At 40.6% G+C, this 57671-nt stretch carries 38 protein-coding genes, 1 tRNA gene and 1 pseudogene (1 of these 40 running past the window's edge); 13 read left to right on the forward strand and 27 right to left on the reverse strand.

The genetic code is table 11. The features are described 5' to 3' along the window. From EGN73_RS22555 to EGN73_RS16330, 5 genes and pseudogenes are all read right to left on the reverse strand, one after another. The coding region (locus EGN73_RS22555; protein WP_246611629.1) for an Ig-like domain-containing protein at nucleotides 1-5246 on the reverse strand (5246 nt) is incomplete at its 3' end. A gap of 509 nt (nucleotides 5247-5755) precedes the next feature. Next, the gene (locus EGN73_RS16320) at nucleotides 5756-6688 is read right to left on the reverse strand and encodes a hypothetical protein (protein ID WP_219292358.1); all 933 of its coding nucleotides are present in this window, start codon (nucleotides 6686-6688) and stop codon (nucleotides 5756-5758) included. A 48-nt stretch (nucleotides 6689-6736) separates the two neighbouring features. Then, nucleotides 6737-7429 (reverse strand): annotated as a pseudogene (locus tag EGN73_RS22840) (histidine kinase N-terminal 7TM domain-containing protein); the annotation flags it as partial. Nucleotides 7430-7432: 3 nt separating this feature from the next. Further along, a complete protein-coding gene (locus EGN73_RS16325) occupies nucleotides 7433-9787 on the reverse strand; it encodes a T9SS type A sorting domain-containing protein (RefSeq protein ID WP_219292363.1) in 2355 nt (784 codons plus the stop codon). Between the two features lie 306 nt (nucleotides 9788-10093). Continuing rightward, nucleotides 10094-12397: a GAF domain-containing sensor histidine kinase gene (locus EGN73_RS16330; protein ID WP_219292366.1), complete on the reverse strand. Its 2304-nt coding sequence runs from the start codon at nucleotides 12395-12397 to the stop codon at nucleotides 10094-10096. Between the two features lie 190 nt (nucleotides 12398-12587). Between EGN73_RS16330 and EGN73_RS16335 the strand changes: the two genes are divergently transcribed. Further along, a complete protein-coding gene (locus EGN73_RS16335; RefSeq protein WP_219292369.1) occupies nucleotides 12588-13325 on the forward strand; it encodes a LytR/AlgR family response regulator transcription factor in 738 nt (245 codons plus the stop codon). A gap of 546 nt (nucleotides 13326-13871) precedes the next feature. Here the strand turns inward: EGN73_RS16335 and EGN73_RS16340 are convergent. The 5 genes from EGN73_RS16340 to EGN73_RS16360 are packed head-to-tail and all read right to left on the reverse strand — an operon-like array spanning nucleotide 13872 to nucleotide 23362. After that, nucleotides 13872-14909: a SusE domain-containing protein gene (locus EGN73_RS16340; RefSeq protein ID WP_219292372.1), complete on the reverse strand. Its 1038-nt coding sequence runs from the start codon at nucleotides 14907-14909 to the stop codon at nucleotides 13872-13874. Nucleotides 14910-14924: 15 nt separating this feature from the next. After that, nucleotides 14925-16520, reverse strand: coding sequence for a RagB/SusD family nutrient uptake outer membrane protein (locus tag EGN73_RS16345; RefSeq protein ID WP_200862453.1), 1596 nt, complete (start codon nucleotides 16518-16520; stop codon nucleotides 14925-14927). Between the two features lie 52 nt (nucleotides 16521-16572). Next, nucleotides 16573-19518, reverse strand: a complete 2946-nt coding sequence (locus EGN73_RS16350) for a SusC/RagA family TonB-linked outer membrane protein (protein WP_219292375.1) — start codon at nucleotides 19516-19518, stop codon at nucleotides 16573-16575. Between the two features lie 47 nt (nucleotides 19519-19565). Beyond that, on the reverse strand, nucleotides 19566-22157 hold the full coding sequence (locus EGN73_RS16355; RefSeq protein WP_219292379.1) for a glycoside hydrolase 5 family protein: 2592 nt from the start codon (nucleotides 22155-22157) through the stop codon (nucleotides 19566-19568). After that, entirely contained in the window at nucleotides 22154-23362 is a 1209-nt protein-coding gene (locus EGN73_RS16360; protein WP_219292382.1) for a glycoside hydrolase family 53 protein, read from the reverse strand. The genes EGN73_RS16355 and EGN73_RS16360 overlap by 4 nt, the downstream gene beginning before the upstream one ends. 236 nt (nucleotides 23363-23598) lie before the next feature. Here EGN73_RS16360 and EGN73_RS16365 point away from each other — a divergent pair, with 236 nt between their 5' ends. After that, nucleotides 23599-27663, forward strand: coding sequence for a hybrid sensor histidine kinase/response regulator transcription factor (locus tag EGN73_RS16365; protein ID WP_219292386.1), 4065 nt, complete (start codon nucleotides 23599-23601; stop codon nucleotides 27661-27663). A gap of 252 nt (nucleotides 27664-27915) precedes the next feature. On the opposite strand, the gene EGN73_RS16370 is transcribed toward EGN73_RS16365, so the two are convergent. Further along, a tRNA-Pro gene (locus tag EGN73_RS16370) sits at nucleotides 27916-27989 on the reverse strand. A gap of 395 nt (nucleotides 27990-28384) precedes the next feature. On the opposite strand from EGN73_RS16370, the gene EGN73_RS16375 reads away from it, so the two are divergent. Continuing rightward, nucleotides 28385-28804 (forward strand): CBS domain-containing protein, encoded by a 420-nt coding sequence (locus tag EGN73_RS16375; RefSeq protein ID WP_219292389.1) that lies wholly within the window; start codon nucleotides 28385-28387, stop codon nucleotides 28802-28804. Between the two features lie 2 nt (nucleotides 28805-28806). On the opposite strand, the gene EGN73_RS16380 is transcribed toward EGN73_RS16375, so the two are convergent. The 9 genes from EGN73_RS16380 to EGN73_RS16420 all read right to left on the reverse strand — a co-directional run bounded on the left by EGN73_RS16380 (nucleotide 28807) and on the right by EGN73_RS16420 (nucleotide 38427). Next, nucleotides 28807-29040 (reverse strand): hypothetical protein, encoded by a 234-nt coding sequence (locus EGN73_RS16380; RefSeq protein ID WP_219292392.1) that lies wholly within the window; start codon nucleotides 29038-29040, stop codon nucleotides 28807-28809. Between the two features lie 120 nt (nucleotides 29041-29160). Then, nucleotides 29161-29577, reverse strand: a complete 417-nt coding sequence (locus tag EGN73_RS16385; protein WP_219292395.1) for a DUF4174 domain-containing protein — start codon at nucleotides 29575-29577, stop codon at nucleotides 29161-29163. A gap of 77 nt (nucleotides 29578-29654) precedes the next feature. Continuing rightward, nucleotides 29655-30908, reverse strand: a complete 1254-nt coding sequence (locus EGN73_RS16390) for a metallophosphoesterase (RefSeq protein WP_219292399.1) — start codon at nucleotides 30906-30908, stop codon at nucleotides 29655-29657. Nucleotides 30909-31020: 112 nt separating this feature from the next. Then, entirely contained in the window at nucleotides 31021-31860 is an 840-nt protein-coding gene (locus EGN73_RS16395; protein WP_219292402.1) for a transglutaminase family protein, read from the reverse strand. Nucleotide 31861: 1 nt separating this feature from the next. Beyond that, the gene (locus EGN73_RS16400; protein ID WP_219292405.1) at nucleotides 31862-32602 is read right to left on the reverse strand and encodes a proteasome-type protease; all 741 of its coding nucleotides are present in this window, start codon (nucleotides 32600-32602) and stop codon (nucleotides 31862-31864) included. Further along, nucleotides 32599-33576, reverse strand: coding sequence for an alpha-E domain-containing protein (locus EGN73_RS16405; RefSeq protein ID WP_219292408.1), 978 nt, complete (start codon nucleotides 33574-33576; stop codon nucleotides 32599-32601). The genes EGN73_RS16400 and EGN73_RS16405 overlap by 4 nt, the downstream gene beginning before the upstream one ends. A 505-nt stretch (nucleotides 33577-34081) precedes the next feature. Continuing rightward, nucleotides 34082-35509 carry a circularly permuted type 2 ATP-grasp protein gene (locus EGN73_RS16410; RefSeq protein WP_219292411.1) on the reverse strand — a complete coding sequence of 476 codons (1428 nt, stop codon included), beginning with the start codon at nucleotides 35507-35509 and terminating at the stop codon, nucleotides 34082-34084. A gap of 175 nt (nucleotides 35510-35684) precedes the next feature. After that, complete coding sequence (metG, locus tag EGN73_RS16415; RefSeq protein ID WP_219292414.1) at nucleotides 35685-37748, reverse strand: methionine--tRNA ligase; 2064 nt, start codon at nucleotides 37746-37748, stop codon at nucleotides 35685-35687. A 46-nt stretch (nucleotides 37749-37794) separates the two neighbouring features. After that, a complete protein-coding gene (locus tag EGN73_RS16420; protein ID WP_219292418.1) occupies nucleotides 37795-38427 on the reverse strand; it encodes a TetR/AcrR family transcriptional regulator in 633 nt (210 codons plus the stop codon). 146 nt (nucleotides 38428-38573) lie between these two features. Here EGN73_RS16420 and ligA point away from each other — a divergent pair, with 146 nt between their 5' ends. The 6 genes from ligA to EGN73_RS16450 all read left to right on the forward strand — a co-directional run bounded on the left by ligA (nucleotide 38574) and on the right by EGN73_RS16450 (nucleotide 44785). Further along, on the forward strand, nucleotides 38574-41036 hold the full coding sequence (ligA, locus tag EGN73_RS16425; RefSeq protein WP_219292421.1) for an NAD-dependent DNA ligase LigA: 2463 nt from the start codon (nucleotides 38574-38576) through the stop codon (nucleotides 41034-41036). Then, nucleotides 41033-41536: a DUF6913 domain-containing protein gene (locus tag EGN73_RS16430; RefSeq protein ID WP_219292424.1), complete on the forward strand. Its 504-nt coding sequence runs from the start codon at nucleotides 41033-41035 to the stop codon at nucleotides 41534-41536. Before ligA ends, EGN73_RS16430 begins: the two co-directional genes overlap by 4 nt. Continuing rightward, a complete protein-coding gene (gene dapA / locus EGN73_RS16435) occupies nucleotides 41530-42387 on the forward strand; it encodes a 4-hydroxy-tetrahydrodipicolinate synthase (RefSeq protein ID WP_219292428.1) in 858 nt (285 codons plus the stop codon). Before EGN73_RS16430 ends, dapA begins: the two co-directional genes overlap by 7 nt. A gap of 55 nt (nucleotides 42388-42442) precedes the next feature. Further along, nucleotides 42443-43759, forward strand: coding sequence for an exodeoxyribonuclease VII large subunit (gene xseA, locus EGN73_RS16440; protein WP_219292431.1), 1317 nt, complete (start codon nucleotides 42443-42445; stop codon nucleotides 43757-43759). Beyond that, complete coding sequence (gene xseB, locus EGN73_RS16445; protein ID WP_219292434.1) at nucleotides 43749-43943, forward strand: exodeoxyribonuclease VII small subunit; 195 nt, start codon at nucleotides 43749-43751, stop codon at nucleotides 43941-43943. Before xseA ends, xseB begins: the two co-directional genes overlap by 11 nt. Nucleotides 43944-44083: 140 nt before the next feature. Then, complete coding sequence (locus EGN73_RS16450) at nucleotides 44084-44785, forward strand: hypothetical protein (protein WP_219292437.1); 702 nt, start codon at nucleotides 44084-44086, stop codon at nucleotides 44783-44785. Between the two features lie 4 nt (nucleotides 44786-44789). On the opposite strand, the gene EGN73_RS16455 is transcribed toward EGN73_RS16450, so the two are convergent. From EGN73_RS16455 to EGN73_RS16475, 5 genes are all read right to left on the reverse strand, one after another. Next, nucleotides 44790-45290 carry a UpxY family transcription antiterminator gene (locus tag EGN73_RS16455; RefSeq protein ID WP_219292440.1) on the reverse strand — a complete coding sequence of 167 codons (501 nt, stop codon included), beginning with the start codon at nucleotides 45288-45290 and terminating at the stop codon, nucleotides 44790-44792. 150 nt (nucleotides 45291-45440) lie between these two features. Next, nucleotides 45441-48848, reverse strand: a complete 3408-nt coding sequence (locus EGN73_RS16460) for an efflux RND transporter permease subunit (RefSeq protein WP_219292443.1) — start codon at nucleotides 48846-48848, stop codon at nucleotides 45441-45443. A 2-nt stretch (nucleotides 48849-48850) separates the two neighbouring features. Then, nucleotides 48851-49981: an efflux RND transporter periplasmic adaptor subunit gene (locus EGN73_RS16465; RefSeq protein WP_219292445.1), complete on the reverse strand. Its 1131-nt coding sequence runs from the start codon at nucleotides 49979-49981 to the stop codon at nucleotides 48851-48853. Nucleotides 49982-50012: 31 nt separating this feature from the next. Further along, nucleotides 50013-51395, reverse strand: a complete 1383-nt coding sequence (locus EGN73_RS16470) for a TolC family protein (RefSeq protein ID WP_219292448.1) — start codon at nucleotides 51393-51395, stop codon at nucleotides 50013-50015. Continuing rightward, nucleotides 51379-52002 (reverse strand): TetR/AcrR family transcriptional regulator, encoded by a 624-nt coding sequence (locus EGN73_RS16475; RefSeq protein WP_219292450.1) that lies wholly within the window; start codon nucleotides 52000-52002, stop codon nucleotides 51379-51381. Before EGN73_RS16475 ends, EGN73_RS16470 begins: the two co-directional genes overlap by 17 nt. A gap of 251 nt (nucleotides 52003-52253) precedes the next feature. Here EGN73_RS16475 and EGN73_RS16480 point away from each other — a divergent pair, with 251 nt between their 5' ends. Next, entirely contained in the window at nucleotides 52254-53078 is an 825-nt protein-coding gene (locus EGN73_RS16480; protein WP_219292452.1) for an alpha/beta fold hydrolase, read from the forward strand. A 349-nt stretch (nucleotides 53079-53427) separates the two neighbouring features. Here EGN73_RS16480 and EGN73_RS16485 read toward each other — a convergent pair whose 3' ends face one another. Together EGN73_RS16485 and EGN73_RS16490 are read right to left on the reverse strand one after the other, a co-directional pair. After that, entirely contained in the window at nucleotides 53428-54768 is a 1341-nt protein-coding gene (locus tag EGN73_RS16485) for a S41 family peptidase (protein WP_219292454.1), read from the reverse strand. A gap of 50 nt (nucleotides 54769-54818) precedes the next feature. After that, the gene (locus tag EGN73_RS16490) at nucleotides 54819-55208 is read right to left on the reverse strand and encodes a Dabb family protein (protein WP_219292456.1); all 390 of its coding nucleotides are present in this window, start codon (nucleotides 55206-55208) and stop codon (nucleotides 54819-54821) included. Between the two features lie 72 nt (nucleotides 55209-55280). Here EGN73_RS16490 and EGN73_RS16495 point away from each other — a divergent pair, with 72 nt between their 5' ends. The 3 genes in view from EGN73_RS16495 to EGN73_RS16505 are tightly spaced (at most 32 nt apart) and all read left to right on the forward strand, a layout consistent with a single transcriptional unit that may run on beyond the window. Next, nucleotides 55281-56267, forward strand: a complete 987-nt coding sequence (locus tag EGN73_RS16495) for an aldo/keto reductase (protein WP_219292458.1) — start codon at nucleotides 55281-55283, stop codon at nucleotides 56265-56267. Nucleotides 56268-56299: 32 nt separating this feature from the next. Then, the gene (locus EGN73_RS16500; protein ID WP_219292460.1) at nucleotides 56300-57613 is read left to right on the forward strand and encodes a glycosyltransferase family 4 protein; all 1314 of its coding nucleotides are present in this window, start codon (nucleotides 56300-56302) and stop codon (nucleotides 57611-57613) included. Continuing rightward, a protein-coding gene (locus EGN73_RS16505; protein ID WP_246611630.1) for a DegT/DnrJ/EryC1/StrS family aminotransferase crosses the window boundary here: on the forward strand, nucleotides 57594-57671 show its 5' end (the start). It continues 1014 nt past the right edge of the window; 78 of the gene's 1092 nt are visible here — the first part of the coding sequence; it begins with the start codon at nucleotides 57594-57596; its stop codon lies off the right edge, out of view. Before EGN73_RS16500 ends, EGN73_RS16505 begins: the two co-directional genes overlap by 20 nt.

Here is a 57671-nt window from a genome sequence, read left to right on the forward strand (position 1 = left end):
ATAACAGATAGATCTGCCTCGGTCACCACCTCTACATCATCCTCAGGATCAGGATCATTGTCCACAGGCCCGTCAGGATCGTCAGGGCTGTCAGCCACAGCAACGTTTCTGATCATCGTGCCCGCTTCAACATCAGCAGGAACAAACAGTACCAGATTGATCGTCACCGATTCACCTGCTCCCAGATCTCCAAGATCCCAGTTGACCGTATTGCCCGTAAGCTCACCGCCGTTGTCCGTGGACACAAACTCCGTGAACTCAGGAAGCTCGTCGGATACCGTCACACCGGTAGCTGTGGCCGTACCCGTGTTGCTTACAGTAATCGTGTAGCTCAGCTCCGTGCCTGCTACTACTGTAGCAGATCCGGCTGTCTTTTCTATTTCAAGTTTGGCCCTCGCATCATTCTCCACTGTCACATCCTCAGGATCGGACTCTTTAGGCCCGTCAGGATCCGTTGGACTATCGACCACGGCAATGTTCCTGATCACCGTGCCGTCCTCAAGGTCTTCACCAACTGACACGATCAGCTCCAGTTCAATGCTCTGACCAGGGGTCATCGTGTCAAGGCTCCAGCTTACGGTGCCGCCGTCCTCTGTACCGCCGTTGTCGGCAGACACAAAGGTGGTTCCTGCCGGAAGCACATCGCTCACACTTACATCCTGCGCATCACTCGGACCGTTGTTGGTCACAGAGATCACATAGCGCAGGTTGCTTCCTGCCTGGACAAGGGATACATCGGCGGATTTTATAACAGATAGATCTGCCTCGGTCACCACCTCTACATCATCCTCAGGATCAGGATCATTGTCCACAGGCCCGTCAGGATCGTCAGGGCTGTCAGCCACAGCAACGTTTCTGATCATCGTGCCCGCTTCAACATCTGCCGGAACAAACAGTACCAGGTTGATCGTCACCGACTCACCTGCTCCAAGATCCCCAAGATCCCAGTTGACCGTATTGCCAGTAAGCTCACCGCCGTTGTCCGTGGACACAAACTCCGTGAACTCAGGAAGCTCGTCGGATACCGTCACACCGGTAGCTGTGGCCGTACCCGTGTTGCTTACAGTAATCGTGTAGCTCAGCTCCGTGCCTGCTACTACTGTAGCAGATCCGGCTGTCTTTTCTATTTCAAGTTTGGCCCTCGCATCATTCTCCACTGTCACGTCCTCAGGATCGGACTCCTTAGGCCCGTCAGGATCCGTTGGACTATCGACCACGGCAATGTTCCTGATCACTGTACCGTCCTCAAGGTCTTCACCAACTGCCACGATCAGCTCCAGTTCAATGCTCTGACCAGGGGTCATCGTGCCAAGGCTCCAACTTACGGTGCCCCCGTCCTCTGTACCGCCGTTGTCGGCAGAGACAAAGGTGGTTCCTGCCGGAAGCACATCGCTCACGATTACCTCCTGCGCATCACTCGGACCGTTGTTGGTCACAGAGATCACATAGCGCAGGTTGCTTCCTGCCTGGACAAGGGATACATCAGCGGATTTCATAACAGATAGATCTGCCTCGGTCACCACCTCTACATCATCCTCCGGATCCGGATCATTGTCCACAGGTCCGTCAGGATCGTCCGGGCTGTCAGCTACCGCTACGTTCCTGATCATCGTGCCCGCTTCAACATCTGCAGGAACAAACAGTACCAGATTGATCGTCACCGATTCACCTGCTCCAAGATCTCCAAGATCCCAGTTGACCGTATTGCCCGTAAGCTCACCGCCGTTGTCCGTGGAGACAAACTCCGTGAACTCAGGAAGCTCGTCGGATACCGTCACGCCGGTAGCTGTCGCAGTCCCAGTATTGCTTACAGTTATCGTATAATTCAGCTCCGTACCTGCTACCACTGTAGCAGATCCTGCTGTCTTCGTAATCGCCAGGGTGGCTAAATCAAGTTCACAATCCAAAAGAGTTATCGTGATACCAATTCTTTCAAGACTTTCACATCCATTTTCCGGATCAGTCTGGCTTGCAAAGTAAGTGACACCATCTTCCAGTAAAGTATTTATGGAAAGTGGCGTTTGATCTGATTCGCTGGCATACCATTGGATATTTTCACCTTCAATAGCTATTTGGGCCAAAGTAGCATTGTCTGAAGAGCAGAATTCCTGAATCAAAGCCGGAGCAGTAGGTGCCGGGGTAGTGAGAACCTCTACCAAAACAGCAAACCTTTCAATACTTTCACACTCTCCTTCTTCGGTTTGGCTAGCATAATATGTTTCACCACTGACAAGTGGAGTACCCGCTTCCAAAGCTTCCCCTCCTTCTTCAAGATTATACCATTGAATATTTTCTCCTGCAATGATAAGGTCAGCAATTGTAGGATTATCACTTTCACAGAAAGACTGCTCTGCATCTCCCGCAGGAGGAGCAGATCCGGTAATTGTAATTTCCAACAACCTTCTGTGGGAATCCAATTCGCAGCCAAACCTATCCACTTGGATATAGACATTAAGGGTTTCACCTCTTTCTAGTGCTGATATACTGGCAAGGTCAATTTCATCACCTCCTTCAGCTTCAGTAAACAGTCTTATTTCTCCACAATCATCCTCGTCCAATTCAATCGTTTCACCTTCACAGATTTCCAACTTCCAAATACCATCTTCCTCATCAAAAAATTCTCCTTCTATGCTGACATTCGGAATGGCTTCAATTTCAAAAATCCTGACTTCTTCAAGCACACTGGCTAAGCCACCGTATAAAACCCGGATCCTGTCGAAAGGTACTTCCGATACAAAAGAAAGTTCACCAGTAGAATTACCTGTCAACAATCTCAAGCTTAACAAAGAAGAACTTGCATCAATTGGTTCACCTACTGCCTCATTCCCCAAAAATCTCTGGATAATCAATCCTTCCAGTAAGGACAAGTCCAAAAGCCCTGTTGGAATCCCAATTGTAACTTTGAGACTGTCCCCTACCAAAATCGGGTAATTGTAAGCAACTTCCAGTTTACTGTAAACATTTACACCAACAGCGTTGGTGATTGAAGCGAAGGTAGTTAGGTCTCCATCAACTGCTCTTTCCGGATTAAACACCCCAGTCAATGAAGTGGCCACATCCAGTGCACCAATCAAGGAAACAAAACCGGTCTGCAGTTCCCGCACAACAGGTTCGCAGACAGAAGCATCCACACTGGCGATATTGGTATAAGCACCGTAGACCCGTACCACCTGATCAAAGTTCAAGATAGGGACTAAAGAAACCTTAACAGCATCAAATGAAACCGGCTGTCCGGAGAAATCTGTAGGGACAAAAGTGAAATTGAATTCATTTAAACCGTTCAATACTGATACCAGATTTACATCAGCAAATGTTCTATTACCAACTGGCTGACCATTATCAAACGGTTGGATATAGATGCCTGCAGCTAATTGCGCTGTACCTGCATATTCTCTACCTAGTTTTACGGTGACTGTGTTGCCAGCAGGCTGTTGAATATTCCATTTCAGAAATTGTGCGGTCTCACCTGTTAATCCAAGTAAAGTAGTCCCTACCGTTTCTTCCAATAGAGAAAAGGTAGACAAATCCCCATCTGCAGCATTGTTGGGATTAGTGACCGTTCCAAGTTGGATACCCAATAGGCTACTTGTAGTAAACTCAGTACCATCATTCGCAAATCCAGGCGAAAGCACCAAGGGACAATCTTCGAAATCCTGCACATTTACCGTTATGTCAAGGAAATTGGTACAATTATCACCTGTAGCAGAAACGCGGTATACATAAACACCTGGACTGTTAAAAGGTCCTGCTATACCACCTCCCTGGAAGGGTGCCCCATCCAAGGGAGTAATCTCGGTATCTACTTCCGTTTCATCTTCATTGAAAGCTACTGCCTCTGGAAGCTGTAATGATTCTCCAACCGGAAGGGTAAATACCTGAGAGCCGAGAATTGCTATTTGCGGATTATTGTCAACTTCTATGGTGACCGGAACTCTTGAAGATTCAACCGGACAGCCATCTCTTGAAGTTCCCGCATAATATACTGACCTCTGGGAAACATTACCGATATTAAATGTATTTCCCGTTTCCAAAATTTCACCACCTATAGGTTGGGCATACCAGTGTACAGTTTCATCAGCCTGACTTACTACGCTTATGGTTACATCATCCGTGGCACACACCACCAAATTAGCATCTTCCGGATTTTCATAAGTCGGTCTGCCTGGAGTCTGAAAGACTTCATGAATCCTAAGCGATTCGTTCGTCCCTACACTTAATACCCCATTAACTATTATTTCAAACCTGTCAAAAACTCCACCTGGCTGTATAGGTATGGTCACTACATTCCCATCTGCCAAAAGTCCCAAAAGGTCAATTTGTAACAGGCCAAGAATCTCTGTGTTTAAGGCAGCCAGGTTTTCGTCATAGATTAAATCAGTACCATTATAGGCCCTAAACTGAATGCTTCCAAGCAGGGTAAGGTCAAGGACTCCTTCCGTTCCACTTAAAGTAATTTGGATCTCATCATTTTCTATTGAAGGGCTTCCAAAATCAAAAAACTGGCTAAGACTACCTCCAAGGGACAACAAACCAGGACTAATGGTTGAATAGGTATCAATATCACCATCAATGGCATTTTCCAAATCATTCACCCCTACATTCCCTATATCAAGCAGATCCAGATTGAGTCCTGAGCCATCAAATGAAGTAAACAATGGACTTCCACAGGTATCTTCGTCTGCCAAGTGAAATGCATTATAAACGTCCAAAGTATATCCAGCAAAAAGACCTACTAAAGAAGTGGCTTCATTGGTTATTCTGATTCTGTTATAATCCGATCCTGGTCTAAGGGCCAAATAAAAATTACCGTCTTTGTCCTGAACAAGCCTGACTGCATCTATAGAAAATCCCTGATTGCTGTTTCTGGACAATACGGTAGTAGTATTATTTCTTGCTTCTACAGTAATTACCTGATTCCCTAAAATAATGGCACCCAAAACCCCCGAAAGGGCATCACCTAAGGAACCTCCAAGTAAGGCATTGAAAAGATTTTCATCTCCATCAATCTGGATATATGAAACACTTCCGGCAGGTCTTGTTTCCGGAAACTGAAGTTCCAAAACTCCTGTAACAGCCCCTGCCCCGATTAACAAACCTGGAGAAGAAACGGATCTGGCAAAACTTCCGGGATCATCATTCAGCGCATTTGACGCATTGTTTCCGCTATGTGAAAAATTGCTGGAAACAGTGATTTCATTGGCAAGAATCTTTGACTGGCTGTACGTTCTTTCATTTAAAAAGCACATAAAAATGAAAAGAAGTACAAAAATTTTGATTGGGGGTACAAAATATCTCATATGCTACTCGTTACGTATAAATCAAAAGTAACCACAAAAGGATAATTGGTTTATCTAAAAATTTCTATTGTTACCGAACGACATATTATTGTTAGGCAAATGAAAAAATATGCTATATAGTATTTTTATAAAATTTTTATCAAATAAACTAAACCTATAAGAACACTCAGAATAAATATTATTGAAAAAAAATCAGGTTTATTGAGGTAAACCATGAGAAAATAAAAAATCTTTTAGGTATATCCGCAATTATACCACTAGCCAATTTAAATAAGTGCCTATATAAATCCGATACTAATAGATATTGGATCCGCCTCGGGGGACAAGTTATCAATGAATAACTTGTCCCGGTTTATCGGGATTGGCTTGAAATCATAGGTTTGTTCCATTATTTAGGTTCTACTGGTAAGTAAGCGGATAATCATGAAATCTTTGAGGATTGGCCAAGCTTACTAGCCTCATTGAAAAAGATTTGCTTTGGAGACCACATCTTTAATTACCTGATCCAACGCTTCGGCAGAATCTTTCAGAGCATTTAGTAGTTCTTCCCGTTCTTCAGGTGTTACATCATTGTCGCATTTTAACAACCAAACAAGCCCAAGAATATTTGCTAATGGTGCTCTTACCCTATGAGATTGAATCCAAGCTATTTCTCTCAAAACCAAATCTTTTTCAGCAATTTCTTTAAAATGTTCATACTCTAAAGTAGTATCTTTTACAGTGCCAATTACACGGAATTTATCAGGGTCTCCATTGACAACTTTAATTGAATTCAAACTTAGGTAAAGTTGTTCTCCGTCACATTTTCTAAAATTCACAAATTGTGTGAAAGGAGTTTTCTCTTTCCCAAATATCCACTCCTTAAACTTTAAGAACTCTTCTGATTGACCTAAATTTCGAAAAAAATGCTCTAAACCATTTATACTGTATATAACCTCCATTTTATCTTTCCCAAAAATTTTAAACTCCGTTTCATTCCAGTGGATTTCTCCTGTAAAAGGATCCAATTCAAAAAATGACTCATTTGATGCTTCAAGGAAGTATTTAAAATACCTATTGAAAGCCTTTAGTCTTTGCCTGGAGGTGAACCTTTCAGAAACATCATTTCCAAAAAGAAGGTAAAGCTGTGTATCTCCAAACTGTCCTGTTTGATGTAGTGAATACTCCAAAGCGATTTTATTATGTTTTTGAACATTCAATTCCAAAAAATTGGCTTTAGATATTTCCCCTTTTTCCAACATAGCTTCTTCAAGGTTTTTTTTGGACTTTTCGCTTAAAAAATCTCCAAAGTTTATCTCATGCTCCTGTTCTATTGATAAAAGAGTGTTTGTATAATCGTTTTTCATAAAAACATTTAAGTCTTTATCAAACATCACTAAAACAGCCTTCATGTCTCTCATTATTTCGTCTACTGAAACAAATTCCAAAAAATTGAATAAGCTGGATCGAGTCATCCCTATAAATGTACATACTGAAATGGCAGTCATTGAAGAAGCAGTTATAGCGATATCTTCTATATCAAACAATGGAAGGAAAAACTGCGTGAAAAAGCCTGCCAAGGCTGGAATTGAGACCCCTGCGAATACCCATTTAACCTGACTTACCCGTTTTTCATTTTTGGATTTGCCCTTATTTCTATGAATATATACTCCCATCAGAAATAAAGCATAATACACCTGGCCCACGATCCATAATCTTTTGTAAAAATCAAGAGTTCCTGGTCTAACAACCGGAATATCTCCGAAAAAGGCATGATAATTAAAAGCAATTGGCTCAGGATGATTGATATACAACAAGTAAAATCCCAGTGTTACTCCATAATTAATTAAATAAAACAGCCTTTCTTTTCTAATCCTGGAGTGCACCAAATGAATCGTAAAATGAAGCAAAAAAGCTCCTAAAAATATCCATCCAACAGAGAGATAACCATCAATGACATATTTGCTTACAGTAGAAATTTTCAACCTAATCAACAACTCCTCTAATTGCCAAAAAATCAATGACAATAAAAACAGCAAAAACAGATTTGTTTTTTTATCAGCTGGCAATTTCATGTAAATAAAAAAACCTAAAATAAGGTTTAAGACCAAAGGAATCAGGACTAACAAGATGCTAAAGACATTTATCTCCATAGGTTAATTCTTGATTAATTTTATTGTCTTGACATGGCCAGGTGCTTGCAGATATAGTAAATAGACTCCTTTTGATAAATCATCAAGAAGAAAAATTCCGGTGATCTGATTATTCAATATGCCTTCTCTTAAAATTTTACCATTGATGTCTGTCAATAGGTATCTTTCATATCCAGTTTCCTCTTTACCTCCAACAATTTGAATTTGATTTTCGAAAGGGTTAGGATAAACCAAGGGCTCTGCCCCAAAACCCAGTTCCACATAAACCCTTACCAAGTGACTATAAAAAACCGATCCATTTAAATCAGTGTATTTTAGCCTATAATAATTATTCCCAGAGTTGAAATTCTTATCCAGAAATTGAATCAACTCTGATTTTTGTTTTTCTAATTCCACAACACTGATCGTCTCAAAATCAAGTGATTCATTTGCCCTTTCAATGTCAACTGTACCGCTTTCTTTTAAAATTTCACCTCTTATACTTATTGAATGATTTTCGACCCACCGGGCTGAAAAATCAACAACAAGCTCTATTGGAAGAATAATGGAAAGATTTTCGAATGAGACTTCTTCACTTGTAAAGCATCCCGAAGGTGTTCTATATTCGACATAAAACCTGTAAGCGTCAGGTCCATCCTTGTAGACTGGATTGTGGATTTCCAATATTTCACCATTTTCCAGGATATAAGTTACTCCGTCATCATCAACATGTCCATCAATCAAGGGCAAGAGCAATTCCTCATCCCAATACCAAATAAACTCTCCATGAAAATCCTCTTGGTACTCCGGTACTAACCTTACCACTCCTGCCCCTTCCGGATAAACAAGGTTGCCCCAAGAATCTATCATGGCTTCCCCCTGGGGATGTATTAGTATATGTTCTTGAACAGGATTTTCAAAAGCTAAAATTTGAACAAGGCCTCTGACAGATTCCTGGATGCAACCTTCCCGTCTTGCACTTACAAAAAGACTCCTACTTTCCTGGATTTCATCAAACAGAACCGGCTCCCCAGCAGAAGATGTCCCTATGTGGTTCCCACCTACAGGGGCATCATACCATTCAAAAAGCATTTCGGTCAAGGCCGGAGTAAGCACTGAAACCCCATCCCCTTGACAGATTTCATACTCCAAAGCAAAATCATCTGATTGTTCCGGAAACCCATAGGAAATGGATACATCATGCAGCCTGAAACCACCTATGGCATTGATCTCTACAAATGAGTTATAAGAGACAGATACCCTGTCAAAAGGACTCTCTATTTGCACAGGAATATGGACAAACCCATAATCTCCTAAAATCCCCAACAAATCCAATTCTGCTAAGCCAAGTAAAGATAAAACAGAATAAACATCCAAATATTGGCTATAGACAGAATTTCCGCCAAGGAAAGCTTCGATATGTATACTTTCAAGTGCATTTTGTAGTAACCCAACATTTGCCAATGAATTAGTAAAACTGAAAGCTAGGTTTAGATCATCTGATTGATCAGACGGATTGGAAAAATACACATGTTGGGTTAATCTGGAAGCCAAACCTACACCAATCAAACCTGAAGAGAATTCAGAATAAGTGCTGATATTCCCATCGATGGCATTTCCCAGGTTTTGATTTGATTGTAGCAATTCCAGGTTCAACCCTGAGCTTCCATCAAAAGAAGTGAATTCAGGTAAAATACAATTGCTCTCCGAAAAGTAAAATGCATGATAAACGTCAAAGACAAATTCACTTCCAATCCCAGCTACTGCACTGGCGGAATTGGTAATACGAACCCTGTCAAAAGCCAATGAAGGCGTAATAGCGATGTAATAATTACCTTCTTTATCTATTAAGGCCTTTGCCCTATCTCCTCCAAAGTCTGAGATACTTGTAAATGTACCTACACTTGTCGCCCCATTCCTTGCTTCTAGCGCTATTTCCTGATTACCCAATAGAACTGAACCCACTAAGCTGGAAAGACTTTCAGCAAGACTCCCTCCAATCAAAACATCCAACAAGCCGGGAGAGCTTCCTACCCTAATAAATACCGTGCTGTTTGCAGGTCTTAAAGTAGGAAACATTAATTCTATTGAGCCGTCATAGCTACCTAGCCCAAGAACTAAACCTGGGCTTCCTAAAAGCCTCGCGTAATTTTCTTCTTGTGAAACTGCGTTAGCCGGGTTTATAACCGAGGGTTTGTAGCAAGGAGATAAATTTAATGCACCGCAACCTATCAGTGAATATTGAACATTCCCAGAGGTAAAAGTTACCTGATTGGCATAAATCCTATCTGCACAAAAAGACCTGGACTCGGTAGCAAAAAAGAGACCTAAAGAAATAATTAATTTAACGAAGTTGATATTGAAAAAAAAGGACTTCATGCGCTTTAATAAGGAACTAAAGCCAATATATGAAGGTCAAATAGTTAATAAAAAACTCTAAAAATCCAGTAGAGAAAGGAGAAACAAAGTCCAAAAAGCAGGCTATATGATACATTATTACAGGTAAAAAACACCAGGTAAATCAGTGATTTTTAAATTGAATCTCATGATATTGTCATTAAATAACAATTTTTGGTTTCATAGCAACTCATTTTACCATAGGAAAATAAAATAAACGCTATTAACAAAAAAGAATTTTAAATATTGTAAATAAAAAATATATTGACTTTTAAATATAAAACAATTTCATATTCTAATAGAAAATTTTGTCCCCTTGTTTGGTGCTGAAGATACCTTTACTTCACCATCATGCTGAAAAACAAACTTTTCCACAGCTACCAACCCAAAGCCGGTTCCTTTAATATTTTCAGCATTTTTTGCTCTAAAAAATGGTTTGAAGATACTGTCAATTTCATTTGGAGGAATACCAATTCCATAATCTTCCACTTCTAATAAGATATGACCGTTTTTTTGTTCTACTCTTACGTCGAAGGGTTTATCATTTCCATATTTAATAGCATTATCAATCAAATTTTCAAGAACGCATTCCATCAATATCGGGTCCCAAAAAACTTCTAACTCAGGATCCAATTTTTTACTTAAATTCAGTCTTTCACCAAGATTAAATTTTCTAATAACCTGTTCGACAAACTTCCCTACATCAATCCTTTTCTTTTTTAAATTAAAGTTGCCTGATTCCATTAACTCTAGTTGTAATACTTCATTAACCAACCTGTTGAGCATGGTTATCTCCTTCTCTGTCTTTTCAATTTTGGTATTTAGTTTAAGTTTGACTTCATCATGTCCGCTAATATTTTTAGTGTAAATCTTCATGATATCCAAACTTGATTTCATGATAGTTAAAGGAGTTTTAAATTCGTGTGAAACAATAGATAAAAACTGAGATTTAAAGGAATTAAGGTTTCTTTCCTTTTCAAGGGCTTCTTCTAGCTTATTCTGATAATTTATCATATCAGTAGTATCATTCCCTATTCCTAATAGTTTAATGGCTTCACCGTTTTCATCTCTTATAATATCAAGAGAAAGGTCCAGCCACCTGACATTTCTTTCATTTTCAATTTTTTCCCGAACTTTTATATTCTTTTTGGTTGCTCCAATTGATTTTCTTTTTAAAATCCTTTTAACTAATCCGGTTATTTCCTCAGATACATTCGTAGTGAATATTTCTTCAAATGCAGAGGAATAAAACTCCACATTGAAATTTTCATCTAGGATAAAAATCAGGTCATTTGTATTCTTAAGAGTCGAACTTAGTAAAAATTCTTTTTCAGCCTTTTGTCTTTTTACTTCAGCACTCTCCTCTCTTAATTTAACAACATTGATCAAAGTTTTGTAAAATGAGATGACCAATTCTAATTCTTTTAGATCCTCTTGATCAAAATCACTGCTTTTGTTTGCCAGACCTATTAATCCTATTACATTTTCATTTTCTATAATCGGAATACCTAAAAAATTCTTAAGATTAGGGTGACCTTTAAATTCCCTTTCAATTTTTCTCCCTGAAGGAAAGTCATTTACGAGTATTACCTTTTTTTGCAGAATGCTGTCTTCAATAAAATTATCGGGATGCTCAAACAAAAATCCTTTATTTTTGAAAGAAGTAAACAGTTTAAAGGAATGACTTGACTGCTTTGAAAAATCTGTTACAGCGTCATATTTTAGTTTCACCCTTTCCCCAGGAAAAGTTCTGCCAATAAACCCCAAACTTGCTCCGGATTGCTTCATTATAATGTCAAGTAATTCTGAAAAAGGCTCCGAAAAATTTTCAGCAATTAAAAATTTCTGTTGTACCTCAACCAAGTCTTTTAAGAGATTGTTGGAATCTCCCAATTTTCTTTTTGTTTTTACAAGTTGGTTTACATCAACAAGGTTAATTGAAACACAATCAGTACCATCAATTGGGACTTTGAGCATTTCAACTTTATACCAATTAGGAAATCCTGGACCAAGATTCAAAAGAACTGTTTCACAGTAAAAATTAATTTCACCGGTTAGCCAATCCATTACTTTTAAAAATGCATCCTCCTCAACGAAAAAATCTGATAATGCAAAACCTTTGCCTAATTCAGAAAAATTAAAAGGCACTCTCTCTAAAAGAATTTGATTAGCAATGAGGACATGTTCAAGATTGTTATCAAAAATCACATAAGGATTAGGAAAATTTTCAAGATTCTGTAAAATGGCTTCCCATGTCAGCGAATAATCCCTTCTTCCCTGTTTGTAAAAAAGATACCCTTTAACCTGATTTGCTGATTTGTCCAGCCAAAATACATCCCTGACTTCAAGATACTTACCAGTAATTTTTAAAATAGCTTCATCAGAACAATCATTTTCTGAACTAAGTCTAATTCGTTTCGGAATAAAGTTCTGCCTGTCAAAACCAACTAAATTTTTTTCAAAAGTTTCCAAATTGATCATTACATCCTTAATACCTGTTCCAAAAGTGTAAAGCAGCCTTTGACCAATTTTCAATAATTCACCAGTATTCAAATCAAAAACATAATCCTCATTACTAAGTTGGCTAAACATTTCAATGTAATTAATTTAAATTTTCAAATTTTATAATAATCCACTATGCTATCTTAATTCGTAAGTTAATATAGTTATTAAAGAGCATCAGGGGGCATGTAATACAAATATTAATTTAACAAATATGTACTTTAATTAGAAAAAGTTAATTTGCGGTCTCATATCAGTTACCAACCTACAAAAAAACGTTATGAAAAGTAAAATTCTATTAATTGAGGATAATGCATTACTTTCAGAAACAGTCAAAGAACTTTTGGAACTTTCCAGTTATAAGGTCGTATCTACTCTAAAATCCGGTGAAAATATTGATCATCACCTTTCACTCCAGAATCCTGATTTAATTCTTATGGATATAAGAATTGAAGGAAATCTTGATGGGATTGAATTGGCAAAAGTCATCAAAGGAAAAGCAGAAGTACCCATTATTTTTATTACTTCTTTTTCAGATTCCCAAATAATCGAAAGGGTAAAAGAAATCAAACCTGAAGGTTTTATCCTCAAGCCATTCAGTCAGGAAACATTGACTACCACAATCGAATTGGTCTTGAGTAAATTTTATACTGAAAACGAAAACTACGGACACCATAAATCTTCTAATAAAATGGATGACACTTTTTTTATCCGAGACAGAGGATGGCTGAGAAAAATAAAAATACATGATATCCAATATATAAAAACAGAGGGTACATATACCCATATAATTACCGAATCAAAAAGTTTTACCCTCAGAAGTCCAATTAAGGACATTGCACCAAATCTACCTGAAACTGATTTTAAGCGAGTCCACAAATCATATATTGTAAATGTCAATCGGATTGATGCTGTTTCTGCCAAAGAATTGAAAATCAATGAGGAAATTATACCGATAGGAAGAAATTATCATGCTGATCTCCAGAAAATGATCCAAAAACTCAATGATTCTGAATGATTAAATTCCGGTGAAATTATTCTAAAGGATTTATTACCAACATAATAAAACTTTGGTATCCATTTACAAACCCAACTAACTTAAAGAAAATACTTAAACTCTTATGAGGCTTACTTTTTTTTGGATTTTTAAAATGTTAACACCCGTTGAATGATGATTTGTCAACTAAAGGCTAATTAGGAGAATGTCAATTCGAGCTCAAAGCATGACTGGACTACAATTTATGGAGATGATGGGGCTTTTGGGAATGAAGCACTGGAACTTTCAGGGTTTGAATTTAAGATCTTTAAATCCAGCATTGATTAAATCTGAATCTATCCAAAAACAAAAATTCGGAAGTAACATTTGGAACATCTGCCATTCGCATATATCATATTTTTAGTGAAAAAAAATTTAGTGAAAATAAGTGACAGGAGGCCAAGAAAGAAAAATCAAAGAAAGTGATTCTTTTAAATATCCCTCTTTAGCCACCTGTTCACTTCAACAAACCAAGTCTATGATTTTATTACCACATCAGAAATTTCCAAACTTCTTCCTTTAGGCAAATCAGTCATTTTTCACTACTTCATAGCTGATCTCTCCTGGTACTTTCCAATCCATGGTAATGGTATAATTTCCATCTTCGGATATAGGAATGTCAGCACCATCCGGGTCCAGTATACCATCCAGACCGGTATCTCCATAATTGAAGGCCCAATCTTCGGCTCTGAATTTAAAATTACCTTCAACCAGATCAATGGTAATGGTCAGCACGTTTTCATCAGAATCAAAATCCATAGGAGTATCTCCGTCCCATCCCAATGGAGTGGCGTCACCTATTATTCCCCACCTTCTTCTTGTTCCGATTTCATAGGTAAGGCTGTTCAGATCAACCTTTAACCTAAATGTTCCGAAAGGTTCTGAAATCACAAAGTCAGGACCGTCTCTTTCCAGAGTACCGTTTGCCCCACCATAATTTATATCCCAGTTGGGCTCTTCAGTCACTTTGAAAGCTCCGGAACCTCCCAGGATATGCACATAGCCTTCAAAAATATTATCATTATTAACTGAATAGATCACGGTATTTTCATTCTCGGGAGACCAACCTTGATAATCACCTGGCACAAACATTTTGGCAAATACCAATGCTTCGGAAAATGGTGTAACTGAAATATTGGATACCGAAGAAAATACAGGTTCCACAGCATCTCCAACGCTGGCACGAACCCTGACATCCATCTGAATACTTTCATCAGGGTCATATCCTCTTCCTATCAACCTTTGGTTCAGGGAGGCTTCAGAAATACTTATATCCGAACCATTGGAGGTGCCCACGTCCAGAGGATTTTGGAACGAAGTGCCTGATTCAGCTAACTGAACGGTATAGCTCACCGCTGCGGAATACCCGAAATCTGCTGGATCAAAACTAAATACCAGATCCTGGGAACCTGTTTCTTCCGACAATACAATTGATTGCCCTGATGCCGGACTATTCAAAACCGGAATACCTGGATTATCTGAGATAACTGTCCTTTCTTCTTCTGTACAGCTCCATACTGCTACAGCTCCCAATAGAAGTAAGAATAATATATTAAGATTTTTCATAAGATTTCCCATTTGTTAATATCCTGGATTCTGTTGTAATGTTGGATTTGCTATCAGATCTGCCTGTGGTAGTGGGTAAAGGTCTCTGAATTCAGGAACAGATGTACCTTCAAAGACTCCACCTTTCCACTGCCATATATAGGCTCCACCTGTAAACCTGCCATAACGGATCAAATCCGTTCTTCTAGTAGCTTCCCATTTCAGTTCTCTGGCCCTTTCATCTAAGATAAAATCAAGGTTAAGGTCACCTGAAGAGATATTTCCCTCTGAATTCCCGTAAGCTCTTTCTCTTAAAGCATTGATATAATCGAGTGCCTGTGATTCGGTGCCTCCTGAGCCTCCACGGAGAACCGCTTCGGCATACATGAGATAAGCATCTGCCAATCGGAATAATGGAAAGTCCACACTGACGTGGTCACTTACCGGACCGTCTGGCCTGTCTTCTGTGTCTCTGGTTATATTTCTGAATTTAAGGACTCCGTACCCATCCTGAAATGTGCTGATGGAAACAATATCAATCTGTTGTTCATCAGTATGGAACCAACCTCTGGCATCTGGGGTACCATCAGTTCCTGGATAAAGCCTTACGATTTCCGGTCTTGTCCGCATTCCCTGCCAACCCCCAGGAACACCAAAGCTGTAAAAGTTTCGCATGGTCCCCCCTATGGCTGCATTGACCAGAAAAGTTGCTCCACCCCAAGACATGGTACTTGCCTGATCAAATGATATAGGGAAAATGATCTCAGGAGACTGATCATTATCTGCAAAGAAGAGGTGGTTGTAATCCGGCTCTAGTGAGTATCCGGCATTTAATACTTCATTTAGCTGGGCAATTACCTCAGAATACCTTTGCTGGCCTGTATATACTTCTGCATTGAGGTACATTTTTGCCAAAAGCATTCTTGCCGCAGCCTGATCTGCTCTTGCATACTCATTCTGTCCGGCAGGTACTAGATTGGGTATGACATCCAACAATTCAGATTCAATGTAAGAAAACAGGTCTTGCCTATTGATCTGCTCAGGAAAGAAGGATCCAACGGCATCCTGCTCCGTGACGAATGGCACATTACCAAATAAATCCAAAGCATGATAATAGCTCAATGCCCTTAAAAACCTGGCTTCCTCTCTGTACAGTCTTGCTGTCTGCTGGTTGGCCTCAGAAATACCTCTGCTATCGAGGTTCTCATCACTTAGCTCCCTGATAAACTCATTGGCCAAGGTAATCTGATAGAAAATTCTATAATACATGGCAGCAATAAAGCCATTGTCTGAAGAGAAGGTAAGGGTATTCAAAGTAGGAAGCCCTTCATCGTTCCAGGATATTATAGCTTCATCGGTAGGCAATTCCTGCAACTTCCAAAAAGCCCTTAAATAAGTAGATGCTCCTTCATCCTGTCCACCTATATCCCCACGTCCATCAGGGCCAGATTGTCCACTGGTTGCAAGCCCTGCATACATTTTGGCCAATACCTGTATGTAGTTATCAAAGTCCTGATATACCTGAACTGAGGTAAACTCCCCGAAAGGTTCAAGGTCAAGATCTGTACATCCTCCGATGCCGAATATGGTCACCAGAAGTATTGCTGTCTTTTTGATAAATTTATTTTTCATTTTTTCTGTCTTTTTCATGAATCCTTAATTCAAATGAGATTTCATGTTTAAATCAAAAACCAAAGTTTACTCCGAAAGAGATTATCCTAGGAAAAGGGTAGAAATTATTGTCTATCCCTCCAGGAATTTCCGGATCTATTCCCGAATACCCAGTAATCACAAAGGCATTCTGTACAGTGGCATTCACCTGGAGGTTGACCCTTGAAGCGAAGACATTTCCGAAGTTATACCCGACGCTGATGTTTTCCATTCTCAAAAACGAGGCGTCTTCAAGGTAGTGGCTGGATCTCAGCCTGTAGTTTTGAAAATTCGTTTCCAAAACATCCGAAGTCATATTGATCAGATAATCAGGGAATCTTAGGCTTTGATAGGCACCATTCGCAGATCTGACATTGTTGTATACTGTCTGACCTATATTGCCTCTTAGCACAAATCCAAAATCCCAATTCCTGTATCTAAGCTGGGAATTGAACCCGAAAAAATACCTTGGATCAGGGAATCCTCTTCTGATGAGATCCTGTTCATTGACTATTCCGTCCCCATTTTGATCCACATATACATTTTCCAGAGGAGCACCATCTGTTCCATATACCTGCTCCCATACATAAAATGAGTTGGGCTGAAAGCCTACTGTCTGTACCTGGATCGTGTTGCCGGTTCCTCCTCCTATTGAACCAACAAGAATCCCAACTGCATCCTCTTCCACATTACTCAGGCTGAGGATATTCACCCTGTTGTAGGTGAAGTTGGCACCTATATCCCAATTAAGTTCATTTGTACGGACGACATTATATGTCAGGCCTGCCTCAAAACCATAACTTTCTATGTTCCCTACATTCGTGAAAAGCTGATTGGTAAGGTTGGTGCCTGCAGGAACAGGTATGACGGCAAGAAGGTCATTGGTCACCCGGTAATAATAATCCAGGCTACCATAAAACTTTCCATTAAAAAATTCATAATCCAATCCGGCATTGTAGGTTACGGTCTCTTCCCATTTGATGTTTCTATCATACCCTTCTGGCCTTAATGTGTTGAAGAAGTTATTCCCAAACCTGTACCTTGCCGCATCATCACTGAAGGTATATCTGGGAAGGAAAGGGAAAAAAGAGCCAATATCCTGCTGACCGGTCACTCCATATCCCAACCTTAACTTCAGGTCTGTGATGGCGTTGTTGTTGATAAGAAAATCTTCCTCACTTACCCTCCATGCTGCTGCCACGGATGGAAAAACTCCCCATCTGTTTTCCTGGCTGAATCTTGAAGATCCATCTGTCCTTAGTGTCGCGGTGAGGAGATACCTATCTTTGAGGCTATAGTTAACCCTTCCAAAGAATGAAATAAGCCTATATTGGGGTCTGGTTTCCACTCCAGCCGGTTCAAGTACCGTGCCTGCTTCATTTATTCTTGGAAATGCCGGGTTTTCGATCAGGAAATCCTGCCATGAATACCCTGCAGTTGCATCGAGTCTACCTGCCCTCCCAAGGTCTTTCACATAGTTCAAGTAGAAATCTGCCAGTAGGTTTCTCTTATTTTGAGCATAGTCCAAGAGCGAACCGCCTTCATTTACACCTGCTGCGGATGAAGATGGTATGACTACCCTTCCCTCACTTTGACTAATGTCATATCCAAGGTTCAAGTTGGCCCGCAATCCATCAATAAATGGCAGGGCATAATCCAGTTGTAGGTTTCCTATACTTCTTTTAACTTCACCTCTGTCATCCCTTTGCTCCAGCAAACCAAGTGGATTTCTTGGAGCCAAGGTCTGAGGGGAGCCATCTTCATTTAACCATTCCCAATACCCTCCAAAACCTTCAGGATCATAAATGGGCTGTGTTGGGTCAAAAATTGCTGCCGCCCCTATAGCTCCCTGATCAGCAAATTGGCTGTAGGAATAAGTACCTCTGACATTAAAGTTGATCTTCAACCTATCATCTAGCAATGAGGGGGTCAAGCTCAGGGCTGCCGTTGTCCTGTTTAGGTTATCTCTTCTTAGCACACCGTTCTGTTCCAGGTTTCCTACCGAAAGTCTGTACGGGATGTTGTTAATGGAACCACTTAAGCTTACATTATTGTCAATACTTATCGCATCCCTAAAGATCACATCCTGCCAGTTGGTACTTTCAGAGCCGATTAAAGCTTGTTGGGAAGGGGAAGCCTGTGCAGCTACCGCATCCCTATACTGATCAGCATTGAGTACATCTATGTTATTGGCAATTTGGGAAACCGATACCAGAGAACTCACATTAAGACTGAGGTCCTGACCTTTTTTCCCTTTTCTTGTAGTGATCAAAATCACGCCATTGGAAGCCCTTGAACCGTAAATAGCCGTTGCAGAGGCATCTTTCAGAACATCAAAAGTTTCAATGTCATTTGGGTTGAGAAAACTTAATGGATTTGCTGCACCTGCAACTGAAGAATTGTCAAGCGGTACCCCATCAATGACAATCAATGGATCGTTATTGGCATTTAGAGAGGAGCCGCCCCGAATCCTTATCCTACCCCCAGCTCCCGGAGCTCCGGAATTGGGAGTGATCTGTACCCCGGCAATTTTTCCTGTTATGAGCTGTTCGGCATTAGTAACCTGTCCCACATTGAAATCTTCACGTGTCACTGAACCCACAGACCCAGTAATATCGGATTTCCTTTGCGTACCGTAGCCAATTACAACAATTTCATTCAGCTGGGCAGTTTCCGGGTCCATGTTAACTGTAATGTCCGATTGGTTACCTACCCTAGCCTCCCTTCTCCCGTACCCTATAAAGGTGAATACGAGGATGTCTTCAGATGAATTTACATTGATGGAAAAAGCTCCGTCAATGTCTGTAATCACGCCTATGTCAGTTCCTTTAACAGTTACATTTACAAAGGGCATTTCTTCCCCTGAGTCACTGTCAAACACCTTACCTGTCACTGTCCTCTGCTGTGCACTCAGTTGCTGAGCAAACAGCGTCAGTAGCATGATTACTGCAATTTTGATGGCAGTAAAGTCTTTACGCATATTTTGTATATTTTAGGTTATTGTAATGATTGTATTCTTTACATACTTCAGTCTGGCTGAATCCAAATCTTACCTATTTTTATCTGGTAAGCACCGTTACTTTCCATTTCTCCTTCAGTCTGGTCAAATTTTATCTGTAGCTTTTCAATATTATCCCAATTCAAAGATCCCCCGGATATCCTCGCTTTGGTATAAAGCGGCATAAAGCCGGGGTATGGCCTTGGCAACAATACTGCTTTTGTTTCTTTGAGATCATCCAGTGATACTTCATGCTTCTCCAGCTCCCCTGACAGATTCACCTCAGCCACATATGCCCTTCCTTCAGAATCAGTCAAGCCAATTTCAATGGTTTTGCTTTCCTTTCCTTCCACCTTAGCTTCTAGGATTATTTTCGCAAAACCGGATGCAACAGGGGCTCTGTTGTCAAGGCTTTCTTTGATAGAATGTTGGACTGCTATAAGATCATTTTTGGAGGGATTTTTCACCTGTAGCCCCAGCAAAAGATCTCCTGTTCTTTGTCCTGCTGATAAGGCAGTTGCAAATCCCGGATCATAATTAGGATGGTATTGAATACCCTTGTGATGTGCTGGGTCAAAAAGCAATACTTCTGCTGCTTCCGAAGAAACAAAAACCCTGTACGGTTCAGGTATTTCAGAGTACCATTCCAGATCATCTTTTGAAATTGCTCCAGGGTATATCAGGGTATCATTAGCTGTTTCCACTTTAATCCTATACTCAAATATCCCTGAAGGAAACTGATCTTTGTTGACCATGGCAACATATTTATACCCATCATCATGCTCCATTTTGGTTTCCATTTTCCTGCCCTGTCCATTTCTATATTCCAAAACCACCTCCATAGGATCATTAGAAAAAACAATGGCTTTGATATCGAGATCCCTAGAATCAAGAACCTCTATAGGTGCTTCATGGAAGACATATACTTTTTGAAAGTCAGGATCCATGGCTTTGAATTCCTTGATTCCAATATTTCCTATTTTGGTATTTTCTTCAAATTCAAAATTTTCACCTTGAGCTAAAAGCAAATAGGTACCCGGTTTAATATTAAACCTCCCACCCTCGACTTCGGTGCTAAAACTGTTCCCCTCATTTAAAGGTAAGACCTGAAAGTCCTGCTTTAGCTCCTCAATAGACAATTGCATTTGATGGGTATCCCATTTGAGAACTGCTACATCCCTTTCGGGAGAAGTTCTTGCAAAGGGATCTCTTATCAGAATGGCATCAGGGTAAACCTCCAATCTCCAGGCGCCACTTCCCAATTTATCCAGAAAGTAAGCTCCAGATCCATGGTACCTGACAAGGTGGGATGATCCTGTACCTGCAATCTTCTTCAATTGCTCAGGCTTTGGGGCCACACTTTGGGTATGGCCTGTATATATAAATTCTTCATCAGAGATCCACTCACTGCTGTTTTCTTCAAAGCTTACAGATGCGTTTCCAAACTTATTGTTATCAGGGTAGTCCCCAAAACTTTCCCTAATTCCAGTCTGTGTAAATACTTTCGCGGCTATCATCATGCTAATGGCCTTAGCAGGGGTATAGAGCAGATTTAGGTAATGTGTTTGATATTCCGTATTGTCATTGGCTATATGCATGGGGTCATAGGCAAATTGGGTTGCCCATTGAAAGCCAGCTTCCCTGAAACTCCTGGCCATTGCCGGGTACATATATGGCCCCATTATATCGGCTGCATCAAATTCATAAACCATAAGTGGCTTGCCTGAAAATTCAGGAATAGAGTCAAATGGAATGGTGTAGGCATTAACATGATGAAGGTAATTTTCCTTTAATGTCCTACCTGAAACCAATCCAGACGGATACCACTGAAAGCTAAAACCATCAGCTTTGGATCTGGCCACAGCATCAGCATAAGAAGGATTCTGAGCAATGTTATAAAAAATCGGCTTAATAAAACCGGCCTCTTTGACGGCATGGTAAAGGCTATTGATGTAGGAGGTAACACCTTCTGCTGAACCACTATGGGCTGGCTCATTGTTGATTTCCACAGCAATTATTGCGGGATCATCTTTGTAGGCTATTCCGGTATAAGGGTTGACATGGTTCAAAAACTGCTTTAAATAGTTCTCTTGGGCCTTGATGGCTTCCTGATCTGTGGTCAGACGGGATCTTCCATAATAATGTGAAAATCCAGGAGTTTCATAGTTAGGTTCAGGGTAGCCGTTACCCCAAAATGCTATGGGTGTGATGATAGCCTTTATATTTCTTTTCTTTAATTCTGCCAATAGAAAATCAAAAAGGCGAAGGTGTTCATTCTCTAGTAAGTTCCCCTTGACATCGGAAATTTCAGTATCCCAAACATGAACCCGGAAGGCTGAAAAACCAAGCCTTGCCATATGATAAACATCTGCGGTGATACTTTCTTCAATGTTAATTTGTTTCCTGTTCAAGGCCCTGTATCCATAAGCAAAGGGAGAGGAATAGTTGACTCCAAAGAAGGAAGCTTCCAGGCCATCACTTTCCCAGACAAGAAGTCCCTCATCACTTATCCGCACAATGTCCTCCATTCTATTCTGGTTTTGGGAATACCCCGGCAGAACCTGAAACAGCAAAGCAGGTAAGAAAAAGAATATGGGTACTATCTTCTTAATATCATTCATGGATTGATTTTATATTTATTATTCACCAAGTTCACATAATCAGCTCCTTCATGGAGATTTCCATCAAAGTCAAAAAAAGTACAGTTTTCCCAGGAAGAACCTGTTCCCCATAAATCTTTCATATCAGAAGATATCCATCCTGGCTCCCAATAGATGATACCCAAGCCACCTGCATTAATCATACTTTCGGACATACTAACCATGATTTCTCTTTGTCCCTCAATGGTATAAGGAAAGCCGGGAAGAGGAGCTTGTCCCCCAAAAATATTAGTATAGTCATCGTTACCTTCCAAAGTCCACGGATAGGCGGTTTCCAGCATCATTATATCCTTAGCGAATCTTGATTTGATACGGGAAACAGCACTTTCCAACTGGTTTAGGGAAATCGCGGTATGCCATAAGGGATAATAGGAAAAGCCAATAATATCAAAATCCACTTCACTGGGCGATCCGGTAAAATTTTCAAACCACCAGTCCAGATTTTCGGGATCGGCCACATGAAAAATAACTTTGGTTTCGGAATGACCGGCAGCATCATGAACTGCATTTACAGCAGCTTTTGTTACTGATTTAAAATTCTGCCAGTTCCCCTCACAGACGTTCAGCTTAGGGAAGTTCTCCGGTGCATCGGTAAATAACATACCGCAGTTGGTTTCATTACCTATCTGAACATATTCAGGGAAAAGGCCTTTTGATCCTAGATATTTCAGGGTCTTGTAGGTATATTGATAAATGGAGTCCTGTAGTACTTCAAGACTTTCTATTTCCCTCCATGCTGCTGGAATTTCCTGTCTTCCAGGATCAGCCCAAACATCTGAATAGTGAAAATCAAGGAGAATTTCCATTCCTTCAGATTTTGCCTTATCTATGGACGATTCGACATCCTCTAAGTCATTATATAGAGGTGTTTCCCTACCATAAATTTCAGCTGTCCATAGTGGATTATGCCAAATTCTAAACCTGGCCAATTGTGTTCCGGCTTCAGCAAATATCCTGTAGGGGTCCTGTTGTTCTCCACCTACACTGTAAATTCCTCCGTGATCCAGAATTTGGTTGAGATAGGAAAGATCTGCGCCAAATAAAAAATCCACTTCCTGATCATGCGGTTCCTCCACTTCAGGAGTTTGTCCAGTATCTTGATCACATGCCATGCACAGTATTGCAACAATAAGAACAAAATAAAAAGCCTTTTTTATTCCGGTCATTGGGTTTGGGTATTTTGGGTTTGCTTTCCTGACAATAGTCTTGGAAAGTAGATACTCAAAAGTACTTTTTATTGAGTCCAAGCATCGATTCAAATCGTACAGATAATGACACAAATCATTCACAGCTGAAAAAAATGCTGATTTTTCACTTCAAAAGACTTATTATTAACCTTGGATCAAGGAGAGAACAATTCGAAAAATTCAAGATCCAAAAACCTGTGTTTAGTTTATAAACCTTGCCAAAACCCAAAATGATTTACAGGTTCTTCGTGTTTTTATTGAGTACCTTTCTACTTCTTTACTGGTCAGCCAATGCCCAAAAAAATCCCTATTTTTTCACTTTAACAACTCAGGACGGATTACCTTCCAACACCATCAGTGCGATTACCCAGGATAAAAATGATTTTATTTGGGTAGGTACTGCCAACGGGGTCTCTAGGTATGATGGCAACAGTTTTCAGAACTTCAAAAAAGAGGTGTTCCCTCTATTGGCAGCCAATGAAATAAGTGCTCTGGAAGCTGTTGGAGATGAAATTTGGATAGGTACCTGGAAAGGTCTTTCGAAGATCAATATTTACAATTTTGAGGTAATTCCCGTTGAGCTGGGCGCTTCCATTGCCGTAAGAACAATTTATTTGGATCCTGAGGGTACAGTCTGGGTAGGCACCACTGCGGGGCTTTTCTACTTTAAGGAAGGAAAAACAGGAAAACTGGACAGGGAAAACAGTGGGTTAAGCCATAACATGATCAGATCAGTTTTTATGGACCGTTTTGACAACCTTTGGGTGGGTACATATGACAAGTTGAATAAACTAAGTCCGGGCAGCGAAAAGTTTGAGCAGTTCGAATTAAAAGAAAATTACAAGCCTTCTCTCCAAAATAACCTGATCATGGACATACAGCCCGACAACTACAACCCAGAGTGGTTATGGCTCGGAACTGAAACCGGTCTGGTACACTTTCATATTCATACCGGAGAAAAGAAAACCTATAACGAAGCAAACACAGCTTTAAGCAATGAGGTAATAAAAAGTATTTATACTTCTACCGATGGCAGCCTTGCTTTGGGGACTGATTTCGGGATAAACATTCTGAACCCCGAAAATGGTGACATCAAGCAGCTTTTCAACCATCCAGAACTGGCCTACTCAGTAGGCAGCAATGTCAATTGGCAAATTTTTGAGGATTCTGGCGGGGTGGTTTGGTTTGTGACTTCCAACGGTTTAAGTTTCACTAACAAAAACAACAGTTTTTACAGTTTTCATGAGATCAACCATAGGCAAAATAACCAAAAAATCGGAAGCCAGGTAAAGTCTATCCTGCATACCAAAAACGGAGATACTTGGTTGGCGACTCTTAATGGAGTAATAAGAATAAGTCCTGATGGTAAGGAAGAAGTTTTTGATATCCACTCCGGAATGGGGAAGCAACTCCTTCTTAACAATGTGTATGCATTAGAGGAAGATGATCTGGGAAGAATCTGGATAGGAACAGCTGGGGGGATCAATATCTGGGATCCGAAAATCTTAAAAATGCATTCGATAAGTTCTGGTAACCAAAATGGACTTGACAGCAATTACATCGCAAAATTTATAAAAGCGAGTGATGGGACTTTCTGGGTAAGTGCATGGGAAGGCGGTTTATATAAAGTATCAGGCAAATTGAATGATATCGAGAGTTTATATTTTGAAAAAGCCAGTGAGGTAGGTTCTGAAAAGGTAGCTACAGGGGCCAATGCCCTATGGGCTGTCAACTATGATGAATTGTTTAGGATCGATTTACAGACACACAGAAACAGTAGTGTCAGTATTTTTAACGAAGTGTCAAACAGAAGAAGCCTAAATGCCATTTACTTTTCCAAAAAAGGAGTTTTGTGGGCTGCAACTACCAATGGACTTATAGAGTACCAACCACAGAATGACAAAGCTGTTTACCATCCTATACAGATGGGTTCAGATTTTCTTTTTAACAGTATCACTGAGGACAATCAGGGAAATATTTGGGGTGCCGCATCGGGGCTTTTGATTAAGTTCAAGCCTGGATTGGATGCCTATGAACTATTTCCTTTAGATAGTGGACTGCCTATCAAAAGTTTCTTTGAAGGCTGCTTTTCCAAGGATAAAGAAGGAAGGCTGTTTTTTGGAGGGGACAACGGTTTTATAAGGCTAGCCACTGATGCAGAAGCCAGCAGCTTCAAGCCAAAACTGTTTTTCTCCAATCTCAGAATCAATAATGAAAGGATTCTTCCCGGAAAAATTACGGATTCGGGCCTTGAACTGCCCATGGATATTGCATTCATGAAAAAGCTCAGTCTGAATTATGCCCAAAGGTCATTTGCAATTGATTTTTCTGCTCTGCATTATTGGCAACCGAAAAGGAATATCTATGCCTACAAGCTTGAAGGATTTGATGAAGATTGGTCATATGCTTCAGGTTCCACAAATACAGCTGTCTATTCCAAACTTCCTTCAGGGAAATATATCTTAAAGCTCAAAGGGAGCAACAATCATGGTATTTGGTCAGATGAAATCCATACTTTGGACATAGTAGTCAAGCCACCACTTTTTTTAAGCACCCCTTTCATTGTCATTTATATTTTTCTTGTCCTGGCATTGTTGGCCTTCGCTTTCAGGTTTTACACTTTGCGCATACACTTCAAAAATGAAGTCAACCTTGCCAAAATCGAAAAGCAGCATAGTGAGGAAATCGCAAAAACCAAACAACAGTTTTTCACCAACATTTCCCATGAACTCAGGGCGCCTATCAGTCTCATTCTTCCCCCTATCCAACAGGCCCTTAGCTCAAAAGAAATTGACCTAAAATCCAAGGAACTCCTTAGATTGGCTGAAAAAAACTCCAATAGGTTATTAAGGGTTGTCAATCAGATTCTTGATTTCAGAAAACTTGAGCAGGATAGTCTCGAGCTGAAAGTACGGGTTTTTGACCTTGTCAGCTTTAGTAGGGAAGTGTGTGAGCTGTTTAAAGACAAAGCTGCAAGAAAAAATATCAATTTCCGGTTTAATTCAGAAATAGAATCCTGTGAAATATGGGCAGACAGTGAGAAGCTTGAGACGGTACTTTACAACCTGCTGTCCAATGCATTCAAATTCACCCCAGATCAGGGGACTGTTGAGTTAAGTATTAGAAAACACCCTGATAAAAATCACTATAAGAACGGTGCAGTAGATATCCAGGTCCATGATACAGGTATAGGAATAGAGCCTCAAGAGATACCAAAGGTTTTTGACCGCTTCTATCAGGGCAGCAGGGGCAGACAAGTTGATTCAGGCTCCGGCATTGGACTTTCTATGGTGAAGGAATATACAAAACTTCACTTTGGAAAAGTCAATGTGGAGAGCCAGCCAGGTGAAGGGTCTTATTTTACAGTCACCTTGCCATTGGGCAATGTACATTTCCCTGTTGAGGTAGAGCAAAAAGACGATACTATAAATCTTTTGGTGAGTAAGGACACTGACAACTTTGAGGAATACGAATATGATTTTGACACTTCCAAGCCTGTGATCTTGGTAGTGGAAGATTATCCCGATATGGTTGATTATCTCCTTTTACATTTAAGGGAAAGTTATCACATTGTGGTGGCACAGAATGGACAGGAAGCATTGGATAAAACCAGAAACTTTACTCCTGAAGTGATTATCAGCGATATAATGATGCCCGTTATGGACGGGTTGACTTTGTGCAGAAAAGTAAAACAGAACCCAAAAACAAGTCATATAGGTGTCATTTTGCTTTCTGCAAAAAGTCTTACCTCACAAAAAGTGGAAGGGCTGAGAACAGGTGCAGATGCCTACATAACAAAGCCCTTTGACCTGGAATTGCTAAAAGCAAACATTGAGCAGCTTATCAAAAGAAAAGATGTTTTGCTCAACTATTTCAAAGCCGAGATCATAACGCAACCGGAATTCAAAGAAGAAGGTGAAAACATAGATGATAAGTTTGTGAAAAAAGTTGTAGGCATAATAGAAGCCAATATTTCTAACCCTGAATTCACTGTTGAACTGCTAAGCGAAGAAATAGGCATGAGCACAGCACACCTATATAGAAAACTTAAGGCATTGACCCATTTTTCCGCAAAAGAAATCATCCGGAAGTACAGATTGAAAAAGGCATCCATTCTTTTAAGAAATAAAGAAGGAAACATTTCCGAAATCATGTATGAAGTTGGTTTTTCTAACCTTTCCTATTTCGCAAAATGCTTTAAGAAGGAGTATGGTGTTTCTCCTAGGGATTATCAACAAAACCCACAAAATGAGCAAACAAAAACGCTTGACAGAATTTAAGTGACAACAGAAAAATTTATTTTTTGGATACAATTGAAATTTATTTCCTGCTAATTCCATGGTCTTTAGCTATGCTGACTATTTTGGTTTTGGTTCTCTGGGCTTCTTTAAAAACATGAAACAATAACCACAAGACCTGAGCATCCTACAGGTTTTGTTCATACCTCAATATTCTTTGATCTTCTAAAAATCATAAAAGCCTGTAAATCTTATGACTTACAGGCTTTTGGAAGGGATTGAAATCCCTTGTTGTCGGGGTGACAGGATTTGAACCTGCGACCACACGCCCCCCAGACGTGTACGCTACCGGACTGCGCCACACCCCGATTCGGTTCCGAAATTAATACCCCAACTCATTTTATTCAAACTTAAGGAAAGATTTTTTAATCAGAAAATACCTTTAACTGAAAACTTATTTTAATTCTAGCTGGAGATTCTGCTGCATTTTATAAAAAAGCAGATGGTTATTCGAATCCAAAAGTTCAAAGCCTCTTGCAAATCACTTTTCGAAAATGGCTTTGTATTACCTTGAGCTGAAAGGAAATACGCTTTAGAGCAAATCTAGTAGGTCCATTCTTATGTGCAACAAAGCAAAAAAAATTCCTACGCAATCCTTCAATTCAATGCCTAAGCACAAATGTCAAGTCGATACCTGATTTTCATCAGGGTTTTAGTCAAAGTGAATCCATACTTTTATTCCTACAAATCAAACTTTACTGCCATGAAAATAGATCTAAAAGTAGCAGAAATCATGACCAAAAATGTGGTCAGTGCCGATATAGCCCAAAGCTTGCCCGACATCATCAACATATTCAGAAAACATAAAATAAGACATGTTCCAGTGCTGGATGGAAAAAACATCATTGGAATTATTAGCAGGACCGACATCAACAGACTTACTTTCGGTGCATTGTTTGAAAACAATGAACCTTCAGAGGAGCCTATCCTAGAGATGCTTTCCATAAGCCAGGTAATGAGTTCCAATCCCAGATCAGTTTCTCCCGACGATACTTTGAAAAAAGTTGCAAAAATCTTTGCGGAGGAAGAGTTTCACGCATTGCCCGTAGTAGAGGAGGGGAAGCTAAAAGGCATTATCACGACCACCGACCTGATTCGGCAGATGTTGTCTAATGAAAGCTGACGTCATTTGTGATCTTTATCTTTTGTAACCCTCTTGTTCAATTCACCTGTACAGCAAATCTTACAAAGAGACGCATTTGGATTGGCATGTATGATTTTTCTTAGGGCTTCCTTCCCTGTATTGAAAGCACCGATGTACTCCCTCTTCTCAGCTTCTGGAAGGAAGGGGCATTCACGGTGGTGTACCTCATAAGAGGCATTTTCATTTTTGATCGTAGATATGTAAAAAAACTTCATTTTCGGGGTTTAAATTATTTCAAAAATACCCTTGAATATTTTAGAAAAAAATACCCTCAATTGGGTATTTTTTTTGTTTAAATTAAGGAATATTCATATTTAAAACATTTTTTATACAAATTAAAAGCTTTTAGTCTTTCTTATCTCTGACTGACGCATGGGCATGGCATCTACTGTCTTAAATATGTAAGACCAATTTATCACCTCTTCTTTTCGTAATTTGGCACCACCGTCTAAACCTATCAATACCCAAGAAGGGCTTTTTGCTCCCATCTTATACCTGCTACTTAATTTTGAAATGTAATCCGCTGAAAAAACAATATCAGAATTGGATTCAACAGAATCCATAATGACAAAATAGATGATCTTTCTTTCTTCCAACTCCAGGAGCAAACTGTCATTTGGATTTTGCCAATCCAAGTCTTTTTGAGGGAAATAAAGTACTACCCTATTTTTCCACTTCAAGTCATCCAAAGACTTGGGACTGGACTGCACCATTATAAGGGCACATAGACCTATTAAAACAAGGTTTATCATAATCTGTAAACCAAATTCAAACAATTCTGTTTAATTTTCAAGTCGTTGACAAAGCCTTTCAGAATAAACATTCAGGGCTATTGTTTTTTCCTAAGTTCGATCACTGTAATCTCAGGCCAGATTCCTACCCTACCCGAAAATGCATGAAAACCAAAACCCCTGTTCACATATAAAAATCTGCCTTTTTCCTCTGCCAAGCCGGCCCAATTAGGATAGCGGTACTGCACCGGACTCCATCGGACCAATGGGGTCTCAATCCCAAATTGCATCCCATGTGTATGACCAGAAAGCGTGAGGTGAACAGGGTTCTGATTCTTCTTCACTTCTTCATCCCAATGGGAAGGGTCATGGGAAAGCAACACCTTAAACCCGTCTTCAGGCGTACCTTCCATTGCTTTGGACAAATCCCCTTTTTTGACAAAGCCAACACCCCAATTCTCTACTCCTATCAGTGTGATTTCCTGTCCATCCTTTTCTATCCTGACATGCTCATCCAAAAGCAAGCGGAAACCCATTTCAGCATGTTTGGCTTTTAGATTTTTTAGGTTGTCTTCTTTTGCACTTTGGCTTGGCCAACTGATGTAGTCTCCGTAGTCGTGATTGCCGAGAACAGAGAATTGACCATATTTACCTTTAACCTGTGCAAATTGCTCCAAAAATGGATCTATCTCTTCTGCTTTGTGATTGACCAGGTCGCCGGTAAACACCACCAGGTCGGCGTTCTGCCCCGCAGCAAGGTCCACTCCTTTTTGTACGCCTTCTTTATCTTTGAAACTTCCTGAATGTATGTCCGACAATTGGGTAATGGTAAAGCCATCAAAAGCATCCGGCAAATCCTCGAAGTAAATAACTTCCTTGTGGACTTTGAAATTGTGCTTGCCATAAGTGACTCCATAAATGAAGCTGAAAAAAGGAAATGCGGCTATAGTGATGGCCAAAGCACTTACCCAGGTATTCCTACTTGGAAAGCTAAAATCCTTAGTCCCATTAAAGACCAAACTGAACCCTGCCTGAACATTTCTGAATATATCCTCGCCAAACAAAATCAGAACAATGACCAGCTGTGTTACCAAAACGGTAAGAAAAACATTCAATACGCGCTGTGTGGCGGAAGTGATCTCTCCTGCGGAAAATATACCTATAAAGGTAATGATCACCCAAAGTGATATCCCACTGAAAATCAACCAATACACAACATTGATACTGTTGCGGATTTTATCACCTTCCAAGTTGGAGGTCAGGGTTTTCACAGCCTGAAACACATACCAATTCAGGAAAGTGGTAAACAATAAGACAGATGCAAGAAAAATCAGACTTCCGAGGTTGTTCATAAGCTTTGAGTAATCACTTTGTCATATACAGTAATTCCTGACTTTTGGTTCTGGAATAGCATTTATATTTAGAACCAAAGTGAATAGCTTATCAAACCTAACGATTAAAAATTTAAACTTCCTGTATCCTCACCTCTGTTGAAAACTCAGACTTGGCCGTACCCCCGTACGTACCCGCAATGGGTAAAGTATTAGCAGGATGAAAACTGCTGGCCAATGGAATATAGTGATGGTCAGTAAATAAGCCCAGACTAGGATCCACTCCCACCCAACCCGCACCCGGAAGGTAAACTTCTATCCAGCCATGAAGCTCGTGACCTTCCTCAAGTTCAGAATTGTAGGCATAGCCACTGACGAAGCGGCTGGCCAAACCCAAATTTCCCAGCACATTCATAAACATCCACGAAAGATCCCTGCATGAGCCTTCCCTGTTGTGAAAAGTCTCCATAGGATGAAGTAGCCCCGGTTCATATCTTAGAGAATGAGACCATTCTTTATAAAGTCGGGTAGCCAAGTTGACGAGAAATGTAACAATGTCAGAGGATGCTTCCATTACTTCCATCCCAAACTTTCTCAGCTGTGGGAACTCCTCCGAAGTGATGTAATTGCTCAGAAACATGCCTGTTTTTCCTCTATACTTAAACTTCTCGAAAGGGTAAGTGACTTCAGGTGATAAAATAAAGGCATAGGGATTGAATTCCCTGGTTTCAAGCTGAAGGTTTACAGTGACTTCCAACAAGTCTGTTTCCTCATCAAACCAAACCTGAAAGAAAGGATTGCCTTCTGCATTGATCCTTTGGCTCCTGCCGGAAGGATCAGGTGAAACCAACCAATCTGCCGAAAGAATGGAATAATAGGTTCTTTGTTGGGGAATAAGAAAAAGCTGATGGGGATTGAGCGGGACTTTTTCAGAATATCGGTAGCTGGTCTTATGCTTTATGGATAGTTTCATGCTATTGTTCTATAACATTCTCCTCATCCTGAAAAGCCCTTTGGAGTATCTCAGCAGGCAATTCTTTTACAGCTTCTTTGAGCCTTTCATTCCAAAAAGTGGAAATGTGCTCCAATTCCTTTTGCTCAAACCGTCTCTCTGTAATGTGGTATTGGTCATTTTCCAGAATGACGGTATCAATGGGGTAATCCACATCATTGGCCGAAATCCTGGTGGCATCAAAAGCCAAAAATGCACACTTCAGCGCATAATCAAGTGATTCATCATAGCTCAAGGAGCGCCTCAATACCGGACTTCCTGAACCCGAATTTCCAATAATGACAAATGGGGTTCCCCGCCTGATTTCTATCCAGTTTCCCTGTGGGTACAGCAAGTAAAGCTTAGGGGTTTTGTCATTTTCCAATTGTCCTCCAATGATAGAAAAAAGGTTAAACGACAATCCTGCCTCTTCCAGGTACTGCTTATCTTCTTTGGCTACCCTCTTTATCTGATTGCCAAATTCGTTGACAGCCTTATAGAGTTTGTTGAATTCATTGTCCTGTTCCTCTATCACTTCTGTGAAGTAGGTAATGGCTTTGTCCCTAACGGATCTCAGCCCTGAAGTCATGATAAAAAAGGAGTGTTTGTCCCTGTTGACGGTGTAAACTTTTTTGGAAGTAGTAGTTTCGGTACCAGAGGTAATTCTTGTATCAGAAAGGCCGATAAGGCCATATTTAGTCTTTATTCCTAAGCAAAAGGTCATTCCTGCATTTGATTTTGAGATATAAAGTTATCCTTTATCTGAAAGAAATTGTCATTGATACAGTCAGAAATTGTATTAATTTTCAATTGCAGGTCGTCCAGATATTCGTGAAGACCTTTGGAAATGATATCGTTTACATCATCAAATTCCAATTTAGCCCTCAAAGCTCCTATGGCTCTTTGAGCACTGTTCATTTTCCCGTCTGAATCGCCGGAAATCTTATTCAGACAATTTTCGGCCTCGACAAGACAGTAAAATACCGATCTGGGAAAGTATTTATTCAAGAGAAGCAGACTCACCACCTTTGCAGGCTCAATATTACCATAGAGTCTCCTATATGTATTGAATGCAGTTACGGACTTAAGCAAAGCTGTCCAATGAAGAAAATCCAAAGGTGAACCAACCAGGGATGGCGATGGCAATAGTATGTGGTATTTGACATCCACTATACGGCTGGTCTTGTCGGCTCTTTCCAAATATAGGCCCAACTGCCTGAAATACCATCCATCAGTCCTCGCTACTGTACTTTCTCCAAGGCCGTACAACAACAATATCTGATTTTTGATATCTTCAAAAAACTGATGCGGACTGTCCTTAAACCAATTCTTTTTTGTCGATCTATTTTTGATAAAATGATAGAGCTCATTAAGCTTTTCCCAAGTTTCCTTTGTCAGATTTTCCCTGATCACCCGGGCATTTTCTCTTGCCGAAGAGATGGAGGAAATGATGGAGTTAGGATTTTCAGATTCAAATGTCAGGAAATAAATCACATCCTTTCTCTCAAAGCTATCATACTTGGATTTGTACAATTCCTGGTCTCCTGTGGCAAAAACAAGGGGTTCCCATTGCTCCTTGAGATCAGGAGGTAAATCCAGCATAAGGTTAAAATTGACATCTATAAACCTGGCGTAATTCTCGGCCCTTTCCAGGTACCTTCCCAGCCAGTATATCGAATTTGCTACTCTACTTAACATATATTTTTATTTTTTCTCCTTAATTAAAAGTCTATGATTTATTCCTGCACCAACGCCCTAGAGGAAAGTTCTGAGATATTTGTAGAAATAAAATTGATATTCAAGGATATTATATTTCTACTGTATTTCTATCATATTCCCTTAAATACCCTCAAGTATCTATTAATATCCATTAATATCAATCAGTATCAATATAAACGAGTCTCTATTAATTCAATTTATTTCGCGAAGCATATTTCAAGTATCCCAAATCGTTTCTCTCTCCGGATCTCCGCTAAAGCTCCGATTTCTATCAATATCCCCGAGTATCCATCAACATCCTACAGCAACACCTATTTCCATTTATTTCAATATATTTCTACCATATTTCAATCAATAACTTGTCTGTGGAGGCGGATCCAATATCAATTAATATCCACAAGTATCCATTAATATCAATCTGTATTCCCTATTTCAATATATTTCGCGAAGCATATTTCAATTTATATCTATCAATATCCATCCCCTATCTATAAAGCACCCAAGTATCCTTACTCCCCCCACCCTGGGAGCTGTTCACCACCAAAGAGCCTTTTTTTAAAGCTACGCGGGTCAAAGCGCCAGGTATGACATTGATATCATCTCCGTATAAAATGTATGGTCTCAGGTCCACATGCCTCCCCTGCAAGCCTTCATCTGTCAGCGTCGGAACAGTTGAAAGTGAAAGTGTTGGTTGTGCGATGTAATTATCCGGATTTTGCTTGATCAGGTTTCTGAACTTGGCATGATCTTCTACGGTGGCCTTTGGACCGATCAGCATACCATATCCGCCTGCTGCGTTGGTTTCCTTCACTACCAGCTGTTCTATATTTTCCAAAACATAAGCCCTGTCCTCTTCCTCCCTACAGAGATAAGTGGGGACATTGTTGAGTATAGGGTCCTGATCCAGATAGTATTTGATCATTCGTGGCACGTAGGCATAGACCGCTTTATCATCTGCTACTCCTGTCCCAGGTGCGTTTGCTATGGCTATATTTCCGGCCTTATAGGCCTCAAACAAGCCTGGAACACCTAAAAGGGAATCAGGATTGAAAGCAAGGGGATCCATAAATGTATCATCTATCCTCCTGTACAAGACATCTATTTGCTCTAGGCCCTTAGTGGTCTGCATGTACACCTTTTTATCTTTCACGATCAAATCCACCCCAGAAACCAACTCTACCCCCATTTGTAGGGCAAGGTAAGAATGCTCAAAGTAGGCTGAATTATATATACCCGGCGTAAGAACGCCGATGACAGGATTTTCTTTATCTGAAAGAAACTGCAACATTTTTAGAAGCTTGACAGGATAATCCGATACAGGCATCACGCCCAGTTGGTTGATCAGGTCAGGATAGGCACGTTTGATGATTTCACGGCTTTCCAACATATAAGACACCCCTGAAGGACACCTCAGGTTGTCTTCAAGAATGTAATATTCTCCGCTTTTGTCTCTCACCAAATCGGTGCCTGTGATGTGGCACCAGATACCTTTAGGAGGCTTGAGCCCTATACAAGGCTTGAGATAGTCTTTACTTTTCAAAATAAGGTCCTCCGGTACTACTCCATCTTTAAGGATTTTTTGATCATTGTAGATATCATCTAAAAAGAGGTTAAGCGCCTGAATTCTCTGCTTCAGTCCTGCCTCCAAGTGTTTCCATTCTTCGTGCGGGATGATTCGTGGCACAATGTCCAGATGAAGTATTTTTTCGGTTCCTTGATTATCATGATAGACATTGAAGGTCATGCCCATAGCAATCTGGGTTTTATTTGCAGAAAACTGCAAATGAGACATTCTTTTTGGACTCGTTTTTTTGATTTGCTTGAGAAACTCGGAATAATGGGCTCGACAATGACCCTCCTCAGTGAACATTTCATCAAAATTCTCACCGACATGGTAATTTTCTGTATTCATAGATTAAAAATTATGCTTGTTTTATGGTTTCCTCTTAAGATACTGATTTTGATGGACAATCAGAAGGTATCCCAGTAAAAAACATAAATTTAACTAAAAAATAATTTTTACTTAAAAAAACAGGCAGCAAACATCATGTTCACTGCCTGTCTTTAAATGGAACTCTAATCAACTCTTATGAAATAGTCGAGCCATCCGCAGTAGCCTCATGAGGCTGTAGCAATTTCAGGCTACCATCCTTGTCTTCCGCCATCAAAATCATGCCCTCAGAATCTATCCCCATCATTTTCCTCGGAGCCAGATTGATCAACATCACTACCTGTCTTCCGACCAAATCCTCCGGTTTGAAATGCTCGGCCACACCGGAAAGCACTGTTCTTTTGCCTAAGCCTGTTTCCACAGTCAGTTTTAGCAGTTTCTTTGATTTGGGCATAGGCTCCGCAGTCAATACTTTGACTACCCTCATGTCCAGTTTCACAAAATCATCATAAGTAATTATTTCTTTCATAGGAGCTGCTTTGGCGTTGGCCAGTTCATTCTTCTTTTTGGATTCTAATAATTTATTAACCTGAGCTTCGACCACCTGATCTTCAATTTTTTCAAACAAAAGTGCAGCAGGCTGTATACCGGTTCCCGCTTGAAGAATATCACTCCTTCCTGCATCGGACCACTTCAAGCCATCTAAACCAAACATACCGAATATCTTCTCCGAAGTAAAGGGCAAAAACGGCTCAGCAACCACAGCCAGATTAGCAGCAAGGTTCAAGGCAATATTAAGGATAGTACCCGTTCTTTCTTTATCCGTTTTGATGCTTTTCCAAGGCTCAGTATCGGCCAGATATTTATTACCTGTCCTGGCAAAATCCATCACAAAAGATAAAGCTTCTCTAAACCTGTAGCGCTCAATAGAGGACGCAATCTTATCTGGAAAGGCTTTGATCTCTTCCAGCACATCTTTGTCTATCCCGTGAAGCTCTCCTAAGGCAGGAACCTGCCCATCAAAAAACTTATGGGTCAAGACCACTGCCCTATTGACAAAATTACCGTATATCGCGACCAGTTCGGCATTGTTTCTTGATTGAAAATCCTTCCAGGTAAAATCATTGTCTTTGGTTTCCGGAGCATTGGCTGTCAGGACATACCTCAAAACATCCTGCTTGCCTGGAAACTCTTCCAAATACTCATGCAACCAAACGGCCCAGTTACGGGAAGTAGAGATTTTATCCCCTTCAAGATTAAGGAATTCATTGGCCGGAACATTGTCAGGCAATACAAAATCTCCATGTGTTTTCAGAATGGCCGGAAATATAATGCAATGAAAAACTATATTGTCCTTACCTATAAAGTGTACCAGCTTGGTATCCTTATCCTTCCAATATGGCTCCCAAGCTATTCCTTTTTCTGCAGCCCATTCTTTGGTAGAGGATATGTATCCAATCGGCGCATCAAACCACACATATAGCACTTTTCCCTCTCCGCCTTCTACAGGGACAGGTATTCCCCAATCCAAATCCCTGGTCATGGACCTTGCCTGCAAGCCATCTCCGGCCTCCAGCCAAGACCTGCACTGTCCCAGGACATTGTTCTTCCAGTCATTTCCATGCTCTGTAAGGATCCAGTTTTTCAGAAAATCGGTATATCTGGCAAGATCCAAAAACCAGTGTTTGGTTTCTTTCAGCACAGGAGTATTTCCGGAAAGTTTGGAAATGGGGTTGATCAGGTCGGTGGGACTTAGTGAAGAGCCACATTTTTCACATTGGTCACCATAAGCTCCTTCATGACCGCATTTGGGGCATGTTCCTTCTATGTATCTGTCTGCCAAAAACTGCCCTGCTTCCTCGTCAAAATATTGCTCTGTGGTCTGCTCTAAAAACTCACCTTTCCCGTATAAATCCTTAAAAAATTCTGAGGCGGTTTCATGATGGATCTGCGCAGAGGTTCTGGAATAATGATCAAAGCTGATTCCAAACTCAGCAAAACTCTTCTTCATCATTTCATGATACCTGTCCACCACTTCCTGGGGTGTAATACCCTCTTTCTTGGCTTTAATGGTGATAGCCACGCCATGCTCATCAGAACCACATACGTAGGCCACATCCCGGCCCATGGACCTCAGGTACCTCACATAAATATCCGAGGGAATATAACAGCCTGCCAGATGCCCAATGTGTAGAGGCCCGTTGGCGTAAGGTAGTGCAGAAGTGACTGTATATCTTTTAAATGATTTGTTATTACTCATGTTCAAAAATTATAAAATATAAATCTGTTTGGATGATATTATCAATTTAAGTTTGCTGATAAGCTTCTTTTGCTTCTTCTGTCAGGATACCCTGGTAAATGATCTGAATGGCCTGATCATAAATCTCTGCGGTTTTCAGCCCCATCCCATCTCTCATTTCTTTGGGAAACTGAGCGAGAAACTTTGGATCTATCAGACTTTGTATGGCCGAAGCATACATAAAGACTACCAGACTGATGTTTACATGAGAGGCAACATATCCTTTTTCTTTCCCCTCTTCTATAAGTTTTTGAAAACGCAGGTATGCCGATTCACGGATGTATTCCTGAAGCTCCTTCCAAACTTCCGGTGCATGATCACGAAGGTCTTCCAATAGTTCCGGATTGATTGGTGCCAGATCTGTTGCCACTACCGTTAGGAGAGACTTCAGCTTAGCCGCGAAAGTGATGTACTTATTTTCCAGCAAAGTCTGTACTTTGATGGCCAGTTTGGTTTTGAGAACATCAAAGGTTGCCGATAGCAACTCCAGCTTTCCGGGAAAATATTTGTACAGGGTCTTTTTGCTCATGGATAACTCCTGGGATATGTCATCCATGGTGGTGTTTTTGTATCCCTGCCTCAAAAAGAGCTGGTAGGACACATCCAAAATCCGGTTTTCTATATCTGCTTTTTTACTCATAATGCCGTAATGGGAGGCAAATATAATTAATCCCTCCCACATACAGACCAATGCAATAAAATCACTTCCTGTCTAATCTTTCCTTTGTGATTGCATGGACAAAGCTTAATTTTGACTGTTACACTTTAAGAATATTTTGAAATTTTATGACTGAAGCGCAGGCACAATCAAGGATAGAGGAACTTACCCGGCAGATCAATTACCACAATCACCTTTATTATCAGGAGGATACCATTGAAATATCGGATTTTGAATTTGATCAATTGCTGGAAGAATTGATTCGCCTCGAGAGTGAGTTTCCCCAATTTTTAACCCCCGAAAGTCCAAGCCAAAGGGTTGGAGGCACCATCACCAAAGAATTTGAGACGGCCAACCATGAATACCGCATGCTTTCTCTTGGCAATACTTATTCAGAAGAGGAACTGTTAGCCTTTGACGAAAGGGTAGCCAAAGGACTAGAGCACAGAAATTATGAATATTTCTGCGAAATGAAGTTTGACGGAGTCGCAATCAGTTTGGTCTATGAAAATGGACGCCTGGTACGTGCAGTCACCCGTGGTGACGGAACCAAAGGAGATGTAGTGACTGAAAATATCAAAACCATCAGAAACATCCCCCTTCACATTAAAGGTGAAAATGTTCCTGAAAAATTTGAAGTAAGGGGGGAGATATTTTTGCCCAGAAAGGAATTTGATAAAATCAATGCTGAAAGGGAAGCTGCCGGAGACCCTTTACTGGCCAATCCAAGGAATGCGGCTTCCGGAACTGTCAAAATGCAGGACAGCAGCATAGTGGCCAAAAGGAGGCTGAACTGCTATTTTTACCAACTTTTGGGAGATAACATCGGAGTAGAAAACCATGATCAGGCCATCAAACTTATAGAAAGCTGGGGATTCAATGTCTCCCAGACCTATACCAAATGCAGTTCGATAAAAGAGGTATTTGAGTATATAGAAAAATGGCGTGAAAAAAGGTTGGAGCTGCCACTCGACACGGATGGAGTCGTCTTAAAAGTCAACAATTATGACCAAAGGGAAGAACTTGGCTTCACTGCAAAAATCCCCCGATGGGCAATCGCTTACAAATACAAAGCTGAGAGCTCCGAGAGCCGACTGCTTTCCATCACTTATCAGGTAGGAAGAACTGGGGCCATTACACCCGTAGCCAACCTTTCTCCTGTGCACCTTGCAGGCACTACTGTCAAGAGGGCATCTCTTCACAATGCCAATGAAATCCTACGTCTTGGTTTGCATGAAGGTGATGCTGTCCTAGTAGAAAAAGGAGGCGAAATCATCCCAAAAATAACAGGAGTGGTGGAAAGCAAAAGAGCGGAAGGTGCTCAACCCATTCAGTATATCGACTATTGTCCTGAATGTGGTACTGCACTGGAAAGGAAAGAAGGGGAAGCCAAGCATTTTTGCCCCAACACCAAATCCTGTCCTCCGCAGGTACTAGGGAAAATCGAACATTTCCTGCATAAAAGGGCCATGGATATTGATTCTTTGGGAACAGAAAGAATCAAAACCCTGATTGATCAAGGCTATATTAAAAATCCAGCCGACCTATACACGCTACAGGACAAAGCCGATGAGTTGCTGGGCTTGGAAATGAGTCAGGATCAATATGAAAAATCAGACGATGGAATACTCTATATTTCTCTCAATAAGGCATTGTTTGCTTTGACCGAGGGAATTGCCCTGAGTGCGATAAACAAATTTCTGGAAAAACATGCAGAACTGGAATTGGAAGCCATTCTCGAAAAATTCCTGGAATTCATCAGGGCGACCAATAAAAAAACAGCCCAAAATACCGGGACCATCAAAAGGCTGATAAAGGAACTGGAGGAAGTAAAACTTCCAAAAATGGAAGAATTCCTGCCCGTGCCTTTGGTTCTGCATCAGTTCTTAGGCCATTGGGTAGACATGGACAAGCTCATCAAAGTCTCCATGCATCAAAGCACTGTACATCAGATCATGCTCAGGCTAAACCTTCCCTTGACCACTGAAGTAGAAGATAGGATCAAGAAACTTAAGGCCAATACTTTTCAGGAGGGTGTCATCAGCAACATGATGGAGGGCATAGCCTCTTCCAAATCCCAGCCATTTGAAAAAGTCCTGTTTGCTCTGGGCATCCGCAATATCGGTGAAAATACCGCACAATTACTGGCCAAACACTTTAAAAGTCTGGACAACATCCAAAAGGCTACCTCCGATCAACTTTTAGAGGTCAATGGTGTAGGAGAAACCTTGGTAAACAGTATTTTTGACTATTTTGCAGATGAAGACAATCAGAAGATCATACAAGAGCTCAAAAGCCATGGCCTGAATTTTGAGTTGGCTGAATCTGAGACCAAACTGGAATCCAACGCGCTGGAAGGAATGAAAATCCTGGCTTCCGGAAAGCTGCAACATTTTAAAAGAGATGAAATCATAGACTTTGTAGAATCCCATGGAGGGCAATATGTGAAATCTGTCTCCAAAGCCCTTACATTTATCATTGAGGGAGAAGACATGGGGCCTAGCAAAAAGGAAAAAGCAGAGAAATTAGGTGTAAAGCTGATCTCTGAAGAGGAATTTCTCCAAATAGCCGGAAAAAATCAAAATACATGAAATGGCTTAAAGATAAAATGATAGACTGGCAGCTGGCCAAATTGCTGAAATCCCTGCCTCCAAGGGAAATTCAGGTTCCCCACCAAATCCGTTGTATGGGGATTCTGGCCAATTCCGAGGAGGATTTTTTGGTTACCAAAGATCTTATAAGAGACCTTTGGGGATACAAGGTGCGTGTCATCGGACTTTTTTATACCGAGGAAGAATCTCGAATGGTAGAGGCAGTTTCACATAAAAACTTCAACTGGCTGGCCCTTCCTTCCGAGTATTTCAACGAGTTTCTTTTAGAAAAAATGGATTTTATTCTGATACCTTCTTTACAGCTTAATCCATATTTGCGTTATTTGCTCCTTCAAAATCAGAGTGGATTCACCATTGGTCTGTATTCAGATGAGAACAAACCATATTTGGACCTGATGTTGACCAGTGAGTCCGATGACCTCAAATCCAATGTATACCACCTGATAGAATACCTCAAGAAAATCAAAGAAGCATGTTAAAACTTAAAGGAACAGGCGTAGCCCTCATTACTCCTTTCAATGAAGATTATTCCGTGGATTTCGATGGACTGAAAAATGTCATTTCCCACGTCACCCAAGGTGGAGCAGATTACCTAGTAGTCATGGGCACTACAGGTGAGAGCGCTACTCTTACCAAAGAAGAAAAAAAGGAAGTTTTGAAAGCTGCCCTGGAATACAATAATGGGAAATTACCCATTGTATATGGATTGGGGGGAAACAACACTCAAGCCATCCTCGAAGAGATCAAAAACACAGATTTCGCGGGCATTGATGCCATACTTTCTGTAAGCCCTTATTACAACAAACCTAGTCAGGCAGGAATCATTGCCCATTATACAGCCATAGCAGACGCATGTCCGGTCCCTGTAATTCTTTACAATGTACCTGGAAGGACCATGTCAAATATAAGTTATTCCACTACCCTGACTTTGGCCAAACATTCCAATATCATTGGTATGAAAGAAGCAAGCGGAGATCTTTCCCAGTGTATGCGCATAGCAGCCAAGATGCCGGAAGACTTTCTTTTGATCTCGGGAGACGATATCCTCACACCTTCCATGAATGTGATCGGGGGATCTGGAGTAATTTCCGTATTGGCCAATGCCTATCCGGGGATTTTCAAAACCATCTGTCATGGAAATGCAGAGGAATCCAAGAAAGCTGCATTTAAGCTCCTTGATCTCAATCCATACATGTATGAAGAAAGTAATCCGGTAGGATTAAAATGCCTGATGAATCTTCTAGGGATTTGTGGAGATACAGTAAGACTTCCCTTAATGAAAGCCTCGGATTCACTTAGAAAAAATATTGAGGAAAACCTGGTAAAATAAGCCCTCATATCACTGGCAGGGTTTTTACCCTGCTATTTTATACTTTATATTGTTTATGTCCCAGCCCATAACACTTTTGGCCCTTAATGAAATCATCCGGGATACCCTCGAGATGCACCTGGAGCCTCAATATTGGGTCATTGCGGAAATCGCCCAACTGACCCATGCTTCCCAGGGGCATGGCTATATGGATCTGGTTGAAAAAAGCGGTAATAAAATAGCAGCAAAGGTCAGGGCCAATTGTTGGGCATTTACATTCAGGTCAGTAGCTGGAAAATTCAGTCAGGTCACCGGACAGCAGCTAAATTCCGGCATGAAAGTCCTCGCTTTAGTGTCAGTCACTTACCATGAACTCTATGGTTTAAGTCTGAACATCAAAGACATTGATCCAAACTATACCTTGGGCGAACGGGCCAGAAAAAAGCAGGAAGTTTTGGATCAGCTCAACAGAGAAGGCTTGCTCCAACTGAATAAAACATTAAACCTTCCAATTGTCCCCCAGAGGATTGCCATCATAAGCTCTTCCACAGCAGCTGGTTATGGTGATTTTGTAAACCAAATCGAAAATAACCGCTTTGGATACAAGGTTCACCATGAACTCTATCAGGCCACCTTACAGGGAAATGAAGCCGTTCCGACTCTCATCCGGGCATTCGAAAAAATCCAATCTGACCATGAGATATTTCAATTTGACGCAGTGCTTTTGATCAGAGGAGGCGGTGCCCAATTGGACCTGGACTGTTTCGATGAATTTGATCTAGCGGCAACCATTGCCAGGTGTTCCATCCCTGTGATTACTGGCATAGGCCATGAAAGAGATGAGACTGTGGCTGATCTCGTTGCCCATACCAGGATGAAAACCCCGACTGCAGCAGCAGAATTTATCCTTTCCGGGTTTCAGGAGTTTGAAGCCAACCTGATCCAATCTCTAAAGCAACTGGAAAGAAAAGCCAATGTAGCCATTCAACAGGAAAACCAACAGTTACATTCTTTGAAAAGTAGGTTGGAAGTTTCCGCCAAAACTTTGCTCCACCAACATAAGCAGTCCTTACTTTTCAAGGAAAATAGGCTACTCTCTCATTCCAGGCATAAAATATCCATGGAGCGCATTAAGTTGGACGCCATAAGTAAAAGTATTAGGGCCTCTTCTCACAACAACCTTCAAAAAGCAAGTGTACGCCTTTTACAACTTGAAAAAGAAATCAAAAACCTAAATCCGGCCAGTTTTTTTGAAAGAGGGTACACAAGAACTGAAGTAGACGGAGTGCCCATCCACAAAGCCAAATTGGAAGAAGGAAAGGAAATCGAAACCTATACATTGGATAAAAAAATTACCAGTACCATCAATAATATAAAAAATCATGGAGGATAAATCAATCAGCTACGACAAAGCAATGGCAAGAATAGAAGAAATCGTTGCCCTGCTGGAAAGCGGAGAAAAAGGAATGGATGAGCTTTCAGAAATGGTAAAAGAAGCTTCGTCTTTGGTGAAAATGTGCAGGGAAAAACTTCGAATGACTGAAGAAGACATTCAAAAAGCACTTTCTGAAGATTAGTTTATTCCTGATAAATCTATATTTTTGTCAAAAATTACCAAAATAAGGAACCACAGTACATTTTTATGTTTTATTTATGGATACTGCATGGTTTGGCACCTTTGTAGCTATGAAAAGTAAAACATGAAGGATCAGAGAATATGAAAACCAAACTATCCATACTTTTACTTGTATTTTTATTGTCCAGTATGGGGCTTATGGCCCAGAATTTTTACAAGGAAAGAATTCCGAAGACGGAAGTCTTGTCAATCGGAGTCGGGCCTTCATTTATTTATGCGGATAATGGAGGAACCTACAGAAATTTCAATTTCCCTTGGAATCCTGCAGCCTCCATCTCCTACACCAAGAGGTTTCACCCTCATTGGGGATTAAAAGCCACAGGAGGAGTGCAATGGATTGAAAGTGGCAACCGAAATCCATCTCAACGGGTTCAGGACCATTGGAATCTGTACGGAAGTGCATTTCAGTTCAATGGACATGCTTTTCACGCTGATGTAATGCCTCTTTTTTACTTGATACCTTATGTCAATCACATGAACCGTTCTTGGGTCAACCTATACGCTGGTTTAGGGCTTGGAATCATGCATGTAGAAAGACAGGAAGCTTTTTCATTGGAACCAGACGCCCAATTTAGAAGAGCCAATATCACAACCGGATATGTTCCATTCAGGGCCGGTATTAGCTTTAGGTTGGGAGATTTGTCCGACATTGCATTGGAAGGAACCATGTTGTTTACCTTTTCGGATAATTTAGATGGTAACGAAAACTTCAACAGGTTCGGAGACCATTTGGCACAAGCGCAGATCGTGTATAAAAGGTTTTTGGCAAAAAGGAAAAAGTAAACTTTTATCCAATCACCTGCAGAAACTTCCTTGGAATATTGACCATCACATTTTGGTGGATACCAGGTACACGGATAATGAAATAGTCTTTATTACCTTTGTTGACACATTCACCTTCCATACCTTCCAAAGGACCCCCTAATATCTTAACAATTTCACCTTTTTCGATTTCAGAATTGTCGGTTTCCACAGCTACTCCGGTTTCCAAAATCCGCTGAATGGTATCGATCTCTTCCTGCCTGACAGTTGCATGTTCTCCGGCAAAATGTACAAACTTCACCGCTCCTGGGACCTGTAAAGCTTCCCACAAATTGGGTCTGGCAATTTTCACAAAAAGATAACCGTTGAATAAAGCCTTCTGAACTTTTTTCTTTCTGTCAGACCACTGTCTCAGCTCCTCCACCATCGGAAGAAATACTTCTAAACCTTTTTCCCGAAGTCTCTGTGCTACTTTCTTCTCCGCCCTGGATGTGGTGTACATAACATGCCACTGCAACTCACTCATACTATTCTAAAATTTTGAAGGTCAAAAGTACAAATTTAAGCTGTATTATGCATTCAAACGCTTTTTTGGATGCCATAAAAAATAAAAACCCTTGAGATAAGACCTCAAGGGTTTAATCATTTAAAAACCACCAACCTTTATTTAATCATGCTATTTCATTTTACGAATCAACATGTTCAATTTATCTGCCATCAAATACATGACAGGTACAATCACTAACGTAAGGAACGTCGCAAAGGTTAACCCAAATATTACAGTCCATGCCATGGGTCCCCAAAATTCTGCATTGTCACCACCGACGAAGAACTGAGGGTCAAAGGAACTCAGCAAAGTACCGAAGTTGATATTCATCCCAATGGCCAATGGAATCAATCCCAGAACTGTGGTAATCGCCGTCAGCAATACCGGTCTCAACCTCGTCTTACCTCCTAAGATGATACTGTCCAGCAATTCATTGTACGGCAGGTATTCATCTTCAGGAGTATTGAGTTCTTCCCGTCTTCTCTCTCTGACCAAATTGGTATAATCGATCAATACGATGGCATTATTCACTACCACCCCTGCAAGGGAAATAATTCCGATCCCGGTCATAATGACTACAAAGTCCATGTTGAAAATCAAAAGGCCAAGGAATACGCCAATAGTACTCAGAACCACCGAAGCCATGATGATAAAAGGCGTGGTCACGGAGTTGAACTGTGCTACGATGATCAGAAATATCACGGAGACAGCTATGAACAATGCCCGCATCAGGAATGCAGTTGATTTTTCCTGCTCTTCCTGTTCCCCGGTAAACTTAACCGTGATGCCATCACTTTCCTCAAACTCAGACACTAAAGCTTTCAGCTGATCATTTATCTCAGTAGGGTTATAGCCATCTGTCACATTTGAAAACACGGTGATTACCTTATCCAAATCCTTCCTTTTGACAGATCCATAAGTAGAACCATATTCCAAATCAGCTACGGCAGAGATAGGAACTTCCTTTTTGTTGCCAAACTTGTCTCTGAAATTGATTTTTTTATTGATCAAAGAAGTAATGTCATATCGGTATTCATCCTTAAGCCTAAGCTGAATGGGGTAATCATCTTCTCCCTCTTTAAACTTGGATACTTCAAGGCCAAACAAAGCAGTTCTAAGCTCATTGGCAATGGTAGAGGTAGACAGACCAAAACGTCTTGCAGTTTCTCTGTTGATCTTCAACACCACCTCAGGGCTCCCCAATTCCAGGTCTGATTTCAGTTCCTCGATACCAGGTACATTGGCATTGGCAAGATACTCTCTAAGCCTATTGGTGTAGGTAATCAATTCCTCAAAATTTTCCCCGCTCACCTCAATATTGACAGCCTTTCCTACTGGAGGGCCATTTGTCTGTTTGTCCACAGTGGCCAGTACTCCTGGGTACTTCTCAACCAATTCACGGATTTCTTCCATGATTTTATTGGTGTTGATCCCCTGTCTAAATTGATATTCCAAGAAACTGATCGTCACTTTGGCTTTATGCGGAGTAGGTGTATTGCCCATACTTGACATCTGATCTCCGGTACCCTCTCCTACTTGCGTGATCACCGCCTCGATGATGTCTTCATAAGGTCTCAATACATCTGCGAGGTCATTTTCCATCTGCTTCATAAAAGCATTGGTAGCTTCTGTATCAGTACCGATCGGGTTTTCTATGAAAATATTGACAAGAGCAGGTTGGTTATCCGGAAAGAAAAGTACTTTTGGCGCTCTGATTCCCAATAAAACCACACTCAATACCAAAAGAAGTACTGTCCCTCCGAAAAAGAGGTACGGTTTTTTACCAATTAAAGCAAACTTCAAAGTCTTCTCGTACAACTCTTCCAGCCTTACCAAGAACACATTTTGAAACCACCTGATAGCTTTACGCATCACCAGGACATTGAATGCTGTAAGCAGAGATGCCAAGGCAAAGAGATTACCAAAAGTAATGGAACCTGCCAGATAGGAAATTCCGGCCATCACCATCAGAATGATCGCAATCATAAGAGGCTTTTTCTTAGGTCTTTCCTTTTCTACATCCTGTACCTTCATAAATAATGATGTCAAAACAGGATTGACTACCAAGGCTACAAACAATGAGGAAGAAAGTACGATAATCAAGGTGATGGGAAGGTATTTCATAAACTCCCCGATTAGATCATCCCAGAAAGCCAAAGGCATAAATGCCGCCAAAGTAGTGGCTGTAGAAGTAATGATAGGCCAAGCTACTTCACCTACACCCTCTTTGGCTGCTCTTATTGGTGATTTGCCTTCCTGCATCAATCGGTAAATGTTCTCCACCACCACAATACCGTTATCCACCAACATTCCCAAGGCCAAGATCAAGGCAAAAAGTACCATCAGGTTTAGCGTAATGCCAAAAGCATTGAGCACCAAGAAGGAGATGAACATAGAAAGTGGAATCGCAATACCCACGAAAAGGGCATTCCTGAATCCGAGGAAAAACATCAATACCAATACCACCAGAATCACCCCGAAAATGATGGAGTTCTCCAGGTCATTCACCTGAGAACGGGTTTGCTTGGATTGGTCATTGGTAATAGAAATCTCCAAATCCTCCGGAAAACGGTTTGCTTTGGCCTCGTCTATTATGACTTTGATTTTATCAGCAGCATCAAGCAGGTTTTCTCCACTCCTTTTTACCACATTGACGGTTACTACAGGTAATTTATTGCTTCTGGCATAACTGGTTCTTTCCTTGTAGGTATCCGAAACTTCAGCCACATCAGAGAGATAAACAATTTTGTTTTCCTCTGTCTTGATGATGATGTCATTGAGCTCGTCAGGATGATCAAATTCACCAGTAATTCTCAAGGATCTTCTAAACTCACCCGAAAGAAGGTTACCTCCTGAAATAGTAACATTTTCCTGTGAAACAGCATCCGAAATATCACTGAAGGCTACTCCCAGCGCTTCCATTTTGTAAATGTCTGCGTCTATCCGGATTTCTCTTTCCACTGTACCTCTCAGCTCAGCTTTGGATACTTCAGGAAGCTTTTCAATTTCATCCTCCAGGTATTCACCGAATTTCTTCAGTTCCTGCTCTGAATAATTTCCGGAAATATTGACATTCATGATCGGGAAATCAGAAGTGTTGATTTCCAGGACGTCCGGATCCCGGTCTAAGTCTGTGGGTAATTCACTTTTCGATTTGTCTACTGCATCTTTAACATCCTGCAATGCTTTAGTAATTTCTACTCCGGGATTGAATTCAATCACAACAGAGGAAAAATCCTGTACTGAGGTGGATTTGATGTTTTTGACATTATTGATCGACTTCAACTCCTTTTCTATGGGTCTGGTGATCAGATTTTCCATATCTATCGGAGAGTTGCCTGGATATGAGGTACCTACATACACCGTAGGAATGACGATTTCCGGGAAACTCTCTTTGGGCATGGTCCTGTAGGCCAACATCCCCAAGACAGAGATGATGAGTACCAAAATCACAACCGAGGTCTGATTATTGACTGATAAAGAACTCAGTCCAAACTCCCGTATGACTCCTTTTTTATTTTCCTGTATCTGACTCATATTTATTGCTGTGCAATGTTCACATTAAATCCATCACCTACTTCTCTGAAACCTTTGTCTACCAAAACTTCATTTCCGGATAGTCCATCTTTGATTTCTGTGATATCCCTGTAGGTCCTGCCTCTTTCCACATAGCGCTTCACACTGTGTCCATCCTCTACGACAAAGACATAATCTCCTCTTGTATCCTGCAAAATCAGGTAATTGGGGACAGTGACTGCATCTTCACTTTCATAATCTTTTATCCTCAATACTGAAATCATGTTAGGTTTTACATTCGCCATTCTAGGCAGGAATACCTCGACTTTAAAAGTCCTGTTGTTGGGATTGATGATGGCACCCACCGCAGACACTTTGGTCTTCAAAGTCTCATTGATGGAAGGGAAAGTGATTTCAACAGAATCTCCCCTACTTACCACCCCTATATACCTTTCAGAGACATCTGCTTCTATAAACAGGTCACTGTCTCCTACAAACTGAAACATCGGCGTGCCGGGCTGAACCAACTCTCCCAATCGGATAAGTACAGTCTCCACTGTTCCGCTAAATGGTGCGCGGATAACTGTTCTTGACTCTTGGGTTTTCAGTCCAGCAAGATTTTTCTCCAAGGTTTCTTTTCTGTTTTTGGCTTCCAAAAACTGCAGCTCAGTACCTATCTGTTGATTCCAAAGCCTTTCTTGTTTTTCAAAAATGGTAGATGCCAGTTCAAGCTGCTTTTCCACTTCCTCGATGTTTCGCTGAATGGATTCCGCATCTATTCTCGCTAAAGGCTGCCCAGCCTTTACCTGCATGCCTTCCACTGCCATTACTTCCTGTACCCTTCCGGATACCTCTCCGCTTATGCTTACATTCTTTTTGGAAAGTACCGATCCTGTTACCTCCACGAAGTGATCAAACTGGCCCAGTTTTGCTTCTTTGGTAGTGATCAAAATTGATTTTCTATTTTCTCTGGCAAAATCAGGATCCATCTCAGCGATATTCTTTTCGAGCTCTTCTATGGATACTCTCAAAGCAGCGGCTTCCTTCTTTTTGGATTCCAGTTCTTCTTTTTTGGCAGCAAGCTCATCTTTTTGCCCACAAGATGCCACCAACAAAATCAGGGCGGCTGTCAACAATTGAAAATAAGTTTTCATATATAGTCTATGTAAATTCTAAATTGATTGATTAAAGGATACCCAATGCTTTTTCCAGTTCCACTTTGGCGATCAAAGCATCATACAGGGCAGAGAAGTAATTGGTTTCTGCTTCTTTGAGGGCAGAATCTGCTTCTACCACCTCGAGGTTGGAACCAACGCCTTCCTGATACTTGATTTTGGTCATTTCGAATACTTCCAGGGCAAGCTCCCTATTCTCGGCCTGAACATTTAAAGTCCGAAGGGCATTTTGCAAAGTTATCTTAGCCTCAAAACGCTCTCTTTCAATATTTTCTTCTAAGAAAAACTTCTGATTCTCTAACTGCCGGATTTGAACCCTGTTTTGTTGGATTCTATAGCTCTTCTGTAATCCATCAAAAATTGGAATATTCATTCTGATACCTGCAAAGGAGGTGGAGAACCAACGATCGGTATCAAGAATAGTATTAAATTGCTGGGCTCCTGTTACCCTTTGGAAAGTGCCAAAAGCAGAAATATTAGGTATATACTGCACTTGGTTATTTTTCATATCCAGTTTGGCCAAATCCAAGTTGGTATTGAGCTGATCCATCTCGACTCTTCTATAACCAGTATTATTCAGTAAGGACTCAAGCTCCGAAAGTGAATGAATATCAGCAATCTTCTCTGATATCTCAACTTCATAATTGATAGGCATACCGATTTGAAGCTTTAGAAGCTGCTTGCTGATCTGCTCCGCAGCTTCAATCCTATCCAATTCAGTTTTAAGATTATTAAGCTGTACCTTCACACGGCTTACATCCAACTTCTCAGCAAAGCCTTCATTGAAAAGGGCCTCTGTTTCGGATAACAAAAGCTTTATCCTTTCCAGATTGGCTGATACCAACACTTTTCTTTCTTTATTGATCAATACTGTGAAGTATGCTTTTTTTGTTGCTTCAATGACATCAATCTCAGTTTTTTCCTTATCATATTCAGTCAAGGATTTTAGTGTTTTCGCTGCTTTGAGTCCTACAAAATAAGATCCGTTGAAAATCATCTGTTCCAGATTAAAGGTCAGCGAAGATTGATAATTTACTGCGAAAGGGATGACAGTGATATCATCTGGACCACTTCCCTGACCAGGAGCACCATTATCTCCACCAATTACTCCACCAGCTTCAGCCGGTAAGATTATCAATGGTGGCTGAAGGTTTTTTGTCAATTCGAAGTTGCCTGTAATCTGGGGTAGTCCAATAGCCCTGTTTTCTCCGATGACCCCTTTGGAAATCAAGACTTCCAATTGGGCATTCTTGGCTTCAACATTGTTTTCCAGCGCGAATTTGATACTTTCTTCCAATGATAAGTTCGCTGTTTGCTGTGCTTTAGCACTTGCCATCCCAGAAAGCATCAGCACAAAGAAGATTGCTGAAAGCTTGTTAATTGTGGTTTTCATGTTGTGCTGTGTTTTTTTGGTTTAGGTATGCTTCTTTTCCTTTTTCTGTAAAAATCCCGTAAAGAAAATGCTCGAAGATTTCCAGCTGCAAATCGACAATATTGTACTTGGCCGGGGGAAACTTGATCGGGTCAAAACTTAACATCATTTGTTCCAATCTCATCAGTCCCAAAATTTCACTGTTAATTTCCGGTCGGAAAAAGCCCTGCTTTTTCCCTTCTTCCAACAACTCGATGATTTCCTGAAGAACAAAATCGCGCTTAAAATTTTCAAACAACTGCCAGCTTTGAGGAAAATACCGCTGGATTTCATTTAAAACCATAGGGTTCAGATTGGCAAATCGCTCTCGCATATACCGGGAGAGCTGCACCAAGTGCTCAATCACTCCGATTTTGCTCTGAGGAAAACGTTCAACGTGGCACTTATCTTCCTGAATGGCTTTTTCAAAGGTTTCATACACCAACTGGTTCTTATCCGAAAATTCCTGATAAATAGTCTTTTTCGATACTCCTGCCTGCCTGGCAATGTCATCCATGGTAACCGACCTTACCCCAAAGCGCATAAATTGCTCTGTCGCTGTTTCGATAATTTTCTCTCTGGTCTCCAATTCATCTATATTTTGGATGCAAAACTCAGGAAACTTTTTAAAAGTTCAAAGTTTCCTGAGTTTTTTAAGAAATTTTTTTAATCATTAATTCACTTCAATCAAACTAAATACCGAACCAGTGTCCGATTTCGTCCAAATCAGAATTTTATTTGTTCAATACCGAACAGTCTCAAAGATAATTGGACATCCAAAAGAATTTGTAAGATTAAAAACCATAGCTTTGTAATTAGGACAAAGCCATTTCAATCAATATGGAATTTTTGGAAACTGGATTAGGTAGGTTGGCTTATGAAAGGCATGGATCAGGGCCTGAAGTCTTTCTGTTTTTTCATGGTTTTGGTCAAAACAGGAAAATCTACTATCCCTATTTATCTTTCAGGAAAGAAAATCAAAGCTTCCTTTTTATTGATATTTTTTATCATGGTGAAAGCAGCTGGAATTCCGTTTCCAACAAGTTGACCAAAGAAGAATGGAGACTGATAATAGCCCATCTGATGGCCAAAGAATCATTCAAAGAGTTTCACTTGGTCGGCTATTCTATGGGAGGCAAATTCAGCCTGATCTGTATGGAGCTTTTTCCCAATTATGCCAAGTCTCTTTTACTCATGGCTCCAGATGGGATCAAAACCGGGTTTTGGTACAATATGGCCACTTTCCCCGGAATGCTTAACAGGCTTTTTAAACATGTGGTATTTCATCCGGAAAGATTTTTCAAGACCATTGATTTGCTTTACAAGCTCGGCCTTTTACAAAACAGCTTGGTCAAATTTGTAAAATCCCAAATGCAGACCCGCACAAAAAGGGCCCAGGTCTACTTCACCTGGAATGTGTTCAAGCCTTTACAGCCGGACTTAGGTCAAATAATTAAAATGATACGCCTTCACGAACAGCCTGTAGTATTGGTGACCGGGAAATTTGACAAAATGGTGACTTCTGAAAATCTAAACAGGTTCAGCTCAAAAATCCCCCAACTCCAAAATATAGAATTGGAAAGTGGACACAACAGCCTTGTAGAAGACACATTGGCCTATTTGCAAAAATCAGAGAACATAGGATTTTTTCATTTGAATATGTAAATTCACTGAAAATCAACCCATTAAAAAACCAGCAGGAAATCTTCTGCTGGTTTTTCTGATCAAATTATAATATGATCCTTAAATCTTCTCTATCTGAATTTACGATTTACGAAATACGATTTACGAGGCCTCCTCAATTACAATACCCTTCTTATTTATTTAAACCTATCTTGAGTCTTGCGTCTAGTATCTAGTGTCTCGAATCTCACGTCTCACATCTCGTCTCTCGCTTTTCATCTCATTTTCTATTTTTATTACCTTGATTCAGACCTTCGAGGTTTTAAAAACCTCAAAGGTCCCAGACACCAATCTTGTGTCTAGTTTCTAGTGTCTCATTTCTCACGTCTCATCAAAACATCGGAAATTCCTTTTCCAGTCCTTTAAATTGGTCTATCATTTCCCATTTAGGCCTATAATAAGTACTAATCATTCTGGAAGAAACATTGCCATTGATCAGAAAATTGATTGCTGAAGCAAACCTGGCTTCTTCCGCATCTCCCCAGTTTCTGGCAAGATCATCTCCCACAAGAGTGTTGGGCCTAAAACCCTCAAAGAAGTCAGCCTCTCCTCTGGCATTCGCCAAAGAAAATGTAACAGGAACTACTTCCACATTATTTTCGACAAGTGTTCTGCTGAATGAAGAAAGAGGAAACTGTCCCACAGGTTTTCCATAGGTATTATCTCCGATAGTAACCACATTCATATAAGGCCTCAGGCTATTGATAAGCAATTCTGATGCAGAGGCAGACCCTCTTGATGTGATTACGACAATACGATCCAAACTAAGGCTGCCGGCTTTTCTAAAATTGGTAGTCCGGTTATTGGCAGATTGTCTTTCATTATATCGATATACATATGCAGGCTTTCCATCTGCACTGGCAGGTACTATGTAGTTCATGATCTGTAAAGCCACATCCACAGAACCTCCACCATTGTATCTAAGGTCTATGATCAACTCATCTATGCCTTCGGACATAAATTTCTCGAAAGAACTTTCCACCTCCAAACTCCTTGTTGGAGTTACATTAGGACTTGCCCTGAAGTTTTCATATACCCAGTACCCAATCTTTTTACCTTGAACTTCATAGACATCTTCAAATGCTACGGATTTTGCCGCAAAGGATTGCTTGGTAATTGTCCTGCTGGTTTCACTGCCATCAGGCAATTTGAACTTGAAAGTATTGGCCAATCCTACTTCATTTGGTCCTGTGTCAATACTATATCCTGTGGAGGTTCTAAATTCACTGATTGATTTTCCATTGATTTCAAGTATTTCCCAACCTCTTTGCCAACCATCCTGTCCAGCAGGGCCATTAGGGACAACAGAAGCGATAAACAACCTTTCATCCTGATCCATTCCCATCCTGAATCCATGAACGCCCGTTACTTGTCCGGTAAAAGCCGCCCTGAAAGCTTCTTGAGTAGTAATATAGGTCCAGCCTTGTCTGTCAAGACGGGTATACCTAAGCTGCTCTAAAAACTCCTGATTGCTCATCGTTCCCGAAAAATCGACATTGGTCGGCATATTCAGGTTCCAAAGATACCAATCACTCATTACATCATAAATGGCTTTATGAACTTCATTTTGGACTTTGCCCGGGTTGACATCATCATCCTCAGGATTACAGGAAACCAAAATCAGCGATATAGCCAAGACCAGGTTCCAAAGGGGAAAGCGGAATTTACTCATGTTCGAATATTAATTGTATTGATATAAACGTAATCAATGCTTTAATCAGTTCATATCAGGAAATCATACACCTTGACAGAGGCCCATTTTGAGGAGTTTTTCTCTATAAATGCAAGGTGCTTAGGGTCAACCTGATACTCATCCTGATCAGCAAGACTGTCAAAGAACAGCGTACAAGCTACCTGATAACTGTGATCTACTACATCTCTTGCTTCTGTAGGGGCAGGAGTACCTATGTAGAACTTGTCCACTGTTTTACATTTTCCAAGTTCTTTCGCTTCTTTGATAAAATCCTGGACATCTACCCCAGAATTTAACCAAAAGAAAACCTGATGAATCAATTTTTGTTTGCTGTTTTGTTGTGCCATAAGATTAATAGGTAAAGTGGCCGCTGCACCTGCAACGGTCAAGGTTTGTAGAAATTTTCTTCTTGATTTCATAGTGCTATCATTAAAGGCTTTAAATATAAAGATTTAAATTGCTTCCTAAAATTTTACTTAGCTCCATAAATAATGAAATTTAGAAAATTCGGAAAAACAGGGTGGGATGTGTCAGAGGTTGCTTTGGGAACATGGCAAGTTGGGGGTGGTTGGGGTGGCACTTTTGACCACAAAGCTGCATCCCAGATCATTCACACGGCTTTGGATCATGGTGTCAATTTTATAGATACAGCGGATGTCTATGATGCAGGACTCAGTGAGGCAGCTGTTGGAAAAGTAGTCAAAGAAAGATCTGAAAAAATATTTGTAGCAACAAAATGCGGTAGACAGATCAATCCACATATCAACGAAGGATATACACCGAAAGTACTCAGGGCATATGTGGAGGCCTCACTCAAAAATCTTGGGCTTGACACTATAGACCTGATTCAGCTGCATTGTCCTCCAAGTCCTGTTTATGAAAGAGAGGAGATTTTCGGGCTTTTTGAAGATTTGATCAGCGAAGGAAAAATACAGGCCATGGGCGTGAGTGTGGAAAAAGTAGCGGAAGCAAAGACTGCTATGAATTACGAGGTAGTGTCTAGTATTCAGATCATCTTTAACATGTTCAGGCATAAACCTGCAGAGGAACTTTTTGTATTACCTGATATCAAAAACTTCGGTATCATCGCAAGAGTACCTTTGGCCAGTGGACTTTTGACAGGAAAATTGACAGCTACTTCATCATTTGACAAAGAAGACCACAGAACTTTCAATAGGAAAGGAGAGGCTTTTGATAAGGGCGAAACATTCTCAGGGATAGATTATCAAAAAGGATTGGATGCAGTGGAGGAATTAAAAGACATCTATTCCGGAAATGAGAGTCTGGCCAAATGGGCAATCAAATGGGTGCTTATGTTCCCGGCAGTAAGCACTGTTATACCGGGTGCATCCAAAAGCTCACAGGTAATCAGCAATGTTGCTGCTATAGACCTTCTTGAAATCAGCCCGGAAAAAATGGCAAAAGTAAAGGCTGTTTACGACAAATATTTCAGAACCGAAATCCACCCGCAGTGGTAATTCTGTTTTTACATCAGCAAAATTAAGCATCAATGGAACTTGCTTCGAAAGTGCGGAAACGTGTTCTGATCATCACCTACTACTGGCCGCCCTCGGCAGGTTCCGGTGTACAGCGATGGCTGAAATTTGCAAAATACCTTCCCGAATTTGGTTGGGAACCTGTGATTTTCACCCCCGAAAATCCTGATTTTGATCTTCAGGATCAGAGTTTGGAACAAGAAATCGGGCCAGAAATAGAAGTTCTGAAATTCCCCATTTGGGAACCTTATGGGATTTTCAGATCTTTGAAAAGAGATAAAAAAAGCCAGCCTTCAAAAATTCTTGAAAAGGAAAACCCAACCTTGACAGACAAATTAGGGCTTTGGGCCAGAGCCAATCTGCTAGTGCCGGATCCAAGGGTATTTTGGGTGAAACCGGCAGTCAATTTTCTAAAAGATTTAATTGACAAAAACCAGTTCCATTGCATCATTACCACAGGACCGCCTCATAGCATGCACCTGATTGGTCTCAAGCTGAAGAAACTAACAGGTATTCCCTGGTTTGCCGATTTCAGAGATCCATGGAGCAAATGGGAGTTTCTTGACACCCTTCCGATGACAGATTTTGTCAGAAAAAAACACGAGCAATTGGAATTGAATGTATTAAAGGAAGCAGATGAAATATTGACCATCTCCCCTACTTTCCAAAATGAGTTCATCCAGATACACAATCGGAAGATCCAATTGCTGACCAATGGATTTGACTCTTCGGATTTTCCTGTTGATTTTTTCAAAAATCAGGATTTGAAAAGTGATGCACTGGAGATCCTTTACACAGGTGTCATTGATTCTATACGGAATCCAAGCCCATTTCTTCAGGCATTGAAACAATGCTTTGAAACATCTACTGATCAGGTAAAATTGCGCTTTGTGGGTAAGGTTTCCGATGAGGTAGTCAAATACGTAGAATCTGACTCCTGGCTCAATAAACATATAATTTTTGAAGGTTATGTCAGTCACAAAGAAGTCTTTGACTTTTATAAGCGATCACACCTGCTTTTGCTGATTTTGACAGATAGCAAAAACGCCAAAGGTAACATTCCCGGAAAATTATTTGAATATATGGCTACAGGTAGACCCATTATTGCCTTAGGAGATCCTACGGGGGACAGTGCGGAAATTCTGCAAAAAGCAGGTTCAGGCAGAGTATTTAAGCACCATGATTCAAAGGGAATCCGGGAATTTTTGGAGGAATTCAGATCCAAAAGTTCATTCGAACGATCTGATAAAATCAATTCCTACTCCAGAAAAAATCTCACAGCTGTTTTGGCAAAACTTCTTGATAATTATGAACATCCCATTTCTTGATCTTCAAAGAATCCCTGTAGATGTAAAAATAAAGCTGGAGAATAAATTCAGCTCCATG

Source organism: Arthrospiribacter ruber (genome assembly GCF_019343195.1).
Lineage (GTDB): Bacteria > Bacteroidota > Bacteroidia > Cytophagales > Cyclobacteriaceae > Arthrospiribacter > Arthrospiribacter ruber.

Excerpts from the sequence above, each read along its gene's own strand:
- EGN73_RS16320 (WP_219292358.1), bottom strand. The coding sequence starts at position 6,688 with ATGAAGGCTGTTTTAGTGATGTTTGATAAAGACTTAAATGTTTTTATG.
- EGN73_RS16325 (WP_219292363.1), bottom strand. The coding sequence starts at position 9,787 with ATGAAGTCCTTTTTTTTCAATATCAACTTCGTTAAATTAATTATTTCT.
- EGN73_RS16330 (WP_219292366.1), bottom strand. The coding sequence starts at position 12,397 with ATGTTTAGCCAACTTAGTAATGAGGATTATGTTTTTGATTTGAATACT.
- EGN73_RS16335 (WP_219292369.1), top strand. The coding sequence starts at position 12,588 with ATGAAAAGTAAAATTCTATTAATTGAGGATAATGCATTACTTTCAGAA.
- EGN73_RS16340 (WP_219292372.1), bottom strand. The coding sequence starts at position 14,909 with ATGAAAAATCTTAATATATTATTCTTACTTCTATTGGGAGCTGTAGCA.
- EGN73_RS16345 (WP_200862453.1), bottom strand. The coding sequence starts at position 16,520 with ATGAAAAATAAATTTATCAAAAAGACAGCAATACTTCTGGTGACCATA.
- EGN73_RS16350 (WP_219292375.1), bottom strand. The coding sequence starts at position 19,518 with ATGCGTAAAGACTTTACTGCCATCAAAATTGCAGTAATCATGCTACTG.
- EGN73_RS16355 (WP_219292379.1), bottom strand. The coding sequence starts at position 22,157 with ATGAATGATATTAAGAAGATAGTACCCATATTCTTTTTCTTACCTGCT.
- EGN73_RS16360 (WP_219292382.1), bottom strand. The coding sequence starts at position 23,362 with ATGACCGGAATAAAAAAGGCTTTTTATTTTGTTCTTATTGTTGCAATA.
- EGN73_RS16375 (WP_219292389.1), top strand. The coding sequence starts at position 28,385 with ATGAAAATAGATCTAAAAGTAGCAGAAATCATGACCAAAAATGTGGTC.
- EGN73_RS16380 (WP_219292392.1), bottom strand. The coding sequence starts at position 29,040 with ATGAAGTTTTTTTACATATCTACGATCAAAAATGAAAATGCCTCTTAT.
- EGN73_RS16385 (WP_219292395.1), bottom strand. The coding sequence starts at position 29,577 with ATGATAAACCTTGTTTTAATAGGTCTATGTGCCCTTATAATGGTGCAG.
- EGN73_RS16390 (WP_219292399.1), bottom strand. The coding sequence starts at position 30,908 with ATGAACAACCTCGGAAGTCTGATTTTTCTTGCATCTGTCTTATTGTTT.
- EGN73_RS16395 (WP_219292402.1), bottom strand. The coding sequence starts at position 31,860 with ATGAAACTATCCATAAAGCATAAGACCAGCTACCGATATTCTGAAAAA.
- EGN73_RS16400 (WP_219292405.1), bottom strand. The coding sequence starts at position 32,602 with ATGACCTTTTGCTTAGGAATAAAGACTAAATATGGCCTTATCGGCCTT.
- EGN73_RS16405 (WP_219292408.1), bottom strand. The coding sequence starts at position 33,576 with ATGTTAAGTAGAGTAGCAAATTCGATATACTGGCTGGGAAGGTACCTG.
- EGN73_RS16410 (WP_219292411.1), bottom strand. The coding sequence starts at position 35,509 with ATGAATACAGAAAATTACCATGTCGGTGAGAATTTTGATGAAATGTTC.
- metG (WP_219292414.1), bottom strand. The coding sequence starts at position 37,748 with ATGAGTAATAACAAATCATTTAAAAGATATACAGTCACTTCTGCACTA.
- EGN73_RS16420 (WP_219292418.1), bottom strand. The coding sequence starts at position 38,427 with ATGAGTAAAAAAGCAGATATAGAAAACCGGATTTTGGATGTGTCCTAC.
- ligA (WP_219292421.1), top strand. The coding sequence starts at position 38,574 with ATGACTGAAGCGCAGGCACAATCAAGGATAGAGGAACTTACCCGGCAG.
- EGN73_RS16430 (WP_219292424.1), top strand. The coding sequence starts at position 41,033 with ATGAAATGGCTTAAAGATAAAATGATAGACTGGCAGCTGGCCAAATTG.
- dapA (WP_219292428.1), top strand. The coding sequence starts at position 41,530 with ATGTTAAAACTTAAAGGAACAGGCGTAGCCCTCATTACTCCTTTCAAT.
- xseA (WP_219292431.1), top strand. The coding sequence starts at position 42,443 with ATGTCCCAGCCCATAACACTTTTGGCCCTTAATGAAATCATCCGGGAT.
- xseB (WP_219292434.1), top strand. The coding sequence starts at position 43,749 with ATGGAGGATAAATCAATCAGCTACGACAAAGCAATGGCAAGAATAGAA.
- EGN73_RS16450 (WP_219292437.1), top strand. The coding sequence starts at position 44,084 with ATGAAAACCAAACTATCCATACTTTTACTTGTATTTTTATTGTCCAGT.
- EGN73_RS16455 (WP_219292440.1), bottom strand. The coding sequence starts at position 45,290 with ATGAGTGAGTTGCAGTGGCATGTTATGTACACCACATCCAGGGCGGAG.
- EGN73_RS16460 (WP_219292443.1), bottom strand. The coding sequence starts at position 48,848 with ATGAGTCAGATACAGGAAAATAAAAAAGGAGTCATACGGGAGTTTGGA.
- EGN73_RS16465 (WP_219292445.1), bottom strand. The coding sequence starts at position 49,981 with ATGAAAACTTATTTTCAATTGTTGACAGCCGCCCTGATTTTGTTGGTG.
- EGN73_RS16470 (WP_219292448.1), bottom strand. The coding sequence starts at position 51,395 with ATGAAAACCACAATTAACAAGCTTTCAGCAATCTTCTTTGTGCTGATG.
- EGN73_RS16480 (WP_219292452.1), top strand. The coding sequence starts at position 52,254 with ATGGAATTTTTGGAAACTGGATTAGGTAGGTTGGCTTATGAAAGGCAT.
- EGN73_RS16485 (WP_219292454.1), bottom strand. The coding sequence starts at position 54,768 with ATGAGTAAATTCCGCTTTCCCCTTTGGAACCTGGTCTTGGCTATATCG.
- EGN73_RS16490 (WP_219292456.1), bottom strand. The coding sequence starts at position 55,208 with ATGAAATCAAGAAGAAAATTTCTACAAACCTTGACCGTTGCAGGTGCA.
- EGN73_RS16495 (WP_219292458.1), top strand. The coding sequence starts at position 55,281 with ATGAAATTTAGAAAATTCGGAAAAACAGGGTGGGATGTGTCAGAGGTT.
- EGN73_RS16500 (WP_219292460.1), top strand. The coding sequence starts at position 56,300 with ATGGAACTTGCTTCGAAAGTGCGGAAACGTGTTCTGATCATCACCTAC.